The organism is Kitasatospora sp. NPDC059722 (assembly GCF_042733235.1).
GTDB lineage: Bacteria > Actinomycetota > Actinomycetes > Streptomycetales > Streptomycetaceae > Kitasatospora.
On the sequence record NZ_JBHWGD010000063.1, the window covers coordinates 1 to 52,376 of the forward strand.

42 protein-coding genes and 2 pseudogenes are annotated in these 52,376 nt (G+C 73.0%); 30 read left to right on the forward strand and 14 right to left on the reverse strand.

Features of this window, described 5'->3' with window-relative positions; all coding sequences use genetic code 11:
• Positions 1–425: 425 nt before the first annotated feature.
• The 8 genes from ACFV4F_RS31190 to ACFV4F_RS31225 all read left to right on the forward strand — a co-directional run bounded on the left by ACFV4F_RS31190 (position 426) and on the right by ACFV4F_RS31225 (position 12,369).
• On the forward strand, positions 426–1,331 hold the full coding sequence (locus ACFV4F_RS31190; protein ID WP_380507493.1) for an aKG-HExxH-type peptide beta-hydroxylase: 906 nt from the start codon (positions 426–428) through the stop codon (positions 1,329–1,331).
• 239 nt (positions 1,332–1,570) lie between these two features.
• The gene (fxsA, locus tag ACFV4F_RS31195) at positions 1,571–1,756 is read left to right on the forward strand and encodes an FxSxx-COOH cyclophane-containing RiPP peptide (RefSeq protein ID WP_359962476.1); all 186 of its coding nucleotides are present in this window, start codon (positions 1,571–1,573) and stop codon (positions 1,754–1,756) included.
• A gap of 34 nt (positions 1,757–1,790) precedes the next feature.
• Positions 1,791–4,169 (forward strand): FxsB family cyclophane-forming radical SAM/SPASM peptide maturase, encoded by a 2,379-nt coding sequence (locus tag ACFV4F_RS31200; RefSeq protein WP_380507495.1) that lies wholly within the window; start codon positions 1,791–1,793, stop codon positions 4,167–4,169.
• A 152-nt stretch (positions 4,170–4,321) separates the two neighbouring features.
• Entirely contained in the window at positions 4,322–5,044 is a 723-nt protein-coding gene (locus ACFV4F_RS31205) for an aminoglycoside N(3)-acetyltransferase (RefSeq protein ID WP_380507498.1), read from the forward strand.
• Between the two features lie 99 nt (positions 5,045–5,143).
• Positions 5,144–5,854, forward strand: coding sequence for a hypothetical protein (locus tag ACFV4F_RS31210; RefSeq protein ID WP_380507500.1), 711 nt, complete (start codon positions 5,144–5,146; stop codon positions 5,852–5,854).
• A gap of 137 nt (positions 5,855–5,991) precedes the next feature.
• Positions 5,992–7,347, forward strand: a complete 1,356-nt coding sequence (locus ACFV4F_RS31215) for a TIR-like protein FxsC (protein ID WP_380507503.1) — start codon at positions 5,992–5,994, stop codon at positions 7,345–7,347.
• Positions 7,344–11,351, forward strand: coding sequence for an FxSxx-COOH system tetratricopeptide repeat protein (gene fxsT / locus ACFV4F_RS31220; protein ID WP_380498114.1), 4,008 nt, complete (start codon positions 7,344–7,346; stop codon positions 11,349–11,351). The genes ACFV4F_RS31215 and fxsT overlap by 4 nt, the downstream gene beginning before the upstream one ends.
• A gap of 55 nt (positions 11,352–11,406) precedes the next feature.
• Positions 11,407–12,369: a 2-hydroxyacid dehydrogenase gene (locus tag ACFV4F_RS31225; protein ID WP_380507506.1), complete on the forward strand. Its 963-nt coding sequence runs from the start codon at positions 11,407–11,409 to the stop codon at positions 12,367–12,369.
• Positions 12,370–12,390: 21 nt separating this feature from the next.
• On the opposite strand, the gene ACFV4F_RS31230 is transcribed toward ACFV4F_RS31225, so the two are convergent.
• From ACFV4F_RS31230 to ACFV4F_RS31240, 3 genes are all read right to left on the reverse strand, one after another.
• Complete coding sequence (locus tag ACFV4F_RS31230; protein WP_380440056.1) at positions 12,391–13,245, reverse strand: alpha/beta fold hydrolase; 855 nt, start codon at positions 13,243–13,245, stop codon at positions 12,391–12,393.
• Between the two features lie 44 nt (positions 13,246–13,289).
• Positions 13,290–14,258, reverse strand: coding sequence for a DUF4231 domain-containing protein (locus ACFV4F_RS31235; RefSeq protein ID WP_380507509.1), 969 nt, complete (start codon positions 14,256–14,258; stop codon positions 13,290–13,292).
• Between the two features lie 168 nt (positions 14,259–14,426).
• A complete protein-coding gene (locus ACFV4F_RS31240; RefSeq protein ID WP_380439938.1) occupies positions 14,427–15,191 on the reverse strand; it encodes a sugar isomerase domain-containing protein in 765 nt (254 codons plus the stop codon).
• 222 nt (positions 15,192–15,413) lie between these two features.
• Between ACFV4F_RS31240 and ACFV4F_RS31245 the strand changes: the two genes are divergently transcribed.
• Positions 15,414–16,106: a metal-dependent transcriptional regulator gene (locus ACFV4F_RS31245; protein WP_380439941.1), complete on the forward strand. Its 693-nt coding sequence runs from the start codon at positions 15,414–15,416 to the stop codon at positions 16,104–16,106.
• A gap of 540 nt (positions 16,107–16,646) precedes the next feature.
• On the opposite strand, the gene ACFV4F_RS31250 is transcribed toward ACFV4F_RS31245, so the two are convergent.
• A complete protein-coding gene (locus ACFV4F_RS31250) occupies positions 16,647–17,345 on the reverse strand; it encodes a bifunctional DNA primase/polymerase (RefSeq protein WP_380440058.1) in 699 nt (232 codons plus the stop codon).
• Between the two features lie 315 nt (positions 17,346–17,660).
• On the opposite strand from ACFV4F_RS31250, the gene ACFV4F_RS31255 reads away from it, so the two are divergent.
• Complete coding sequence (locus ACFV4F_RS31255) at positions 17,661–19,037, forward strand: transcriptional regulator (protein ID WP_380439943.1); 1,377 nt, start codon at positions 17,661–17,663, stop codon at positions 19,035–19,037.
• 168 nt (positions 19,038–19,205) lie between these two features.
• A complete protein-coding gene (locus ACFV4F_RS31260) occupies positions 19,206–20,393 on the forward strand; it encodes a hypothetical protein (RefSeq protein ID WP_380507511.1) in 1,188 nt (395 codons plus the stop codon).
• A 54-nt stretch (positions 20,394–20,447) separates the two neighbouring features.
• On the opposite strand, the gene ACFV4F_RS31265 is transcribed toward ACFV4F_RS31260, so the two are convergent.
• Positions 20,448–21,743: an ABC transporter substrate-binding protein gene (locus ACFV4F_RS31265; protein WP_380439947.1), complete on the reverse strand. Its 1,296-nt coding sequence runs from the start codon at positions 21,741–21,743 to the stop codon at positions 20,448–20,450.
• 176 nt (positions 21,744–21,919) lie between these two features.
• On the opposite strand from ACFV4F_RS31265, the gene ACFV4F_RS31270 reads away from it, so the two are divergent.
• Entirely contained in the window at positions 21,920–22,435 is a 516-nt protein-coding gene (locus tag ACFV4F_RS31270; RefSeq protein ID WP_380439949.1) for a hypothetical protein, read from the forward strand.
• Positions 22,436–22,568: 133 nt separating this feature from the next.
• A complete protein-coding gene (gene purU, locus ACFV4F_RS31275) occupies positions 22,569–23,435 on the forward strand; it encodes a formyltetrahydrofolate deformylase (protein WP_380439952.1) in 867 nt (288 codons plus the stop codon).
• Between the two features lie 81 nt (positions 23,436–23,516).
• Here purU and ACFV4F_RS31280 read toward each other — a convergent pair whose 3' ends face one another.
• Both ACFV4F_RS31280 and ACFV4F_RS31285 read right to left on the reverse strand, forming a co-directional pair.
• Positions 23,517–24,731, reverse strand: a complete 1,215-nt coding sequence (locus ACFV4F_RS31280; protein WP_380507514.1) for a zf-HC2 domain-containing protein — start codon at positions 24,729–24,731, stop codon at positions 23,517–23,519.
• Positions 24,728–25,378 carry a sigma-70 family RNA polymerase sigma factor gene (locus tag ACFV4F_RS31285; RefSeq protein ID WP_380507516.1) on the reverse strand — a complete coding sequence of 217 codons (651 nt, stop codon included), beginning with the start codon at positions 25,376–25,378 and terminating at the stop codon, positions 24,728–24,730. Before ACFV4F_RS31285 ends, ACFV4F_RS31280 begins: the two co-directional genes overlap by 4 nt.
• Positions 25,379–25,876: 498 nt before the next feature.
• Here ACFV4F_RS31285 and ACFV4F_RS31290 point away from each other — a divergent pair, with 498 nt between their 5' ends.
• Positions 25,877–26,356 carry an ATP-binding protein gene (locus ACFV4F_RS31290; protein ID WP_380498107.1) on the forward strand — a complete coding sequence of 160 codons (480 nt, stop codon included), beginning with the start codon at positions 25,877–25,879 and terminating at the stop codon, positions 26,354–26,356.
• Positions 26,357–26,844: 488 nt separating this feature from the next.
• Here the strand turns inward: ACFV4F_RS31290 and ACFV4F_RS31295 are convergent, their stop codons facing one another.
• On the reverse strand, positions 26,845–27,813 hold the full coding sequence (locus tag ACFV4F_RS31295; RefSeq protein WP_380439961.1) for a GlxA family transcriptional regulator: 969 nt from the start codon (positions 27,811–27,813) through the stop codon (positions 26,845–26,847).
• Between the two features lie 158 nt (positions 27,814–27,971).
• Between ACFV4F_RS31295 and ACFV4F_RS31300 the strand changes: the two genes are divergently transcribed.
• The 4 genes from ACFV4F_RS31300 (at position 27,972) to ACFV4F_RS31315 (ending at position 31,504) form a co-directional block, all read left to right on the forward strand.
• Positions 27,972–29,285, forward strand: a complete 1,314-nt coding sequence (locus ACFV4F_RS31300) for an MFS transporter (RefSeq protein ID WP_380507519.1) — start codon at positions 27,972–27,974, stop codon at positions 29,283–29,285.
• 22 nt (positions 29,286–29,307) lie between these two features.
• Positions 29,308–29,835 carry a GNAT family N-acetyltransferase gene (locus ACFV4F_RS31305; RefSeq protein WP_380507522.1) on the forward strand — a complete coding sequence of 176 codons (528 nt, stop codon included), beginning with the start codon at positions 29,308–29,310 and terminating at the stop codon, positions 29,833–29,835.
• A gap of 188 nt (positions 29,836–30,023) precedes the next feature.
• Complete coding sequence (locus tag ACFV4F_RS31310; RefSeq protein ID WP_380498103.1) at positions 30,024–30,368, forward strand: DUF4229 domain-containing protein; 345 nt, start codon at positions 30,024–30,026, stop codon at positions 30,366–30,368.
• Positions 30,369–30,400: 32 nt separating this feature from the next.
• On the forward strand, positions 30,401–31,504 hold the full coding sequence (locus ACFV4F_RS31315; protein WP_380507525.1) for a LacI family DNA-binding transcriptional regulator: 1,104 nt from the start codon (positions 30,401–30,403) through the stop codon (positions 31,502–31,504).
• A gap of 73 nt (positions 31,505–31,577) precedes the next feature.
• On the opposite strand, the gene ACFV4F_RS31320 is transcribed toward ACFV4F_RS31315, so the two are convergent.
• The gene (locus ACFV4F_RS31320; protein ID WP_380507528.1) at positions 31,578–32,792 is read right to left on the reverse strand and encodes an MFS transporter; all 1,215 of its coding nucleotides are present in this window, start codon (positions 32,790–32,792) and stop codon (positions 31,578–31,580) included.
• Positions 32,793–33,223: 431 nt separating this feature from the next.
• Between ACFV4F_RS31320 and ACFV4F_RS31325 the strand changes: the two genes are divergently transcribed.
• Positions 33,224–34,564 carry a dicarboxylate/amino acid:cation symporter gene (locus tag ACFV4F_RS31325; RefSeq protein WP_380507530.1) on the forward strand — a complete coding sequence of 447 codons (1,341 nt, stop codon included), beginning with the start codon at positions 33,224–33,226 and terminating at the stop codon, positions 34,562–34,564.
• A 518-nt stretch (positions 34,565–35,082) separates the two neighbouring features.
• On the opposite strand, the pseudogene ACFV4F_RS31330 reads toward ACFV4F_RS31325, so the two are convergent.
• Together ACFV4F_RS31330 and ACFV4F_RS31335 are read right to left on the reverse strand one after the other, a co-directional pair.
• Positions 35,083–35,601 (reverse strand): annotated as a pseudogene (locus ACFV4F_RS31330) (transcriptional regulator); the annotation flags it as partial.
• Between the two features lie 239 nt (positions 35,602–35,840).
• Positions 35,841–36,593, reverse strand: a complete 753-nt coding sequence (locus tag ACFV4F_RS31335) for a hypothetical protein (RefSeq protein ID WP_380498099.1) — start codon at positions 36,591–36,593, stop codon at positions 35,841–35,843.
• Between the two features lie 431 nt (positions 36,594–37,024).
• On the opposite strand from ACFV4F_RS31335, the gene ACFV4F_RS31340 reads away from it, so the two are divergent.
• Positions 37,025–38,308, forward strand: coding sequence for a hypothetical protein (locus tag ACFV4F_RS31340; protein WP_380507533.1), 1,284 nt, complete (start codon positions 37,025–37,027; stop codon positions 38,306–38,308).
• Between the two features lie 401 nt (positions 38,309–38,709).
• Here the strand turns inward: ACFV4F_RS31340 and ACFV4F_RS31345 are convergent, their stop codons facing one another.
• Together ACFV4F_RS31345 and ACFV4F_RS31350 are read right to left on the reverse strand one after the other, a co-directional pair.
• Complete coding sequence (locus ACFV4F_RS31345; RefSeq protein WP_380507547.1) at positions 38,710–39,363, reverse strand: recombinase family protein; 654 nt, start codon at positions 39,361–39,363, stop codon at positions 38,710–38,712.
• Positions 39,364–39,467: 104 nt separating this feature from the next.
• On the reverse strand, positions 39,468–41,288 hold the full coding sequence (locus ACFV4F_RS31350; protein ID WP_380507535.1) for a glycoside hydrolase domain-containing protein: 1,821 nt from the start codon (positions 41,286–41,288) through the stop codon (positions 39,468–39,470).
• A 423-nt stretch (positions 41,289–41,711) separates the two neighbouring features.
• Between ACFV4F_RS31350 and ACFV4F_RS31355 the strand changes: the two are divergent.
• A pseudogene (locus ACFV4F_RS31355) lies at positions 41,712–41,870 on the forward strand (dicarboxylate/amino acid:cation symporter); the annotation flags it as partial.
• A 202-nt stretch (positions 41,871–42,072) separates the two neighbouring features.
• Here ACFV4F_RS31355 and ACFV4F_RS31360 read toward each other — a convergent pair.
• On the reverse strand, positions 42,073–42,276 hold the full coding sequence (locus ACFV4F_RS31360; protein ID WP_030060085.1) for a cold-shock protein: 204 nt from the start codon (positions 42,274–42,276) through the stop codon (positions 42,073–42,075).
• Positions 42,277–42,597: 321 nt separating this feature from the next.
• On the opposite strand from ACFV4F_RS31360, the gene ACFV4F_RS31365 reads away from it, so the two are divergent.
• From ACFV4F_RS31365 to ACFV4F_RS31405, 9 genes are all read left to right on the forward strand, one after another.
• Positions 42,598–43,494, forward strand: coding sequence for a menaquinone biosynthetic enzyme MqnA/MqnD family protein (locus ACFV4F_RS31365; RefSeq protein WP_380439979.1), 897 nt, complete (start codon positions 42,598–42,600; stop codon positions 43,492–43,494).
• 125 nt (positions 43,495–43,619) lie between these two features.
• Positions 43,620–45,311 (forward strand): protein kinase, encoded by a 1,692-nt coding sequence (locus tag ACFV4F_RS31370; RefSeq protein WP_380507538.1) that lies wholly within the window; start codon positions 43,620–43,622, stop codon positions 45,309–45,311.
• Between the two features lie 195 nt (positions 45,312–45,506).
• Positions 45,507–46,727 (forward strand): cyclic dehypoxanthinyl futalosine synthase, encoded by a 1,221-nt coding sequence (gene mqnC / locus ACFV4F_RS31375; RefSeq protein WP_380439983.1) that lies wholly within the window; start codon positions 45,507–45,509, stop codon positions 46,725–46,727.
• Between the two features lie 70 nt (positions 46,728–46,797).
• Positions 46,798–47,466 (forward strand): hypothetical protein, encoded by a 669-nt coding sequence (locus ACFV4F_RS31380; RefSeq protein WP_380507541.1) that lies wholly within the window; start codon positions 46,798–46,800, stop codon positions 47,464–47,466.
• 270 nt (positions 47,467–47,736) lie between these two features.
• On the forward strand, positions 47,737–48,324 hold the full coding sequence (locus ACFV4F_RS31385) for a hypothetical protein (RefSeq protein WP_380439988.1): 588 nt from the start codon (positions 47,737–47,739) through the stop codon (positions 48,322–48,324).
• Positions 48,325–48,499: 175 nt separating this feature from the next.
• Complete coding sequence (locus ACFV4F_RS31390; RefSeq protein WP_380439990.1) at positions 48,500–49,201, forward strand: demethylmenaquinone methyltransferase; 702 nt, start codon at positions 48,500–48,502, stop codon at positions 49,199–49,201.
• A gap of 137 nt (positions 49,202–49,338) precedes the next feature.
• Positions 49,339–50,649, forward strand: coding sequence for a geranylgeranyl reductase family protein (locus tag ACFV4F_RS31395; RefSeq protein ID WP_380439992.1), 1,311 nt, complete (start codon positions 49,339–49,341; stop codon positions 50,647–50,649).
• Between the two features lie 112 nt (positions 50,650–50,761).
• Positions 50,762–51,598, forward strand: a complete 837-nt coding sequence (locus ACFV4F_RS31400; RefSeq protein WP_380439995.1) for an LLM class flavin-dependent oxidoreductase — start codon at positions 50,762–50,764, stop codon at positions 51,596–51,598.
• A 27-nt stretch (positions 51,599–51,625) separates the two neighbouring features.
• On the forward strand, positions 51,626–52,171 hold the full coding sequence (locus ACFV4F_RS31405) for a nucleoside deaminase (RefSeq protein WP_380507544.1): 546 nt from the start codon (positions 51,626–51,628) through the stop codon (positions 52,169–52,171).
• The last annotated feature ends 205 nt before the right edge of the window (positions 52,172–52,376 follow it).

Genomic DNA, 52,376 nt, shown 5'->3' on the forward strand with positions numbered 1-52,376 from the left:
GTCTGAAAATCACCCGTCACGCCCCTCTCCGCGGCCACCCCCTCCGCCACCCCCTCCCGCAGCGCTCCCTCTCGCCTGTGGGGGGAGGGGGAAGGTGGGTGGTTGGGGTGGGTGCGTTGGTGCGGCGGGTGGAGGTGGTTGAGGGGGGTGGGTCAGTTGGGGTGGGGGGGGGTGCTTCGGCCGTTTGGGTTATGTGCGGCTGTTGGCGGCGTTTCCCGTCTGCCAGGGGGTGAGACTGCCGCCGGGTGGTATCGGACTGGGAGGACGTTGCGGTGACGGGTACGGGTGAGGCTGTGGCGGTCGGGGTGCCGGGCGCGCGGGGGGCGGACGGGTTGCCCCGGCACGGGGTGGACCGGGCCACGTTTCGGGCGATCGCGGGTGGGCGGGGAGGGGCGGGGGCTGTTCGGCTCCTGCGTGCGGGGCAGTTGAGCAAGCGGGCTCTGCTGCTGGTGGCGCTGCGCCGGGCGGCTCCGGAGGACGACGGGTACCACGCGGCGTACGCCGAGGTGCGCGCGCTGCAGCGGGCGGACCGGGTGCGGTGGGAAGAGGTGCTGCTGCGACCGGAGTTGGACGCCTGGGCGGCCGACTGCCTGCGCGGCCTGGCGGCCGGTGAGGATGTGCAGTTGGGTGGGCTGGGTGAGTTCGTGCGGCTCGGTGCCGGGCGTCCGCTGGCTCTGGAGTGCGACGGGCTGCGCTGGGCTCCGGTGATCGACCACGTCGGGCCGCACCGGGTGGACTACGGGCGGCCGCCGGCCGGGCCCCTGACGCCTTCCGAACTGGCCGTGTGGGAGGTGCGGTTGGCGGATGCGTGGGGGATTCTGGTGCAGCGGCACCGGTGGCACGCGGAGGCTGTTGCCGCTTGTGTCACCACGATCGTCCCGCTCCGGCCGGCTCCCGGCGGGGAGGCGGTGAGCGCGGCCGCCCGGCGCGCGTACGGCGCGGTGGCGGCTTCGCTGCCGGACGATCCGGTGCTGCTGGCGCTGGCCCTGGTGCACGAGTTCCTGCACGTCCAACTCGGCGCGCTGCTCGACCTCGTGCCGCTCCACCGGCCCAACGGCGCCGCCGTCTACCACGCTCCCTGGCGGCCCGACCTGCGCCCGGTCGGCGCGCTGCTGCAGGGGACGTACGCGCACCTGGGGGTGGCCGACTTCTGGCGGACCGAGGCCGCCTCGGGGGCCGGCCGGGAGCGTGCGGAGCGGGAGGGCGAGCGCTGGCGGGCGCACACGCTCTCGGCGGGTGAGACACTTTTGGCGAGCGGCGAACTCACCGACTACGGTCTGGAGTTCACGGCGGAAGTGGTGCGGTCCGTCCGCGAACCGGGTGGGGGATGACCGGTCGATTCGAACGGCGGCTCGAAGAATCCCGCTTCGGCGCGCGCCACGGCGAAGTGCGCGACCGCCGAACGGGTGAATTCTCGGCGTCCCACGCGCCACCGCACGGTGTCGGGCCGTTGCGGACACCAACGCGAAACCGCAAGGTGCCGCGCTGGTGCCTCGCGGGCACTACATTGGTCGCAACCGGGTGGCTTACCCACCCTCGGCAGGTCGTAACCGCGCCTAAGGAAACGAATATGACACCGGTAACCAGCATCAGGCCGGCCGGCAACCTGACTGACCCTCAGGAGACGCCGGAGCGCCCCTCCCTCGCCGATCTGGCCGCGCTGGGCGCGGAAGAGCTCGCCGAGAGCCTGCGGCGCGCACTCCCCGGCGCGGAATCCGGCCTCGTGCCGGTCGCGGCCTTCAACTCCTCGATCTGACCGGCGGGCCGAGACCGACCCTTCGAGTCAGACCATGACGACGCGAATTCCCCTGACGCAATTCGTGGTCAAGATGCACAGCCGGTGCGATCTCGCCTGCGACCACTGCTACGTCTACGAGCACGCCGACAGCAGCTGGCGCACCCGGCCGAAAACCGTCGGTGACGAGATCCTGGCCAAGGCCGCCGAACGCATCGGCGAGCACGCGGCCGCCCACCGGCTGCCCGCCGTCCGGGTCGTCCTGCACGGGGGAGAACCCCTGCTCGCCGGCCCGGACCGGCTGCGCCGCGCCGCCGAGGAGCTCCGGGCGGCGCTCCCGCCCGGCTGCGCCCTCGACCTGCGCATCCACACCAACGGCGTGCTGCTGAGCCGCGCCTTCTGCGAGCTGTTCGCCGAACTGGGCGTCCGCGTCGGCATCTCGCTCGACGGGGACCGCGCGGCCAACGACCGTCACCGGCGCTTCGCCGACGGGCGCAGCAGCCACCCGCAGGTCCTGCGGGCCGTCGCGCTGCTGCGCGAGCCCGCGTACCGGCACCTGTTCGCCGGACTGCTGTGCACGATCGACGTCGAGAACGATCCGGTCGCGGTCTACCGGGCCCTGGTCGAACTCCAGCCACCCGCCGTCGACTTCCTGCTCCCGCACGCCACCTGGGACGACCCGCCGAAACGTCCCTCCACGCTCGGGCCGACCCCGTACGCCGACTGGCTGCTCGCCGTCCACGAGCTGTGGGAGGCGGACCGGCGGCCGTTCGCCGTGCGGACCTTCGAGTCCGTCCACCGGACGCGGCGCGGCTTCTCCAGCCTCACCGAGTCGCTCGGCCTGGAGCCCTCCGACCTCGCGGTGCTGGAGACGGACGGTACCTTCGAGCAGGCCGACAGCCTGAAGACCGCGTACGACGGCGCCCCCGCCACCGGGCTGAACGTCTTCGAGCACACCCTCGACGACCTCGCCGGGCACCCCGGCGTCGCCGCCCGCCAGTCCGGTCTCGCCGGCCTCTGCGGCACCTGCCGCACCTGCCCCGTCGTCCGGAGCTGCGGAGGCGGTCTGTACGCCCACCGCTATCGGAGCGACGATGGGGGAGGCGGCTTCGACAACCCCTCCGTCTACTGCGGGGACCTCATGGCGCTCATCAACGGCGTGGCGGCGTACGGCGGTTCGGTGGCCGTCCCTGCCCAGAACGCCGCCCCGGTCGTGCCGGCCGCGCTCGCCGACCACCAGCTCGACGAACTCGCCCGGGGCTACGGGAGCGCGGACACCGTCCACGCCCTCGGCCGCTCCCAACTCGCCCTCACCCGGGCGATGCTGGCCGCCGCCTGGGACGCCTCCGGACAGGGGCGGGCCGAGGCGTGGTCACTGCTGGCCGCGCTGGACGTCGCCGCCCCCGCCGCCGTCGACGCCGTCCTCGCCCACCCGTACGCGCGCGCCTGGGCCGCCCGGCGGCTCGCCGGGGACCTCGGCACCGGGCTCGGGCCGCTGGCCGCGCTCGCCGCGGCCGCCGCGGTGCGGGCCGCCCGGGGCGACGCGGTGGCCGTGCCGGTGCGCGGCGGGTGGCTGCACCTGCCGACGCTCGGGCGCCTCGCCCTCCCGGACGGGGAGGCCGTCGTGACGGGCACGGCGGACGGCCTCTCCGTCCGCTCCTCCGATGGGACCGTCCGCACCCTGCTGGACGAGCCGCTGCGGCGGGTCCGGCTGGCGGGCGGGTGGACGGTCGCGCTGGAGGACGTCGACCCGCTGCGCGACAGCCACGCCCACGCGGTGTCGGCCCGTCTGTCGGGCGGCGAACTCCTCGACTGGACGGGTGCGTTGCGCGAGTCCTGGGAACTGCTCGGGCGGGACCTGCCCGGGTACGCGGAGGGCATCCGGGCCGGCCTCACGACGGTGACCCCGTTGCGGCCGGGCCCCGCGGGCCGGGATGTCAGCTCGGCGGCCCGGCAGGCCTTCGGCGCGGTGGGCATCGCCCGCCCGGCGACGGCGCCGACGCTCGCCCTCCTGCTGGCCCACGAGTTCCAGCACGTGAAGTTGGGCGCGGTGCTCGACCTCACGGACCTGTACGACCGAGGCGACGACACGCTGTACTTCGCGCCCTGGCGGCCCGACCCCCGGCCGCTGGAGGGCCTGCTCCAGGGAACGTACGCCCACCTGGCGGTCACGGAGTACTGGGGCACCCGCACGCTCGCCTACGACGGGCTGCCGGGCGAGGCCGCGGACCGGGCCCGGCGCGAGTTCGCGCTGTGGCGGCGGTACACCGCGGAAGCCGTCGAGCGGCTGGCCGGTTCGGGCGCGCTGACCGCGCTCGGATTGCGCTTCGCCGACGGCATGCGTGCCACCGTGGCCCCCTGGCTGGCCGTACCGCTGCCCGCGGCGGCCGAACGGGCGGCCGATCGGGCCCGGCGGGAACACGCCGCGGTCTGACCACCATCCACCCGCCCCGGGGCTCCCTCACCCGGGGCCCATGATCCCGGGGTACCGTCATCCTCACCGAATCCCGCGCCGGCAGCGTCGCCGCCGCACCACTCGCCCTGCTCGCCCGTGAATTCACCGAAATCGGAGTCCGCGCGGGTGCGGTGCTCCACGTCCAGGCGTCCCTGCGTGCGCTCGGCCCGGTGCCCGGCGGCGCGACGACGGTGGTCGAGGCCCTGCTCGAAGCCCTGCGGGACGAGGAGGGGGAAGGCACCCTCGTCGCCTACACGGCGACCCCGGAGAACTCGGCCACCTCCCGGATCCACCGGGCCGAGACCGCCGGGCTCTCTCCGGAGCGCCGGGCCGAGCACCTCGACCGGATGCTGCCGTTCGATCCGGCCAGTACGCCGTGCTCGCCGACCATGGGGACGCTCTCGGAGACGATCCGCACGCATCGGCGTGCCCGGCGCAGCGACCACCCCCAGACGTCCTGGGCGGCCGTCGGCAAGCACGCCCGGGCGATCACCGCGCACCACCCGCTCACCTCCCACCTCGGCCCAGAGTCCCCGCTGGGCCGCCTCTACGACCTCGACGCCCAGGTCCTGATGATCGGCGTCCCGATCGCCCGCTTCACCGGCTTCCACCTCGCCGACCTGCGGATGCCCGACGTCCCCCAGCGCGAGTACCGCTGCGTCGGCCCGGACGGCTGGACCACCTTCAAGGCCCCGGACCTCGACGACCTCCACTTCGCCGACCTGGGAGCCCGGGTCCTCGCCGCCTCCACCACCCTCACCACCCGCCGTATCGGCACTGCCCACTGCCGCCTGATCTCCCTCCGGGAGGCCGTCGACCTGGCCGAACACGTCCTGCGCCGATCCCGGTCCTGAGCCGTCCGACTGTCGCCAACGGCACACGGGCTCGCCCGCCGTTCCGGGCGGGCCCGCACGTAGGATCCGCGCAGGTGTTCGTTGTGCGAAGGGTTCGACGTGGGTGTCAAGCAGGCTGCTGTGGTCGGCGGGGTCGTGCTGGCCCTGGCCGGGCTTGCCGGGTGCGGGAGCGGTGACGAACCGGCCATGAGTGCCGGGACGGTGCTGGAGCAGGGGCACAAGCAGTTCGCCCAGGCCGCGTCGGTGAAGATCACCGGGAGCGAGAGCGACTCGGGGCAGAAGATGACCTTCGCCGTGTCGGCCGCGGCCGGCGGGGACTGCACGGGGTCGTTCGACTTCGGGGACCAGGGGAAGGCCGAGCTGCTGCGCAGCGGCGGGCAGACGCTGTTCAAGGAGGACGAGCGGCTGCTGGCCAGGCTCGGCGGGGACAAGGCGGTGGCGGCCGGAAAGGACCACTGGCTGCGGATCAAGGACGGGGACGACCTGCAGACCGTCACCACGTTCTGCGACCTCAAGAGCACGCCCGTCTTCGGGGACGGCGACTGGTACAAGGACGTCGCGTCCGAGGGGACCGCGACCGTGGACGGGCGGAAGGCCGCCGGGATCCTCGCGACCTCGTCCAAGGACGGATCGTTCGAGGGGTACGTCGCCACGGACGGGCCCACGCGGCCCCTCCGGGTCGAGTCGCCGCACGTGGGCGGGAGTTCGGACGGCACCACGATGGACTTCTCGGACTACGACGCCCCCGTCACCGTCAGCCTCCCGCCCGCTGATCGGATCATCGATCTGGACTCCCTCAAGCAGAGCTGACCAGCACGTCGTTTCGGTCATGTCAATTCGTGCGAGTCGTTGTGCTATTCCATTGGGGTGCCAGTCGTTCCTACACTGAAGCCCCGCGCACGGGGGCTGCGGGGAACAGGTTGCCGGCGGGCCCGGGGGAGGCGCGTGTGAACGACCGGGGCTGGGACGAGGACGACGCCAGGCCGTACTTCTTCCTCTCCTACGCCCACACCCCGAGGTCGGGCGCGCGCGGTGCCGGGGATCCGAACCACTGGGTGCGCCAGCTGTACCGGGACCTGTGCGAGGCGGTGCTCCAACTGACCACCGTGCCCGCCGGGGTGCCGGTGGGGTTCATGGACGAGTCCATGCACCAGGGCGAGTTGTGGGCGGAGCGGCTGTCGGAGGAACTGGCCAACTGCCGGGTGTTCGTGCCGCTGTACTCGCCGCGGTACTTCAACAGCGTTCCGTGCGGCCAGGAATGGCACGCCTTCACCCGGCGGCCGGTCTATCCGGCGAACCTCGATTCCGAGCGCACCAGCGGGATCGTGCCGGTCTTATGGGCGCCGATGAGCCGCTACAAACTGCCCAGGGTGGCCGGCGACCTCCAGTTCAACCACACGAGCTTCGGGCCGGACTACGCCACCGAGGGCCTGTACGCGCTGATGAAGCTCACCTACTTCCGCGCCGCCTACGAGCTGGCCGTGCACCGGCTGGCCGCGCGGATCGTGCAGGTCGCCGAGGAGACGGTGATCCCGGTCGGGCGGCGGCTGGACTTCAACGCCCTGCCCAGCGCGTTCAACGTCACCGCGCCCACCAAGCAGCTCCGGATCTCCGTCCTCTCCTACCACCAGGGCGAGTTGCCCGAGGACCGCAGCCCCGACTACTACGGCGCCAAGCGCACCGACTGGCACCCCTACCGCCCCTCCGGCTCCCCGATCGCCCAGCACGCGGTGCGCCTCGCGCGGCAGTTGGGCTTCCAGCCGACCGTGCACGAGTTCGACGACGAGGCCGAGGCGATCATCGGCGGCGAGGCCGCCGCGCCCGGCCTGCTCCTGCTGGACCGCTGGGCGCTGTGCGACGAGCGCCGCCGCGAGCTGGTCCGGCGCTTCGACCGCTCGGACGCCACCTGGGTGGGCGTCCTGGAACCGTGGAACATGGACGACCCGGAGTGCCAGGAACGCGAGGGCGAGCTCGGCGAACTGAGCGACCGCACGCTGCGGATCACCCGCCGGGCCAGCCGCCCGAGCTTCCTCGGCGCGACCGGCACCGCCGGGCTCACCAGCCTCGACGACTTCGACGACGCGCTGCCCCGGGCCGCGATGAAGGCCAAGTACGCCTTCGAGAGCCGCACCCGGGCCGAGCCGGACGACCCCCCGGCGCCGCGGCCCAACCTGCGGGACGCGTTCCGGCGCGAACCCGACCCCTTCGGACCTGGCCCCACCGACCGCGACGACCACCCAGACCGCGACGACACCGACGACGACCCCGGCTACGGGACGGCGCCCGTGGGAGGACCCAGATGAGTGACAACACCACCAGGAACCTCCGCCTCGGGGGGCTCACCGCCGCCGACCTGGCCGCGCAGCGCGAGGCCCGCGGCCGGGCGCAGGAACAGGACCGCGGCGGGCGGATCATCACGTTCTACTCGTACAAGGGCGGCACCGGCCGTACCATGGCGCTCGCCAACACGGCCTGGATCCTGGCGGCCAACGGCTACCGCGTGCTCACCGTCGACTGGGACCTGGAGGCGCCCGGCCTGGCCAAGTTCTTCCACCCCTTCCTCGACCCGGCCTCCCTCGCCGGCACCACCGGCATGATGGACCTGATCGCCGAGTACCGGGAGGAGGCGCTGCGCCCGGTCGAGCACGCCGAGGGCTGGCACCTCGACTTCGCCCGCGTCCACCCGCACGCCCTGTCGCTGTCCTGGCCGCTGTTCCCGCGCGGCGGCAGCCTCGACTTCCTCTCCGCCGGCCAGTTCAACCGGGACTACTCGGAGGCCGTCACCCACCTGGACTGGGACATCTTCTACGACCGGTTCGACGGCGGGCAGTTCTTCGACGCCCTCAAGGCCGACATGGCCAAGCGCTACGACTACGTTCTGATCGACTCCCGCACCGGCCTGTCCGACATCGCCGAGATCTGCACCGTGCAGATGCCCGACGACCTCGTCGTCTGCTTCACCCTCAGCGACCAGTCGATCGACGGCGCCTCCCGGATCGCCCAGCACATCCACGACCGCTACCGCGAGCGCGGCATCCGCATCCTGCCCGTCCCGATGCGCATCGACGAGGGCGAGAAGGAGAAGGCGGACGCCGGCCGCGCCCTCGCCCGGGTGCGCTTCGACGGGCTGCCGGCCGGCCTGGGCGGCGAGGAACTCGCCCAGTACTGGGGCTCGGTGGAGATCCCGTACCGGCCGTTCTACGCCTACGAGGAGATCCTCGCGACCTTCGGCGACCAGCCCGGCACGCCCACCTCGATGCTCGCCGCGTGCGAGCGGCTGACCTCCGTCATCACCGAGGGCCGGGTCACCAACCTGCCGGCGGTGGACGAGGAGGTGCGGCTGCGCTACGTCGACGCGTTCACCCGCCGCCGCCCCTCCGTGCCCGCCGACCTCTACCTGTCGTACGTGCCCGAGGACCGGATGTGGGCGGACTGGATCGAGTCCGTCCTCACCCGGGCCGGCTTCCGGGTGCTGCCGCGGGACCTCAGCGCCGGCACCGACCCGCGCGAGGAGACCGAGCGCGGCATCGACGCCGCCTACCGGACGGTCGCCGTGCTCTCGCCCGCCTACCAGCGCTCCCCGCAGGCCCGGGCCCTGTGGGAGTCCGTGGTCAGCTCCGACCCGTCCGGGACGCGCCGCCAGCTCGTGCCCGTCCGGGTCGGCGACGTGCGGCTCACCGCGCCGTTCAGCAACCGCAACCCGGTCGACCTGGTGGGCCGCGACGAGGCGCAGTCCGTCCAGACGCTGCTGCGCGCGCTCGGCCGCGGCGAGGCCGCCCTGCCGGAGGGCAACGGCGGCGGGCCGCGCTTCCCCGGCAGCAAGCCCGCCGTGTGGGACGTCCCGCCGCGCAACCCGTCCTTCACCGGCCGCGCCGCCGTCCTGGAGCAGCTACGCAACCAGCTGCGCGGCGGCATGGCGGCCGTCCTGCCCACCCCGCAGACGCTGTACGGGCTCGGCGGCGTCGGCAAGACCCAGGTCGCCCTGGAGTACGCGCACCGGTTCATGTCCGACTACGACCTGGTGTGGTGGATCGACGCCGAGCAGACCGAGCTCGTCGCCCCCGCCCTCGCCGAACTGGCCCGGCGCCTGGGCCTGCGCGTCGGCGACTCCGTCACCGAGGCCGCCGAGGCCGCCCGGGAGGCACTGCGCCTGGGCCGGCCCACCGCGCGCTGGCTGCTGATCTTCGACAACGCCGACGAGCCGTCCGAGATCCGCCGCTTCTTCCCCGGCGGCTCCGGCCACATCCTGGTGACCTCCCGCAACCAGGCCTGGACCGGGCACGCCGAGGCCCTGGAGGTCGACGTCTTCACCCGCGGCGAGAGCGTCGAGCACCTGTGCCGGCGCGCCCGCGGCCTGTCCCGGGCGGACGCCGACCGGGTCGCCGAGGCCGTCGGCGACCTGCCGCTCGCCGTCGAGGTCGCCGCCGCGTGGCTGGACACCACCGGCACCCCGGTCGAGACGTACGTCACCCAGCTGCACGCCGAGGCCGCCCGCGCGCTGGCCGTCGCCCGGCCCGCCGACTACCCGACCCCGGTCGGCGCCACCTGGAACGTCTCCATCGGCCGGCTGCGCCAGCAGTCCCCGGCCGCCGTGCGGCTGCTCCAGCTGTGCGCGTTCTTCGCGCCCGAGCCGATCTCGATGAACCTCTTCTACAGCGACCAGATGATCCGGGCGCTGGTGAAGTACGACGCCGACCTCAGCGACAAGTTCATGCTGGGCAAGGTCATCCAGGCCATCGGCCGCTACGCGCTCGCCAAGGTCGACGCCGGCAGCAACAGCTTCCAGGTGCACCGGCTCGTCCAGGCCGTGATCCGGGCCGAGATGACCGAAGAGGAGCAGGAGGTCGCCGTCCACGAGGTGCACCGCATCCTCACCGGCGCCCGGCCCGTCCTCGGCGACACCGACGACCCCGCCAACTGGCCCGCCTTCGACGAGATCTGGCCGCACCTGTCGCCCTCCAAGGCGCACAACTGCGACGAGGCCGACACCCGCCAGCTGCTCATCGACCGCGTCCGCTACCTGTGGAAGCGCGGCGAGCTCGACCGCGCCCGCGACCTCGGCCACGCCCTGGACACCGAGTGGACCCGCAAGCTCGGCGAGGGCGACCGGCAGACCCTCCTCCTGCGCTTCCAGCTCGCCAACGTCCTGCGCTCCCAGGGCAACTACGCCGAGGCCCTGGCCCTGGACGAGGACACCCTGGAGCGCCAGCGCGGCCTGCTCGGCGAGCACCACGCCTACACCCTGATGACGGCCGGCTCGCTCGGCGCCGACCGCCGGGCCCTCGGCCGGTTCCAGGCCGCCCTCGAACTCGACCGCGAGATCCTCTCCCAGTTCCGCGAGCTGTTCGGCGACGACCACCCGCGCACCCTCGCCATGGCCAACAACCTGGCGATCGACTACCGGCTCGTCGGCGAGAGCGAACTCGCCCGCGAACTCGACCAGGAGACCCTCGACCGGCGCACCGCCGTCCTCGGCCCCAAGCACCCCTACACCCTCTCCACCAAGTCCAACCTCGCCCGCGACCTGCGCGAACTCGGCGACTACCAGGGCTCGGTGGAACTCCTCCAGGAGGTCACCGCCGACCTCGGCGACGTCCTCGACCCCGACCTGCCGGAGAACCTGCGCAACGCCAAGTCGCTGGCCGTCTCGCTGCGCCGGATCGGCCAGCTCGCCGAGGCCCGCCGGATCACCAAGGAGACCTACGAGCGCTACCTGGAGCGCTACGGCGCCGACGCCCCCGACGCGCTCGCCTGCGCGCTCAACCTGGCCGCCGACCACAGCGCCTCCGGCGACAAGGAGACCGCGCGGGACCTGTGCGCGACCGTGTTCGAGGGCCACCGGCGGCTGTTCGGCGACGAGCACCCGTTCACCCTGGCCTGCGCCAACAACCTCGGCATCTACCTGCGCGGCAGCGGCGACGTCCCGGGCGCCATCGAGCGCGGCCGGGCCACCGTCGACGGGCTCACCCGCTCCGTCGGGCCGGACCACCCCTACACCCTCAACGCGATGATCAACCTGGCCAACGCGTACGGCGACGACGGGCAGACCCAGCGCGCCGAGGAACTGGGCCGCGCCGCCTACGAGGGCCTGTGCGCCCGCTACACCCCCCGACACCCGGACGCCGTCGCCTGCGAGGCCAACCTGGCGATCACCCTGCGGGCGGCCGCGCGGCACGGCCAGGCGGCGGAACTGCGGGCCCGCTCGATCGCCGAGCTGATCCGGCAGTTCGGCGAGGAGCACCCCAACACGGTGTCGGCACGCGGCTGGAAGCGGATCAACCGGGACCTGGAACCGCAGCCGGTGTGACGCGTCGAGGAACGTTCGCAGGGACGTTCAGGGGGGCGGGGTACGCTCCGGAGCCATGACTACCCCGCCCCCGGTCCTGGTCACCCGCCGCCTCGCGCCCGGGGTGATCGAACGGCTCACCGCGCACCACGCCGCCACCTGCCACGACTCCGACCGCTCGATGCCCCGGCCGGAGCTGCTGGCCGCCCTGCCCGGCCGCCGGGCCGTCCTCACCACCCTGGACGACCGGGTGGACGCCGAGTTCCTCGACGCCGCCGGGCCGCGGCTGCGGATCGTCGCCAACCACGCCGTCGGCTACCACAACGTCGACGTGGCGGCCTGTGCCGAACGGGGGGTGCTCGTCACCAACACCCCCGGCGTGCTCACCACCGCCACCGCCGACATGGCCTGGGCGCTGCTGCTCGCCGCCACCCGCCGGCTCGGCGAGGGCGAACGGCTGCTGCGCTCCGGGCAGCCATGGGTGTGGGCGCCGAACTTCCTGCTCGGCATGGAGCTGTCCGGCACCCCGCTCGGCATCCTCGGCATGGGCCGGATCGGGCAGGCCGTCGCCCGGCGGGCGCGCGGCTTCGACATGCCCGTGAGCTACCACAACCGGAGCGAACTGCCGCCGGAGCGGGCCGAGGGCGCGCAGTGGAAGCCGCTGGACGAGCTGCTCGCGACGTCCACGGTGCTGGTCGTCACCTGCCCGCTCGGTGCGGCCACCCGGCACCTGCTGGACGCCCGGCGGCTGGCGCGACTGCCGCGCGGGGCCGTCGTGGTGAGCATGACGGCGGGCGTGGTCGACGAGGCGGCGCTCGCGGCCGCCCTGGAGTCCGGCGCGCTGTTCGCCGCGGCCGTCGACAACTTCGAGCACGAGCCCGCGGTGCCGTCCGCCCTGCTCGCCCAGGAGCGCGCCGTGCTGGCCCCGCACCTCGGCAGCGCCACCGTGGCCACCCGTCAGGCGATGGGCGGGCTGGCCGTCGACAACGTCCTGGCGGTGCTGGCCGGGGACGAGCCGCTGACGCCCGTGAAGGCCTGACGCCGGTGAAGGCCTGACGCCCTAGCCGGCGGCCCAGGCCAGGGCGGTGGTCAGCACCCGGAAGGCACCGAAGTGCGCGGCGCCGGGCTCCAGGAAGAGCTCGGCGCCCGGGATGTGGTCGGCCAGCCAGCGGGAGTGCTCGACCGGCGAGAACTGGTCGTCCGCGCCGTGCCACAGCCAGGTCGGCACCGCGATGTCCTCGCACTTGAAACCCCAGTCGGCGGTGAACGCCAGCACGTCGTCGATCCAGCCGTCCGCGCCGTGCCGGAACGCCTCCCGGTAGTTGCTCTGCAGCATCCGCCGCAGCCCGCTGTCGGCCACCACCATCCGGTCGGCGGGCGACAGTTCGGGCCGCAGGCCCTTCAGCAGCCGGACCGGGTCGTCCTTGATCTGGCGGGAGCGGAACTCCATCGTGTCCGCGATCCGGTCGTGGCCGCGCTCCGCCTCCCGGTAGGCGCGGACGTTCGACGGGGTCATCCCCGCGTACCAGTCCAGGCCGGTCGCGTTGCGCGGCGCGAGCCCCACCAGCACCGCCACCCGGCTCACCCGCTCCGGCAGCAGCGCCGCGCAGGCCAGCGCGTGCGGGCCGCCGCCGGAGCGGCCCAGCACCGCGAAGGCCTCCAGGCCGAGGTCGTCCGCGATGGTCCGCACGTCGGCCGCCGCCGCGCTCACCCGCCGCCCGACCTGCCGGGTCGAATCGCCGTACCCGGGCCGGTCGTAGGAGATCAGGCGCACCCCCAGCCGGTACAGCACGGTGCTGCGCGGGTGCGGGCCGACCCGGCTGCCCGGCATGCCGTGCAGCAGGAACACCGGACGGCCGCGCGGATCGCCCAGGGACTCCACGGCGAGTGCGCGTCCGCCCGGGGCCTTGACCATTCGTAACGCCACGCGCCTGCCTCCTGAGTGTCACCGGTGGGGGGTCACCGGTCGGTGGTGGTGCGGATCTCCCGGCGGGCCTGCCAGGTGGTGTGCTCCCGGGACACCGCGTCCTCGGCGTCCCGGGCCAGCCGGGCCCAGATCTCCTCGGCGTCCGCTGACTCCAGCTCCAGCGCCGCCAGTTGGCGCCGGATCTGGTCCAGCTCGTCGGCCGCGAGGCCGTACGCCGCGGCCAGCGGACGGTACTGGCGCAGCTGCGCCCACGCGGCGACGGACGCGGCCACCGCCGAGACCGTGCCCAGCGCGTCGTAGGTGAACGCGCCGAGCGCCCGCAGCACCGCGAGCACCAGCCCTAGGGCGGGCAGCACCACGCCGAGCACACCGGTCCAGAAGCCCGCCCGGGCGCAGTACCGGGACTTCGAGCGGTACCACGCGTGCTGCACCTCGATCCGCTCGCGCAGGTACACCTCGCGGCGGACGGCCAGCGGCTGCGCGCGCAGGTCGCGCATCGCGTCGGTGATCCCGGCGGGCCCGGCGAGCGGTTCCCCGCCCGGTTCCGCGCCCTGCTCCCCGCCCGGCGGCGACCCGACCGCCGGGCCGCCGCGGAAGGCGCCCAGCACCCGGCCGAGCTGGAAGCGGTACAGGCCCTCGGCGTCCGGCAGGGCGCGCGGCGGCGGCTGGTAGGCGTCGGCCCGCACGGCGAACTTCCAGGCGAGCGTCTTCACCGACTCCGCGGCGGCCCGGCCCTCGTACCAGAGGCCCTGCGGGTTCTGCCGGCCGATCACCACGGCGAACCCGATTGCGCCGAGGTAGGCGACGGCGGCCGGCCAGGCCCACGCCTCGCCGTCGGCCGAGCCGGTCGCGGCGGCGGCGAGGAGCAGGACCAGCTCCCACGCGGAGAGCACCACCGAGCGGTGCTGCCCGTGCAGCGAGGCGGAGTCGGCGGCCCAGAAGAGGTCGGGCAGGAGGTCCCGCTCCCGCACCCACCCGGTACGCCCCGCACCAGACGCCATGTTCGGCCCCCACCCGTCGCTCCGGTCGCACCCCTTCCCTGCCCCGGCGGGCTCCCCGGTACGCCTGCCGCCCGGCCGTCCGGCCCGCAATGGCCGGGAACCCCCGGGTGGTTGTCCGGCGGGCGGCCCGGGGCCCGGCGGGAGCGGCCCGGGGGCCGTGGGTGCGGCTCAGTAGGTGTAGAAGATCCGTTCCGCGTTGTCGCTCATCTGCCGGACGTTCCACTCCGTCCCGCCCGGCACGTTGCCCGAGCGGAACAGCGGCGGCGCCTCCGCGGTGCCGGCCTGCGCCGCCTCCGCCAGGCGGCCCACGGCGGAGGCGACGACGGCCTGCATCAGGGCGCTGGTGACGATCGTCGAGACCGGGCCGAACGTCGTGCGGGCGCCCGGGTGGGTCAGCTCGCCGTCGCCGACCGCGATCTTGCTGTCCAGCACGACGTCGCAGTTGTCCTTCAGGTACGTCCCCGACGGGTGCGCCGAGGGCACCTCGCCCGGGTACGCGAGCGAGGTGACCCCGATCACCTTCAGCCCGCGGTCGCGCGCGTACCGGGCCAGCTCGACCGGCATGACCTGGCGGCCGGACAGCGAGATCACGAAGAGCACGTCGCCCGCCGTCGCCGGGGTGAGGTCCAGGCTCGTCGTGGCCAGGCCGGACACCCGCTCCAGGGCGCTCGCCAGCGGCGCGGGCATCACCGTCACCCCGGCCATCCCGGGCACGTTCAGCAGGTTGACCGGCACCAGTCCGCCCGCCCGGTAGACCACGTCCTGCGCGGGCAGCGAGGAGTGCCCGGCACCGAAGGTGAAGACCCGGCGGCCCTGCGCGACCGCCTCGGCGAGCAGCGCGGCGGCGGCCTCGATCGGCTCGGCCTCCTCCTCGCGGACCCGCTGGAGATGGGCGATCGCGGCGTCGAAGTACCGGCCGACCAGGTCGTTCATCTGGTGCCTCCGCTCTCTGCCGGTGAGGGAGCCGGCCCGGGTGGGGCGGCCCGGAAGGTCCCGGCCGCCAGTGGAGAAAGCTACGGCGAGCACGGTGGTGCCTCGGCGGTCCCGCTGTCAACAGGAACGAAAACCGGTACCGGAAGCCCCCGGGCGGGCCCGGTTGTCGGGCCGGTACGTCAGAATTGTCGGTGAGGACCCCGAAGAACGGAGCCAGCGGCGATGTCTGGGCTGATCGACACCACTGAGATGTACCTTCGCACCATCCTGGAGCTGGAGGAGGAAGGCATCGTCCCGATGCGCGCCCGGATCGCCGAGCGTCTGGAGCAGAGCGGCCCCACCGTCAGCCAGACGGTCGGCCGGATGGAGCGCGACGGCCTCCTCCAGGTCGCCGGGGACCGCCACCTGGAGCTCACCGAGGAGGGCCGCCGGCTCGCGGTGCGCGTCATGCGCAAGCACCGCATCGCCGAGTGCCTGCTGGTCGACGTGATCGGCCTGGAGTGGGAACAGGTGCACGAGGAGGCGTGCCGCTGGGAGCACGTCATGAGCGAGACGGTCGAGCGCAAGGTGCTCGCCATGCTCGGCCACCCGACCCAGTCCCCGTACGGCAACCCGATCCCCGGCCTCGACGAGCTCGGCGACGCCAAGGCCGAGGGCGAGGGCTTCGACGCCGCGCTGGTCCAGCTCGACTCGGTCAAGCCGGGCGAGGAGGGCGTCAGCGTGGTGGTCCGCCGGATCGGCGAGCCGATCCAGACCGACGAGGGCCTGATGCGCAGGCTGCGCCGGGCGGGCGTCCGCCCGGGCTCGACGGTCATGGTGAGCCCCGGCGTCGGCGGAGTCCTGGTGGGCACCGGCGAGAACGCCGCGGAGCTGGGCAAGGACATCGCCCAGCACGTGTTCGTCGCCCAGGCCTGAGCCGCCGCCGAGCCGTCCGAGCCGCCAGGCCGTCCGCGCCGTCGGCGGCGCACGACGGCGCACGCGAGGGCACATCGGCGGCACGCGGCTGCACACGGGTCGTACGAGGTCGCACACGACGAAGAGGCCCGCTGCTCCCCGTGCAGCGGGCCTCTTCGTCCTCCCCGGTCCCCCTCTTCCCTCCCGTCCCCTCCGGTCCCTCCCGCTTCCCCTCCGCACCGCCCCGCCCGGCTTCCCCGTCCGAGCGTCCCTTCCGGCGTCCCCTCGCACCGGATTCCTCCCCTCGGCCGATCATGGCAATCCTTGAGCGCTGTCACTCGTACGAGGGGCTTCTCCGGTTGACCAGCGGGTAGACCGGGCCTTTATCCGCACATGCGTATGACGGGCCCCGCCTCCGGTGGGAGACAAGGCCCGTCACTCGCGCGCGTTGTGTCGCGCGGCGCACGCCCTCACCCGATAGGCGCAGGGCGGCTGTCCGGGGGAGGGTGAATCCGGCTGGGCCGAACGGCCCGGCCGACGTCCCTCCGGCGCACCACGGCCTCAGTGCACCCCCGCCGGCTGGGCGTTCTGCGGGCGGGCCGAGGGGGCCTCGCGGCCGCACGCGTACGCCAGCGGGCTGATGAGCTCCGCGGCGTCCGGCAGCCAGCGGTTGAGCGCCGAGGGGGAACGGGCCCACTGGGCGTACCCGGTGCTGCCGACCCGGGACGGCGGGGCGACCGTCCAGTCCCCCTCGCCGCGGGCGACCAGGTCGAGCCGGCCGGGCGGCCAGCCGAGCTTGCGGAGCATCTCCGGGAGCTTGGCCGCGACCCCGGGCAGCACCAGGAAGTGCAGCCGGCGCCCGATCCGGCCGGGGGAGGCGGGGACGGCCACGACCGGGCCGAGCTGGAGGTCCTGCCGCTCCATCCGGGCCAGCGCCAGGCAGCCGGCCACCTCCGGGACGTCCAGGACGTCGAAGGAGCGGCCGGTGGGCAGCAGGATGGAGGCCTGCGGCCGTTCGGTCCACCAGCGCCGCACCGCCCCGGGGCCGGCGCTCGCCTTGCGGGCCCAGTCCGCGTCCAGCGGATGGGCGCCGGGCAGCGGGCAGCGCGGGTCGCCGCAGGAGCAGCGGGCGGGCCCGTCGCCGTCGATCAGCCAGGCGCCCGGGGCGACCTCCCAGTGGCGGTTCTCGGCGTAGCTGACGGCTTCGATGAGCAGCGGGGGCAGTCCGGCGTTCTTGCCCTGGTCGGGGGAGTCGGGGATGTCTTCCACGCGCTGCTCAACTACCGTGTGTGAGCCTGGTTACGGCCCCGCGGTGCCCGGATGGGCGCATGATGGCAATGTCACCCGAACCGGTGACTCAACCGAGTTGGGGCGGGCGGGGGCGGGCGCAGAGGGGGCGCACGGGAGCATTTCCCAGGGCGCGTGGGGGGTGCGGTTCGTCACCGTGGGTATCCCGCTGGCGTTGCTGATCGCTAACCTGGTGTCAGATTCCTTGGACGGTCGGACAGTCGGCAACAGATCAGCAGAATCGTCGCCCGCCGGCCGGGACCGGAGGGTGTGGGGAGGCGAAGCCCAATGGCCGCGAGACCACTCGTCGCACGACAGCCCAACGAGCGTCTGCAGCAACTGATCCAGGAGGCCAGCTGCTCCAATGCCGGCCTGGCCCGGAGAGTCAACCTCTGCGGCGCCGAGCACGGACTGGACCTGCGCTACGACAAGACCTCCGTCGCCCGGTGGCTGCGCGGCCAACAGCCGCGCGGGCAGGCGCCGGCGGTGATCGCCGAGGCCCTGGGCCGCAAGCTCGGCCGCAGCGTGTCGGTCGAGGAGATCGGCATGGCGGACGGCAAGAACCTCAGCTCCGGCATCGGGCTGCAGTTCGCGCCGACCCTGGGCGCGGCCCTGGAGCAGGTCTGCGAGCTCTGGCGCAGCGACGTCGGCCGGCGGGACTTCCTGACCGGGGCGACGGTCGCCGCCTCCGCCCTGGTGGAGCCCAGCCGGGACTGGCTGATCACCCCGCCGGACCCGGTGGTGGCGCGCACCGGCGGTCCGCGGGTCGGCCCGACGGACGTCGCGGCGATCAAGGCGACCACGACGATGCTGGTGGACCTGGACCACCGCTTCGGCAGCGGGCACGTGCGCCCGGTCGTCGTCCACTACCTCAACTCGGTGGTCTCCGGCCTGCTCGGCGGGGCCTACCGCGAGGAGACCGGGCGCCAACTCTTCGCCGCGGTGGCGAGGTTGACCGAGCTGGCCGGCTACATGGCGGTGGACACCGGACAGCCCGGACTCGCCCAGCGCTACTACATCCAGGCGCTGCGCCTCGCGCAGGCGGCGGACGACCGCGGCTACGGCGGCTACGTCCTCGCGGCCTCGATGAGCCACCTCGCGGCGACGCTGGGCAACCCGCGCGAGATCGCCCAACTCGCCCGCGCCGCGCAGGAGGGCGCGCGGACGGTGGCCACCCCGACGGCGATGGCGATGTTCTACGCGGCCGAGGCCCGCGGCCACGCGCTGCTCGGAGACGCCCGCTCGTGCGAGGCGGTCGCGGCCAAGGCACTGGAGATGATGGAGAAGCGCCGCCCGGAGGACGACCCGGACTGGATCGTCCACTTCGACGACGCCTACCTCGCCGACGAGCTGGCCCACTGCCACCGGGACCTGGAACAGGCCGGCCAGGCCGAGCACTACGCCCGCCGGGCGCTCGACCTGCATCCGCCGACGCGGGTGCGCCGCCGCGCGGTGGACCTGGTCCTGCTGGCCACGGCGCAGCTGCAGCAGCGGGACCTGGAGCGCGCCTGCGAGACGGGCGCGCAGGCGGTCCGGTTGCTGAGCGGGCTGCGCTCCAACCGGGGCGTGGAGTACCTGGACGAGTTCCGGCGCCGGCTGGAGCCCTACCGGGAGCAGCGGGTGGTCCGCGAGTTCCACGCCAGGGCGGACGCGGAGGCCGCCTGAGCGGATCGGCCCCCGCGGGGGAGCAGGTCGTGATGTCCCGCCCACGTGGTCACCCGGTGAGGCGAACCGGTAGCGTGGGCGCGACGTCCAAGGAACTGTGATGCTCCCAAGAACCGACGAGATGTGGTCCGCCGTCAGCGCGCGGTCGTGCACAGGTGAGGAATCGCGTTGAGCCAGCGCCGCTCGTATCCCAACTCGGGTGACTTCAACCTGGACGACCTGTTCCGCCCGGAGCCCGGCCAGCAGCACGGCCCGCAGGCCGTCGTGCCAGGTCAGGCGGGTCAGCCGGGCCAGCCGCAGGGCGCCCCCGGCCAGCAGATGCCGCCGGTGGGGCAGCCGTCCGGGCAGCCGGAGTACCTGGGCGAGGGCGGGCACGCGCTGCCGACGCAGGCCATGCCGGCCCAGGGCGCGCCGTGGGGCGGCGCCCCGGCCCCCGGGGCCCAGGGCTACCCGCAGGGCGCCCCGGCGCCGGAGACCCAGCACCTCCCGCCGTACCCGACCGGGGACCCGCAGGCCGGCGGCTACCCGGGCGCCCCCGGCTACCCGCAGCAGGCGCCCGGCTACGCACCGCAGCCGGACCAGGCGTACGGCCACCAGGGCTACCCGCCGGCCGCCCACCCGCAGCCGGTCCAGCCCGGCTACTCCGGTGTCGACTACTCCGGCGCCGAGTACCAGACCACCGCCGTGCCGGTCCGCGAGGAGCGCGGCGGCGGACGCCCGTCCTCGAAGCTGATCATCGGCGGCGTGGTGGCCGGCTGCGCCGCGGCCGGGATCCTCGTCGCCGTGCTGATGAGCGGCGGCGACGACAGCACGAGCGGCGACAAGAAGAAGACCCCGCCGGTGGCCTCGGCCGGCAGCGCCTCGACCGGCCCGGCGGGCGCGAGCGGTTCGGCGGCCGCCGTCGACCCGGAGGTCAAGGCGCAGGCGCAGCCGCTGTCGGACCTGCTGGGCACCGCGAGCGACAGCCGCTCGGCGGTCGTGAACGCGGTCGGCGCCGTGCAGAAGTGCAACCAGCTGCCGGAGTCGCAGCAGGCGCTGACCGCCGCGGCCGGCAAGCGGCGCGAGCTGCAGACCAAGCTCGGCCAGCTGAAGACCGACAAGCTGCCCGGTGGTGCGCAGCTGGTCGAGCAGCTCAACGCGGCCTGGACGGCCTCGGCGCAGGCGGACGACGAGTACGCGGCCTGGGCCTCGGACTCGCAGGCCCCGGGTGCGTGCGGCAAGCAGGACAACCAGCACTACAAGAACGCGGTCACGGCCAGCGGCTCGGCGACGAACGCCAAGAAGCAGGCATCCACGCTCTGGAACGCGATCGCGACGCAGACCGGCCTGCCGAGCCGCGGCGACGGCGACCTGTAGGAGGGCGTCGGAGGGGCGGGCCGCCCGCGCCTCACGAGGGCGGCCCGCACACCGTCACGCCGGGGGCTTGCTGCCCGTGAGCACCCAGCGGACGTCGACGAAGCCCGGCTGCTGCAGGGTCATCCGGCCGCCCTTCACCACCTGGTAGGTGACCCAGGTGTTCACCAGCCGCGGCGACTCGGTGCTGGGCAGCATGTTGGTGGTGCCCCAGCTCAGCGGCGGGGTGAGGCCGACGTCGACGCCCTCGCCGCTGTCCAGCAGGGCGGTGATCGTCTTCGAGTCGACCGCCTTGCCGGCCGAGGTCAGCTTGTCGGAGACGACGCGGAACACCTCGTACGCGACCCAGGTGGTCTCCACGCCGGGGTCGGACACGTCGATGGTCCGGCCGTCGGCGCGCACGACGTCACGCAGCCCGTCCCACACCTTGGCCGACTCCGGCGGGTACCAGCTGGTGACGAACGCGCCGCCCAGCGGTCCGCTGTCGCCGCCGGTGGAGTCGACCACCGACTGCTGCACGCTGCCGATCACCGAGGCGATCCTGGTGTTCCTCGGGCCCAGCCGCCGGTAGGCGTCCAGCAGGTTGCCGGTCGGCTCGGCGCCGAGCGCGATGGTCACGCAGTTGCCCGGCTCGTCCTTGCCGATCGCCTTGCGCACCACCGGCGTGTAGTCGTTGGACTTCTCGGGCGCCTTGACGTCGAGCAGCTTGAGCCCGGCGGGCTTGAGCGCGTTGGCCAGGTAGCCGAGCAGGTTGTCGCCGGCCGGGGTGTCCGGGCGCACCAGGGAAACGTATCTGCACCCGGCGTCGACCAGCTGGCGGCCGCTGCCGCCGATGAGCGCGGGCATGCCGCCGTCCACCGGGTAGGACAGCGGGCTGCTGAACTCCGGCTGGGAGAGGCCGTAGCCGCCGATCAGCGGGATCCCGGCACGCTCCAGGACGGGCATGAAGGCGTCGCCCCACTGGCTGTAGGAGCCGATGACGGCGACCGCCTTGTTGTCCACCGCCTGCTGCGCGCACGCCTTGGCACCCTCGGCGTCGTTGTGCTCGTTGCAGGTGAGCACCCGCAGCCGTCGTCCGTTTAAGCCGCCCTTGTTGTTCACGTCGCGTCCGATGGCCTCGGCGAGCGCCGTCATGCCGGGCCGGTCGGCCGAGCCGGTGCCGGCCGGCGCCCAGGTCATGACGGTGAGGTCGGAGCCGGTCGTGGCATCGGCCGGTCCGCCGCACGCGGAGGCCGAGAAGAGGGTGGGGAGCAGGGCCGCGGCGATCGCGGCGGCGGCGATCGGGCGGCGCGCGGTCCGGCGCTGCCGCGCGATCTGGTTCCGGGCCTGGAAGGTGTCCCTTCGGCGGGTCATCGGTCTTCCCTCTCTGGGGCGCCCTCCGGCGCACCGGAGCAAGCCAAGCCCCGGCGGCACAAGCCGAGAGGACCGAAATGTGAACGCTCGGAAAACGGGTGCCGAACTCCCGAGGGGAACGCGTGTAGATCCCGCGAGTGGAGCACGAACAGCACGGGAACGTACGATCGTTCCCCATGTCCGCCAGCACAGATTCTTCGCACCGGTCCGCCCGAAACCCTTCTCGTCCGGGCCACCGCTCCAGCACGATGGGCGGCATGCCGCTCAACGACCTGCCCTGGTGGCGCTGGCGAGCCCGACTGCGCTCGGCCCTGCACATGCTGTCCGACCCCGCCTTCCAGCAGGAGGCCTGGCTGTCCGGCCGGGAGGGGTACGGGGACGTGACCGACGCCGTCTACCGGCTCGTGGAGGACACCTGGCTGGACCGCTGGTCCGCCGAGAAGTACGTCGGCGCGATCTTCCGCGACGCGACCGAGGCCGCCCTGGTGGACGTCGCCGTGCTGCGGGTGGTCAGCCTGCTGCACGAGGTCGGCGCGGACGCCCCGGCCACCGCCTACGTCGGCCACCCCGGCTGGCCCGAGGCCGTCCGGGCCGCGCGCGAGGCGCACGTGCTGCTGGCGGTCAACGACGGGGACGACCCGGACGCGGCGCCCAAGTCGCTGGACGTGCTGCGGATCCTGACCTCGGTCTGAGCGGGGGCCCGGTGCCCGTGCTGCGGAACGGGCGGTGCCGTCCCGCAGTACGGGCACCGGGACGGGTGCTGTCCAGGATGTGACACGCTGGACCATTCACGAACCGCACGACCATAGGACGGGATACCCCCACGTGGAACAGCAGCCGGCCAGTGCCCAGTACGTCCTCACGCTGTCCTGCCCCGACAAGCAGGGCATCGTCCACGCGGTCTCCAGCTACCTCTTCATGACCGGCTGCAACATCATCGACAGCCAGCAGTTCGGGGACGGGGAGAGCGGCCTGTTCTTCATGCGGGTGCACTTCTCGGCCGCCGAGCCGGTCACCGCGGACAAGCTGCGGGCCAGCTTCGCCGCGATCGGCGCCTCGTTCGGCATGGAGTGGCAGATCCACCCGACCGAGGAGCGGATGCGGATCGTCCTCATGGTCAGCAAGTTCGGGCACTGCCTCAACGACCTGCTGTTCCGCAGCCGGATCGGCGCGCTGCCGGTGGAGATCGCCGCGGTGGTCTCCAACCACACCGACTTCCGCGACCTCACCGAGGGCTTCGGCATCCCCTTCCACCACATCCCCGTCACCCGGGACACCAAGGCCGACGCCGAGCGGCAGCTGCTCGACCTGGTGGAGCGCGAGAACGTCGAACTCGTCGTGCTGGCGCGCTACATGCAGGTGCTCTCGGACGACCTGTGCAAGGCGCTGTCCGGCCGGGTGATCAACATCCACCATTCCTTCCTGCCGAGCTTCAAGGGCGCCAAGCCCTACCACCAGGCGCACGCCCGCGGCGTGAAGCTGATCGGCGCCACCGCGCACTACGTCACCGCCGACCTCGACGAGGGCCCGATCATCGAGCAGGAGGTGGCCCGGGTCACCCACGACGTCACCCCGGACCAGCTGGTCGCGCTCGGCCGGGACGTCGAGTGCCAGGCGCTGGCCCGCGCGGTCAAGTGGCACAGTGAGCACCGCGTGCTGCTCAACGGCAGCCGGACGGTCGTCTTCGCCTGACGGGCGGGTCCCTCGGGGTTGCTTCCGGGGGTTGCTCGGCGTCGCTCGGGCCGCTCGGGGTTGCTCAGGGCTCGGGCTTGCTCAGGGCCGCGACAGCAGCGGCACCGCGCGCAGCACCTCGCGGATCGCGGCGCGGTCGCCGTGCTCGCCGACCGGCACCCGCTCGGGATCGCGGTGCGCGGCGGCCAGCTGGCAGAACTCCAGCCCGTCCAGCACCATCGACGCCACCGGCTCGCCGCCCGGCCGGACCTCCGCGCGGCCGTCCCCGCGGCCGTCGTCCGGGCCGTCCAGCGGGATCAGCCACTCGCCGGCCGCCGGGCCGTCGATCACCAGCCGCAGCCGCCGCCCGCCCCGCCCGGTCCCGGGCGGCCCGGCCACTCCGGCCACTCCGGCCGGCTGGGCGGCCCGCAGCCCGGCCAGCGCGTGCGGGACCATCCGGACCGCCAGCTCCACCATCTGCCGCAGGTGCTGCGGCGCCGGCGGGTCGTACGGGTAGGCCACCGCACGGGCCACGTCCTCGCCGTGCACGAAGCACTCGAAGGCGCGGTCCACGAACGCGTCGCGCAGCGGCACGGCGGCGAAGCCGAAGTCCACCGGCGTGCTGCCCTGCGGGGCGAGGGCGGCGGTGCGCACCAGGTCGTGGGTCTGCCGCCGCCAGCGGGCCCGCACCGACTGCGGCGGAGCGCCGGCCGCCCCGGCGAGCAGCCGCGCGGTGCGCTCGGTGATCCCGGCGTACCGGCCGCCCTGCGGCGGCACCCGCGGCGGCCGCGGCCGGGCGTCCGGCTCCTGCGGCGGCACCCGGCGTTCGACCGGCGTGACGGCGGTGCCCGGGACGGCCGGCACCGGGTCCGGCAGGCCGAGGGCGAGCGCCACGTAGCCGTCGACGGCGGTCAGGTGGCACAGCACCTCGGCCGGGCGCAGGTACTCGGTGCCGCCGTGCCACGGGAGTTCGGCGACCTCCTGCCACTCCTCCGGGCCGAGGTCGCGCAGCAGCGCGTCGAGCTTGGCGGTCTCCGCCGCGTACGGAACTCCCCAGGCGGGGACGGGCAGTTCGGCCGGGCGGCGGGCCAGGCACCAGTCGAGCACCTGCTGGCGCAGCGGGCCCGGCTGGTCGAGCGGCTCGTCCACGGCGAGCCAGCCGGCCGCCTCGCGCAGCCGCGCGGCCTCCTCGGCGCACTCCGCGCAGGCACGCAGGTGGAGTTCGAGTTCGGCGGCCTCGGCGGGCGGGCACGCGCCGAGGGCCCAGGCGCCGAGCAGCGAGCGCAGGGCGTCGTGCTGCTCCCCGGTGGTCGTCACGTGCCCCCGTTCCCGTCCTGTGCGGTCCGGCCGCGGGCCCCGTCCCGAGCGGTCCGGCCGCACTGGCGGGCGCGCTCGTCGGCCAGTTCGGTGGCGAGCAGCTCCAGACCGAGCCGCATCCGCTGCTTGGCGGCCTGCTCGCCGATGCCGAGCCGGCGGGCCGTCTCCTGGTAGGTGCGGCCGTCGTAGTACGTCACGGCGATCGTCTCACGCAGGCTGTGGGGGAGGGAGTCGACCACGTATTGCATGCGCGCGGCGGTGGCGACCTCGCGGATCTCGTCCTCGGCGGACCCGGGCCCGGCGCCCGGTTCGGCGGCCCGGCGCAGGCGCAGCCGGTCGACGGCACGGCGGTGGGTGAGCGCGCCGAGCCAGGAGCGCAGCGAGCCCTGGGCGGGGTCGAAGGCCGCGGGGTGCTCCCACACGTGGGCGAAGACCTCGCGGGTGAGCTGGGCGGCGGCGGCCTGGTCGGCCAGTATCCGCCCGGCGAGCCCGTGCACCATCGGCGCGAGCAGGTCGTAGAGTTCGCCGAGCGCGGTCTCCTCGCCGCGGGCGAGGCGCCGCTGGAGCTGCTCGTCCCAGCGGGGGCCGGCGTCCGCGGCCGTCGCGGCACCGCGGTCCGGGGTGGCCATCGGGCCGGGGGCGGCCATCGCACACCACCCTCCTGACCGGGGTCCGCTGGCTTACTCAACGGTATCTTGCGGCCGTCGGGCGGCGGGAGGAATCCCCGAAGAAGGGAACGCCGAGTTTCGGATCGTCACATGGTGGGACGTTCGGCTCGTGGGACCGTCCGCCGATGCCGCTGTTCGAGAACGGTCGGACATATGTCGCACGGGTGGTTCGCGAGTGGCGGGCCGGGTGTCGGGGGTGTGCGGCGGTAGGTTCGCCACTGCCGGTCCGGCGTGGTCGGCCGCGGTCCGGCCGAGCGCCGGTGCGAGGTTCGCCAGAGTGAACGGGACAGTATGCACTGCCCTGTCCCCCGATCGCTGGAATATGCCCGAAGCGCTTGCTGCGGTCCGTCCGCCCGCTCATCCTGAGGCGTATTCGTGTCGCGGCCAGCACCGGGTGGGACGTGCGACGGCCCTGCCGGCCGGCCGAACCGGCCCGATCGGGACGATGGCCGAACTGCGAGTGCGGGTGGTGGAGCGGTGCAGGTTCTTCAGGTACAGCTGGCGGTGCAGGCGGATCCCGCCGAGGTGGGCCGGGCCCGCCGGTGGGTGCGCTCGCGGCTGTTGAACCACGGGGTCGACCCGGACGCGCCGATGGCCGAGACGGTGGTGCTGGTGGTCTCCGAGCTGGTGACCAACGCCGTGGTGCACACCGGCTGTCCGGCCGTGCTGCGGCTGTGCCTGCCGGTGGACTGCGCCGCCCCGGCGGGCGCCCCGGCGCCGGCCGTCCCGCTGCGGGTGGAGGTCGCGGACGCGAGCCAGGTGGCGCCGGCCCCCCGGCACGCGGGCCCGGACGCCGACGCCACCAACGGGCGCGGCCTGGAACTGGTCGAGCTGCTCTGCGAGCGCTGGGGCTGGTACCCGGACGGCTCGGGCAAGCGGGTGTGGTGCGAGATCGGCGCGGACGCCCGGCCGGCGGACCCGCTGGCGGGCGTGGACTGGGCGGCGCTCGCGCAGTAGGCGCCGCGTCGCGATCGGCGGGCCGACCAGGATCAGCGGGCCGACCACGATCACCGGGTCGACCAGGATCAGCGGGCCGACCAGGGGCGCGACCGCCGCAACGATCACCGGCCGAAACCTGACGCAACCATTCCGAATTTCCGACAACCCATTGACGTGACGTATCCGACTGATCACGCTTGGGTGCAGCTCTCCGTCGCGAGGGGACGCCGAGGGGACACCCGTACGGCCGTCGTGGTGCTGCTGTCCAGGGGGATCGTGTCAGCAGGGGGGACCACGGCCTGCCAGGGGTGCGACCTCCTCGGCGAGTGCGGAGCGCCGGTGCGGGTTCAGGGCCCGTGCGTTGCGATCGGATGGCGGCCCGCCGTGCCGCGCTCGGGGTGTGCACGGCCGGCCGCCATCCGACTCGTCATCCGGTCCATCGTCCGGGTCGTCGTCGGGTCGTCGTCGAGTCGTCATCCGATTCGCCGTCCGGTTCGCCGTCGAGTTCAGGACACCGCCCGGAACGTCCTGCGGTAGGCGCTCGGCGCGACGTCGAGGCGTCCGCGCAGCTGGAGCCGCAGTGAGGCCGCGGTGCCGAAGCCGGACTCCCGGGCCACCTGGTCGATCGTCAGGTCGGTGCGCTCCAGCAACTGCCGGGCGCGCTCGGTGCGCTGGACGGTGAGCCACTGGCCCGGACTGCTGCCGGTCTCCTCGCGGAAGCGACGGGTGAACGTCCGCACGCTCATCCCCGCACGGTCGGCGAGCTGACGCAGGGCGAGCGGTTCGTCCAGGTGCTCCAGCGCCCACGCGCGGACCGCCGCCGTCCCGGTGCCGCCGTGCTCCACCGGGCTCGGGGCCTCCACGTACTGCTTCTGGCCGCCCTCGCGCCACGGCGGGACGAGGCAGTTGCGGGCCACCGCGTTGGCGACCGCGCTGCCGTGGTCGCGCCGCACCACGTGCAGGCACAGGTCCACCCCGGCGGCCACCCCGCCGGAGGTGAGGACGTCGCCGTCGTCCGTGTAGAGCACGTCGGGGTCCAGCCGGACCCGCGGGTACAGCTCGGCGAAGCGCTCGGTGTAGCGCCAGTGCGTGGTGGCCGGGCGGCCGTCCAGCAGGCCGGCGGCGGCGAGCAGGAAGGAGCCGGTGCAGATCGACATCAGCCGGGTGCCGGGCCGGATCCGGGCGATCGCGGCGGCGAGTTCGGGGGTGTAGGCGGCGTCGGCGGTGGCCGGGCTGGCGTCGGCCGAGGCCGGGATCACCACCGTGTCGGCCCGCTCCAGGAGTTCGGGCCCGTGGTCGACGGCCACCCGGAAGTCGGCGCTGGTGGCGACCGGCCGGCCGTCCAGCGTACAGGTCGCCACCTCGTACAGCGGCTCGCCGCCGGGCCCCTTCGCGCCGCCGAAGATCCTTGCGGGGATGCCGAGTTCGAAGGCGATGACTCCCTTCAGGGCCAGGACCGCGACCAGGTGCGCCATCTCGTTCCTCCTCGTTCCTTCCGTCATGGCCCGCATGGCCCGCATGGCCCGTACGGCTGCGGGCCGGGCCAGCCTAGGCCAGATCGTGGCCCGATTCTTTCGAAAGCTGGCATTCAGGCCACTCGTCGCCGTCCGGCCGCCCCGGGAGACTCGACCGCGTGACCGAACGCAACGTCCTCGCCCCCACCACCTCCGCCGCCACACCCGCCCGCCCCGCCCGGCGCGTGCACTACGCCTGGGTGGTCGCCGGCGTCTCCCTGCTGGTGCTGCTCGGCTCGGCCGGCTTCCGCTCCACGCCCAGCCTGATGATGGACGCCCTGCACAACGAGTTCGGCTGGTCGCTCGGGACCATCTCCAGCGCCACCTCCGTCAACCTCACCCTCTACGGACTCACCGCCCCCTTCGCCGCCGCCCTGATGGACCGCTTCGGCGTGCGCCTGGTCGTCGTCTGCGCGCTGCTCACCATCTCGGTCGGCTCCGGGCTCACCATGCTGATGCGCGAGCCGTGGCAACTGGTGCTCTGCTGGGGCGTGTTGGTCGGTCTCGGCAGCGGCTCGATGGCCGGCGCGTTCGCCACCACCATCACCGGCCGCTGGTTCCGCGCCCGCCAGGGCCTGGTCACCGGCGTGCTGACGGCCGCCGGCGCCGCGGGCAACCTGATCTTCCTTCCGGTCGGCGCCTGGCTGGTCGAACACCACGGCTGGCGCTCGGCGGTGGTCGTCGTCTCGCTCGCGGCCAGCGCGGTCGCCGTCCCGGTCCTGCTCCTGATGCGCGAGCGCCCCGCCGACATCGGCCTCCTGCCCTACGGCGCGACCGAGGCCCCGCCCGCCCCCGCCGCCGACGGCCGGGCGCTGGCCCGCACCCTGCGCGTGCTGCGCGACGCCGCCCGCACCCGGGCGTTCTGGCTGCTCGCCGGCTCCTTCGCGATCTGCGGCGCCACCACGGCCGGCCTGGTCGGCACCCACTTCATCCCGGCCGCCCACGACCACGGCATGCCCGTCACGACGGCGGCGAGCCTGCTCGCCATGATCGGCCTGTTCGACGTGGTCGGCACCATCGCCAGCGGCTGGTTCACCGACCGCGTCGACTCCCGCCTCCTGCTGGTCGTCTACTACGGGCTGCGCGGGATCTCCCTGCTCCTCCTGCCGCAGCTGCTGGCCGGCTCGCTGCAGCCGCCGATCCTCGCCTTCGTGATCTTCTACGGCCTGGACTGGGTGGCCACCGTGCCGCCGACCGTCGCCCTGTGCCGCCGGCACTTCGGCGAGGACGCGCCGATCGTCTTCGGCTGGGTGCTCGCCAGCCACCAGATCGGCGCGGCCGTGGTGGCCGGGCTGGCCGGCTTCGCCCGGGACGCGCTCGGCAACTACGACGCCACCTGGTACGGCGCCGGCGCCCTCTGCGCGATCGCCGTCGGCCTCTGCCTGGCGCTCCGCGGCACCTGTCCCGCTCGGCCCGTCCCCGCCCTGTCGTAACGACCGATTAGGCTCCGCACCCATGACGCTCACCTTCACCCTCGACCCGAAGCCCGACCCCGACCTGCGGGCCGCGATCGTCGGCCTGTGGACCGACGTCACCAACGCCGGCGGGGCCGTCGGCTTCGTGGCGCCGGTCACGGAGGACGACGTCTGGGACACCGCCGACCACCACTTCGCCGGACTCGTCCCCGAGGGGCCGGACCGCCTGCTCGTCGCCCACGAGACGGAGACCGGCCGGCTGGTCGGGGTGCTCTTCTTCGAGTCGATGCGCTTCAACCTCATGGAGCACTGGCGGATGCTCAAGCGCGTCATGGTGCACCCCGACGCCCAGGGCCGCGGGTACGGCGTCGAGTTGATGGCCGAGGCCGAGCGGGCCGCCCGGGAGTGGGGGCTGGACGGCCTGCGGCTGACGGCGCGCGGCGGCCAGGGCCTGGAGCGGTTCTACGCCCGCTGCGGCTACCGCGAGGTCGGCCGGGTCCCCGGCGCGATCCGGGTCGCCCCGGGGGACGACCGCGACGACATCACCTTCTGGCTCGACCTGCGCTGACGGCCGGGCCCGGCCCGCGCCGGCACCCGCGCCGGCACCCGCGCCGGCACCTGCGTCGGCACCCGCGCCGGCGGCCGTCCCGGACGGCCCGGAGCGGGGGACGGGCGACCCGTCCCCCGCTCCGCCCGTCGGGCATGCTTCACTGGGGGACCGGCCCCGACCCCCAGCGCAGTGAAGGACGTGCCCCAGTGAGCAGCAGCAACGGCCCCGCCAAGTCGCACGCCACGCTCCGCTACACCTCCCTGCGGGTCAGCATCTTCCTCGGCTGCCTGCTGGTGGCCCTCCTGCTCGGCCACTTCGGGGTCATCCCGGTCAGCGGCCAGACCGGCGTGATCTTCCTCTTCCTGCTGGCCGCGATCGCCTCCGCGCCGCTCAGCTACGTGCTGCTGAGCCGCCAGCGCGACGACATGTCCGCCCAGATCACCACCAAGGTCTCCGGGATGCGTAGCCGCACCGCCGATCGGATCGCCGCGCAGAACGCCGAGGAGGACGCGGCCGACGAGGCCGCCCGCGCCGCCGCCGCGCGGAACTGAGGCCGGACCGCCCCGGACCCGCTCCCGCCGCCGTGTCCGCCTCCGCCTCCGCCGATCTCCCACGGACCCCCGAGCCGCAGACCCCCGCGCCGCACACCCCCGCGCCGCCGCCCGACGGCGCCGCCGGCACCTGGCCCGCCCCCGCGCGGCGGCCCACCGGCCGGGACGTCGCCCGGCTCGCCGGGGTCTCCCAGGCCACCGTCTCGCTCGTGTTCTCCGGCTCCGAAGCCGGCTCCCGGGTCTCCGACGCCACCCGCGAACGCGTCCGCGAGGCCGCCCGCAGCCTCGGCTACCGCCCCCAGGCGGCCGGCCGCCAGCTGCGCCTGGGCCGCAGCGGGATGATCCTGCTGGCCGTCCCCAACCTCCTCGGCCCGTTCTTCGGGCGCGTGCTGGAGGGCGTCCACGAGGAGGCCGGGCGGCACGGCCTGGCCGTCGTCGTCAGTTCGGGCTGGGGCAGCGCGACCCTCGCCGAGGCCGCCACCACCAGCCGCTTCGACGGCCTGCTGATCTGCTCCCCGGACGACAGTCAGCTCGGCGAGCTGCCCGCCGACACCCCTGCCGTCTTCCTGGATGCCGACCCGGGCACCGACCGCGCCCGGCCCACCATCGAGCTCGACGTCGCGGGCGGCATGCGGGCCGCGGTCGAGCACCTGGCCGCCCTCGGCCACCGCCGGATCGGCCGGCTGCGCTCGATCCACTCCGCCTACACCTTCCGGGTCCGGCAGGCCGCCTTCGAGCAGGCGGTGGCCGAACTCGGCCTGGACGTCGTCGAGTTGGGCGTCCGGCTGAACGAGGGACACCCGGCCGCCCGGAACGTCGCCCGCGGGATGCTGGAGCGGCCGGACGCACCGCGCGCGGTGATCTGCGACGACGACGTGGTGGCGTCGGGGGTCTACCAGGCCGCCGCCGAGCTGGGCGTGCGGGTGCCCGACGACCTGTCCGTGGTCGGCATGGACAACGTCGCGGTCGCCGCCCTGCTCGCCCCGCCGCTGACCACCGTCGACCTGCCCGGCGAGGAGCTCGGCCGGGCCGGCACCGCCGCCCTGGCCGGCCTGTTGCGCGGCGAGCGGGTGGCCCCGCCGCCGCCGCTCGCGACCTCGCTCGTGCTGCGCTCGTCCACCGCCGCCGCCCGCTGACCGGCCGTGGCCCACGCATGACTGTGCCCGCCGGTCCAGACCTCCGGCGGACACAGTCGTCTCTGGGGGCCGGTCAGCCCACGGGCACCGGCTGCGGCTGCGGCACCGGCGCGAGCGGCACCGCCCGGAACCACCGGCGCGCGCCGAACAGCAGCAGGCCGCCCAGCCCGATCCCGCCCGCCGCGCACAGCGCCACCGGCCGCAGCGAGCCCTCCGCGAGGTTCCCGGACACGGCGTAGCCGAGCGAGTTCCCGGTCGCGAACAGCGTCACCAGCCAGGCGAACGCCTCCGTCACCGTCCCGGTCGGCGCCAGCTCCGCGACCAGCACGAACGCCGCCGCCAGCAGCGGGGCCAGCACGATCCCCGAGACGAACGCCAGCGCGGCCATCGGGTACGGCCCGGGCAGCACCACCAGCGGGAGGTAGGAGGCGGCCATCACCAGCGCCATCACCCACGTCCGGGTGCCCGTGCCGCTGCGCCACTTCACCGCCCCGTACGCGAGCGCGCCCAGCAGCCCGCCGAGCGCCGCCAGCGCCAGCAGCGTGCCGGCACCGCCGGGCAGGGCGCCCGCGTGGTGCTCGGCGTAGGCGATGAACAGCACGTTCTGCGCGCCGACCGCCCAGCCGGCCCCGGCCAGTCCGACCAGCAGCAGCACCAGGCCGGGGGAGCGCAGCGGGCCCAGCAGTCCGGCCGAGTGCTCGCGCGCCGGGGCCCGCCAGGCCCGCGCCGGCGCGGCGGTGGCGACGACCAGCGCGCCCGCGAGGCCCAGTCCGGCCGCCACCCACAGCGCCGCGACGGGGCTGAAGAGGCCGGCGATCCCGGCGACGGCCAGCGGCCCGGCGACGTAGAGGATCTGCTGCGAGGCGGAGTCGAAGGCGTAGGCGGTGTCCAACTGTTCCTCCTCGACCACGGCCGGCCACAGCGAGCGCAGGCAGGGTTCGAGCGGGGGCATCGCGAGCCCGGCGATCGCGGCGCCGGCCGGCGCGGCGAGCACCGAGCCGGGCGCGAGGGCGAGCAGCGCGTACCCGCCGCCCGCGACGACGGCGGAGGCGATCAGGACGCGGGGCTGCCCGGTGAGGTCGACGATCCGGCCGAGCACGGGCCCGCCGACGGCGGCCGCCAGGGCGTATACGGCGGTGGCCAGGCCGATCCGGCCGTAGGGCGCGCCGGCCTCGCGCAGGGCGAGGGCGATGACCAGGGCGGTCATCCCGGCGGGCAGGCGGCCGAGCAGGGTGCCGAAGAGGAGGCGGCTGACGTGGGGGGCGCGGAGCAGGGCGAGATAGCCCATCGGCGGTTCTCCGGTGGGGCGTGCTGGAGCAGGGACGTTGTCAAGGTTATACGTATAACCGTCGGGCGGTCAATCGGACCGGAGTGGCCGCCTGATGGTGCGTCGGGCTCGTTCGTGTCCGGATCTCGCTCTTGCGCCGCCCTGACCTCAAACAACTACTTTGAACATCTCAAACCTTTACTGCTAACGTGTCGCCCATGACCCCCTCGGACGCACCTCGGATGCACGGCCTGGGCACCCCGCCCACCGCCGCCCGCGCGTGCCGTCTGCCGGGAGCCGTGGACAGCCCGCGCCGTTGTCGCGCCGCCTGCTGTATTCCGGCGGCACGCCCCTGACCGGGGGCCGAGCCCTCACCGCCCGGCCCGCGCGCCGTGCCGCCGTCCCCGCCGCACCCCACCGTCAGCACCGCCCTCCCCCGGAGTCGCACCCCCATGTCCACAGCGCCCGAGGCGACCTCGTCGCCGTCCGTGCTCGCCCGCATCCGCAAGACGCCGTTCTGGGTGCAGATCGTCGCCGGCCTCGTGCTCGGCGTCGGCCTCGGCTACGTCGCCCGCGCCGGCGACGTCTCCTGGCTGGCCACCACCCTGGAGACCGTCGGCAAGACCTTCGTCCAGCTGCTCAAGCTGGCCGTCCCGCCGCTGGTCTTCACCGCGATCGTGGTGAGCGTCGCCAACCTGCGCAATGTCACCAACGCGGCCCGCCTCGCCGTCCGCACCCTGCTCTGGTTCCTGATCACCTCGCTGATCGCCGTCGCCATCGGCCTCGGCCTCGGCCTGCTCACCGACCCGGGCAAGGGCACCAACCTCAGCACCGAGGGCCTCAAGGCGCCCAAGGGCGGCGGCACGTGGGTCGACTTCCTGACCGGCATCTTCCCGACCAACATCGTCACCGCGTTCACCGAGGTGAACGTGCTGCAGATCGTCTTCATGGCGGTCGTCGTCGGCGCCGCCGTCATCAAGCTCGGCACCAAGGCCGAGCCCGTCCTCAAGCTCAGCGAGTCGGTCCTGGAGCTGACCCAGACCGCCCTGTGGTGGGTCATCCGGCTCTCCCCGCTCGGCACCCTCGGCCTGATCGGCAAGTCCGTCGCCAAGTACGGCTGGGACCTGCTCAAGCCCTTCGCGACCCTCACGGCCGACATCTACGTCGGCTGCGCGCTGGTGCTGTTCGTCGTCTACTCGCTGCTGCTGAAGTTCGCCGGCGGCCTCAACCCGCTCAACTTCTACCGGGGCGCCTGGCCCGCCATCCAGCTGGCCTTCGTCTCCCGCTCCTCGGTCGGCACCCTGCCGGTCACCCGCCGCGTCACCGAGCGCCTCGGCGTCCCGAGCGAGTACGCGTCCTTCGCCGTCCCATTCGGTGCCACCACCAAGATGGACGGCTGCGCTGCGATCTACCCGTCGATCGCCGCGATCTTCGTCGCGCAGGTCTACAACATCGACCTCGGCATCAAGGACTACATCCTGATCGCCTTCGTCTCGGTCATCGGCTCGGCCGCCACCGCGGGCCTCACCGGCGCGATCGTCATGCTGACCCTGACCCTCTCCACCCTGGGCCTGCCCCTGGAGGGCGTCGGCCTGCTGCTCGCCATCGACCCGATCCTCGACATGATGCGCACCGCGACGAACGTCGCCGGGCAGGCGCTGGTGCCGGTCATCGTGGCGGCGCGGGAGAAGACGCTCGACCTCGTCGCGTACAACAGCCCGGCCGGTGACCTGCTGAACGAGCCGGCCACCATCCCGGCGCAGGCCACAACGAAGGCTGCCGCTGCGGCCTGATTGGTTCAGAGAAGGGTCCTCTCCCGGCGCTGGGAGAGGACCCTTCTTGCATCCTCGGTGCCGTGTCTGCCCTGTGTGACAAGCGGTACCGGGCTTCTCTGTATGTCTGTGTGTGGGTGGACCGACGACCTGCCGTGAGGGTGGTCCCTCGCAAGGAACATTTCGGCACAGACCTACCTCCGTCCCCACCAAGCGGCGAGGGCGGTGCCGCCAGCTGACACCGTCGTGATTAGCCATGCGGGAAACCCGCAGGTTGGAGGGCTGTTCCTGGACGCCTTGGCCGAAGCGGACGGAGGCTCCTCCATTTCGCGGCCTGCCGCAGTCCGAAAGGCAACCTCATCGACGAGTTGGCTGGTATCCCAGCGCAGATCGGCGCCAAGGTTGCCGCGGCGGCTTCAATCTCCTGTGTGTGGCATCTCATCTCCCCCGAGCTGGGTGCCGAAGCGTGGGAGGGCGAGCGCATTGAAACAGGCCCTCTCCTGTGCCAGGGAGAGGGCCCGATGCGTTTCGAGTGCTGGTCAGGCTGCGAGCACTTCACGGGCTCGGTCGTTGAAGTCGGCCACGAGAGTGTGGCGGCCGAACGGCACCATCTGCTGCTTGAGGTTCTGGACAGCCTCGACGGCGCGGGACGACTTCACCTGGCTGGTGAGCGTGAGGGTCCGCAGGCCGGCCGCATGTGCAGCTTCGAGGTCCCGGCGCTGGAGGTGGGAGACGGCGAGAGCTGCTTGCGACCTTGCTCCGCGGCGAGCTCGCTTCTGGGCCCTGGCGTGTTCGATCGACAGGCGGGCGTACCGCTCGGACTCGGCGGCGTCGCCGATGTCCTGGAAGGTGTTGGCGTGCTCGCCGTTGAGGTAGGCCGGGTCGATGAACCGAGCCCACTCGGCCTCGTTGGCGAGCTGCACGTTCTCGTAGGCCTTCTCCGATGCGACGACGGCGTGAGCCGCTGCACGCTTCTCGCCGAGCTTGGCGAGCGCGCGGCCTTCGAGGGCCCAGAGATCGGCGAGACACGCGTCCGATTCGGGCGTTCGGGAGAGCCCGGCGGGTGAGCGGTCATGACTGCCCCGGCGAGTGATCCGGTGGCGGACTGGATCGCAGAGATCCTTTCGAGGTGGGTGCCCCCGGAGGACTACGACGCGCAGCTCTCCGGGGTCGTCGCCGGTTACGTCACTGATCGTCGGCGGACGTCGGCTCCTCCGCCGGGGGCTGATGAGGATCGTTGAAACCGCGTCTGGCCGGAGTTCGGTGAACGGCCCCACCGGACGTCGTTCTCGTAGTGTCAGCTGCCGAGGCTCTCGGCGACGTGGATGAGTTCCGCGTCCGAGAGCCGTGGTGGGGCGCCGGTGGCGACGGTGAAGGTATAGGTCCCGTCCGACCACGTCAGTGAACGGGGACCGCCGTTGGGGTCCGGTTGCGTGATGGTCGCGGGGTGACCCTTGACTGTGGCGGCCTGGCCGTCCGGTGGCGTGCTGTTCCGGAGGCTCTGGCTGATCATCAGGTGCCCGTGTACGTCGGGCTCCGTGCCCAGTGTGTACCCGATGGCCCAGGCGGGGGTGTCGGTCGGCAGTGGGGACACACCGGGCAGGTAGACCATCTTGCCTGTGGGGGAGGGGTAGTAGTTCTCCGGCAGGAACGCGGGCCGGAGGAGGTTGCGCTCGTCGAAGTGTATGGCGGGCTTGCCGGTGGCGTCGTTCAGCGCCCTGGAACCGAGCGGCTTGTTCAGGTGGGCGGTGATCTGTCCGTAGCCGCCGGGGTCGCAGAAGCCCGGACGGGCCGTGTGCCGCAGGGAGACCTTCACTGCGTTGGCGGACTCGCGTACCACGAGTTCGGGCTGCTTTTCGCAGCCCCAGCCGATGCTGAGTGTCAGGGTCTGGCCGTCGGAGCTGGCCAGCAGTGGGTAGCCGGCCACGGGGCCTTCGTAGACCTTGGCTTCCGGGCCCCGGCTGATCCATGTGTTGATGGCGAACCCACCACCGAGAACGGCTATGGCAGCTATGGCGGTCAATCGATACCGTCGTCCGCGCTTCGACATCTGGCGGACGGTACTTTTCGTCACGGGCCCTCCCCGGCAGTCACGGCCATGCTTGCGGCACGGAGTGTGCGAAGTCAAGCAGGCTGAGAACCGGCACCTATTAGGCAGAACATCCATGGTGGCCCTATATCAATTGCGAAGAACTGGTAAAGGCTTTGCGGGCCGCGCCCGAAAAGCGCCATAAGGACGCTTGTGGGGCTTTTATTTGCGACGCGCCGAGCTTCGCCTGGCGATACCGTTCGGAGTGCAGCATCGTTCACGGAGAATAACTGCATCCATTTGGGGGGAACTGAATGGCTCAGAAAAATAATTCCGGTCGAACCTGGATAATTCCAGCCACTGTGCTGCTGGCGTCGGTGTCCGCAATCGCTCCGGCCATCGCCATATCGGGGGGTGATGCACCCACGGCGGCTCCGGCGCAGCCCGGCCAAGTGCCCAAGAAGAGGCCGTCGGCCGGTGGCATCAGCGCAGCCACACTGCGTGGAGCGGCGAAGCCTGAGGTCGTCGAGCTCATGAATAGGCAAGAAGCTCTGGACAGGGTCGTCGACCGCATCACCGTAGGGCAGGATGAACAGAACCGGGAGCGGATCCCGGGATTCTCTGAAGTCGAGGTAGACCCGGGCGCCAGCCGCATCACCTTGCATTGGAAGGGGGAGCTCCCGGAGGCGGTTCGCGGTGTCCTCCAAGACCTTCCGAAAGGTGTGAGCGTGCAGGTTGTGCCTGCTAAGTATTCCAAGGCAGAACTGCACGCAGCTCGTGAGAAGCTGTTGTCGAACGGCAAGCCGATCCCGCTCGCGGCGAAAAGGCCGAGCCACATCAACAGCATCGGGCCGTCGCTCGATGGGAGCGGCCTCGACCTCGGCTACGAGACGGACGACGAGCGAGCGCCACAGATGAGGGCAGTCCTTCCGGCGCTCTCCGCCGAAGAGCTGACGCCGCAGGTGGAAGCGATCGCATCTGCCATCGCCGGCGTGGAAGTCCACGCCCACCCCCAAGCGATGGTCAAGGACCTGACGCGAGGTGCAGACTTCGAGCCGTGGCTCGGCGGCGCCGGCATAAAGACCCCGGGCGGGACGATTTGTTCCACTGGCTTTGGGGTCTATAGTCCCTCGGCTCAGGAAAAGAACTTCGTCACCACCGCTTGGCACTGCGGCGCAGGCTCATACAGGACCTGGTACAGCGATCAGTACATGGGCTACGCCAACGAGGGAGACGGAAACGCTGCCGATGACACGATCGGCATCGTCCCGCGCGACAGTCAGGCATCGGGATCAGGCGTCTATGGTGGCCCGTGGAATGACCCCAACGAGGCTGATTGGATTCCGGTTTCAGGTTACAGTGGTAACAATGTCGGCGACTACGTCTGCCACTCCGCCGCAAACTCGGGGGTGCACTGTGGCCTGAAAATCCTCCAGGTCGATCGGCAGATTCAAGGCCCCAATGGCGTCTGGCGCAAGTTCACTGATCAGGTTGTCCAGACCGACTCGAACGACATCGCTTCTATCGACGGGGACAGTGGCGGACCTGTCATCGCGCCAGACGGAAGCAAGGTCCGAGCCCGCGGAACTATCACGTCGCTTGACAAGCAGACCAACTGCAACGGCCGGGTCGGTTCTGACTCCGGAACTCGACCGCCGACGTGCTTCAACGGAATGTGGTACGTCCCGATTTCCCAAACGCTCGCCGACATGGGATGGATCCTGAAGACAGGGTAACCCGCAGCGGATTAACCCGGCAGTCCAACGGATTCGGTGAAGCTGCTGATAGCCGATTTACAGCCAGTGCGGGGGCAGGTCATGAGCCTGCCCCCGCACCTCGCAGTTCCGGCGGCTGGAGCGCGGACCCCCATGTGGGGCGCTCGGTGTCCGTCAGCCCCGCGAGCATGAGGCCGTGGAAGCTCCACAGAGCCGATCCTGGCACTCACTCCCGACATTCCGCGAGGGCGCAGCCGTGGCCCGGCATCACTGTTCACAGGAGTGCGACCAGCGCGGATCCTCATCAGGGCCGCTGGCCAACCGGAATGACCCTGATCGAGTTTGCTGAGCGGGTGCGGGTAGACGCTGTCACCGAGTACCTGCCCCTTGTAGGTGATGATTCCGCCGACGCGCTCGGACCGTTACACGTGCTTGACCTTGTGGGGCGTCCACATGGTCCCGCTCGCTGACGACCGCGATCCCTTCTCGTTCCATGCGCGGGCCACGTCGCCTGGCGTCTTACGGTCCATGAGCATCTCGTAGCCGAGCCTGATCAGCTTGACCTCCTCCGGCACGACCTGCTGGAACCCGGAGTCGGCCTCGAACCCAAACACCCGGGGTCCGCCGGCGTGGGGCTTCCCCTTCTCCCGGCGCCGGAGAAGAGCGGAGTTGACCCGCTCCGCCATGCGTTCGGTTTCCTGCTGCGCGACCGCGCCCTTGATCGTGAGGATCATGCGGCCGGAGGCGCTGGAGGTGTCCTCGCCCTCGGTGGTGGCGAACGCGAACCCGTACTCCTTCTGCTCCTCCAGGAAGCTGGTCAGCTCGGTGATTCGTCGAGTGAGCCGGTCGATCGAGTAGACGACGATGGCGTCGATCACCCCGGAGCGGGCGTCCTTCATCATCTCGGTGTAGACGGGCCGGGGCTTCCGGCTGGTGGTGGACGCCGAGACGTCGTTCTCCGCGTAGATCCTCAGGACGGTCCACCCGAGGCGGTCACACAGTTCCCGGCAGGCCCTCTCCTGGCGCTGGATGCCGAGTTCCTGTCCCTTGCGATCCTTGCTGATGCGGACGTAGATGCCGACCCGCGAAGCCTTGGGCGAACGGGCCCTCTCCCGCCTCGGGGAGAGGGCCCGTTCGCTGGGCGTGCGCCGCGTGGCTAGCGGCGTGCGCTACTGGGCGATCAGAACCACCGGCCGGTGACCGGGGTGTCGGTGGCAGCCCCGAAGCGGAGGCTGTAGAGCACCGAGCCGGAGTCGTAGAGTGCGCCGTAGAAGCTCGCCGTGCTGGGCCGGAAGACGCCGACCTTGTCGATCCCGCTCCCGTTCCAGTCGCCCTTGATCGGGACGTCGCCCTGAGCGCCGAACAGGACGGTGTGGTTGATGGCGACCGAGGTGTTGGAGTTGCTCAGGTAGAACGCGCAGTCGCCCGGCCGGTAGATCCCGACGGTGTCCTTGCCCGTGCCGCTCCAGTTCCCGACCATCGGAACGTCCCCGGGGTTGCCCAGCTTGATGGCGAAAGCCACCGTCTGGTTGTCGTTGGTCAGGTAGAACGCGGAGTCGCTCGGCCGGTAGACGCCGATGGTGTCCCGGCCCTGGCCGGTCCAGTCCCCGACCAGGGGGATGTCGCCGGGGCTGCCGAACGGGGCCGCGACGGCGACGGTCGCGTTGTCGTTGGTCAGGTAGAACGCGGAGTCGCTCGGCCGGTAGACGCCGATGGTGTCCCGGCCCGGACCGCTCCAGTGGCCGGTGAGCGGAATGTCGTTCGGTGAGCCGAAGGTGACGGCTGCGGTGACGTTGCCGCTGCTGTCGGCCATCGCGAAGGTCTGGGCGCCCGGACGGTAGATACCCGCCAGGGTCGGCTTGCCGTTGGGCGTGGTGTTGACCTGGACGTCGAGGTAGTCGCGGTCGATGTTGATCGTGGCGCCGCCCCAGGTCTCGGTGACGTTGCCGTCGTACTGGTGGACGCGCTGGTGGTTGGCCCAGGCGGTGCTCGGGATCACCGGTTCGTTGACGTCCGCAGCGCCGTTCCACCGTGCGGTGAACAGCACGTCGGGCATGGTGTAACCCTTGCCGCTGCCACTGTTGTTGACCAGATCCGCGATGCCGGTGGAGGCACTGCTGTAGACACCGGAGTTGTAGCCCTGCGCGTGGAGTTCGGCGCTCCAGGCGGACAGGAACGGCTGAACCGTCGAGGAGTACGTCGCGACGTTGTAGGACTCCATGTCGTAGTACAGGACGCTCCCCGGGCCGAGACCGAGAGCCGCGGCGTTGGCCACGGCATCGTCGGCCGCGGCGGCACCCTGACCGGCCGGCGCGGTGATCCTGGAGGCCTGGAGACCGACGTACACCGGCAGGAAGCGCCACCCGGCGGAGTACTGCTGCTGCATCCAGGACGCCGTCAGATTGGGCTGGCTGCAGGCTCGGCCGGCGCCCCCGATGTAGATGCCGAGGGCTTGGTAGGGCGAGTTGGCGCGCCAGGTGTTCATCGTGTTGGCGTCGGGTGCCGAACAGGCGTCGAAGCCCTTGCCCGTGTACTTGGTCGCATCGGCCGGCAGCGCGGGCGGGGTCGACGCAGTGGCGGCAGGAGACGATTGGACGGGTGCCGCCGCCGCGAACGACCGCTTGGTGGGCGGGGCGGCGATCGGCTCCTTCGTTGCGCCGGCGGGGAAGCCGGCCGAGGAGAGGACCGTCCGGACGAGCGCCTGGTCATCGTCGTAGACTCCGGTGGCCGTGATCCCTGGAGCGGTGGCGTGGACCCTCCGCTCGATCTCCGACACGGTCGTGGCCGACGCGGCGTCATCGGCGCCGGGCTCGACGAGCAATGCCTCGGTGGTGCCCACCACGTGTGCGGGGCAGTCCTGGCGGGCCCCGGGGGTGCCGAGATAGACGGCGTGCCGGTCGAAACGCACGCAGGCCGTCGGATTGGCCGCGAGATCGATCACCGGCCAGTCGGCGGGCACGTGAAACGAGTGGCCGAGGTAGGAAACATCCTTGGTGGGCATCGCCGGCGCGCTCGGATCGGCCTGCGCGGATCCCAGGCTGACGACGGACAGCGCCGTCGTCAGCCCGAGTGCGGTGAGTATTCGACGACGGGGACTGGTCAGTGTGGTGATGGGGTTCTCCCGTGGGAAGCGTCCCGGGCGGTGCCCGGTTCGGCGGCCAGGTCCCGCGCCCAGGCCGTGCGGCCGAAAGCGCGTCAGCACAGCATAGAAATCCCGGCTGACACGCCAGTAGCCGCTTACCCCTCGGGCGAACGTGGATCACTGAGTGCCCATCATCCGAATCTCCGGACACTGGGTGACGCCCTGACGGACAGGGCTGTTGCGTGACCCGTCGAACCGGCTCCGGGCCGACGTCCCTCGGGTGCCACGGAGGGAGACGAAGCATGGCCGGCCCAGCGGCGATCCCGGCCCAGGCCCTTCGGGAACGTCGCCGGGCAGGCGCTGGTGCCGGTCATCGTGGCGGCGCGGGAGAAGACGCTCGACCTCGTGGCGTACAACAGCCCGGCCGGCGACCTGCTGGACGCCCGGGACTCCGCCGTGATCCCGGCCCAGGCCGGGGCGAAGGTCGCCGCCGCGGCCTGACGCAGCCGACGGGGCCCGGCCCCCGCGCCCGACCGGCACGGGCGCGGGCCTTCGCGCGTCCGTGGTGCGGGGGTGGGGAAAAGGCAGGGGGCCCGCCGTGTGGCGGGCCCCCTTGGGTGTTGCTCTTGTGCTCATCGTGGCGGCCGTCGGGAGCCGCCTGCGGACCCGTGGGGTCCCGAGCGATCAGATCATCAGAGGATGGTCAGATAGCGGTGACGTTCTCCGCCTGCGGGCCCTTCGGACCCTGGGTGACGTCAAAGCTGACCGCCTGGTTCTCCTCCAGCGAGCGGAAGCCGCTCGCGTTGATGGCGGAGTAGTGGACGAAGACGTCGGGGCCGCCGCCCTCCTGGGCGATGAAGCCGAAGCCCTTCTCAGCGTTGAACCACTTGACGGTTCCCGTGGCCATGCCGTTCTCCTTGCGAGGCGTGTCGGGGGCCACACCGTGTGGCTCCCGGTCCGCTGCGCTGATCGCCCTGCCTCCGGACGAGTCCGAAGTTTTTCGATATTGCTGAAAAACTACAAAAAGCCTGCGGTTACATGCTCCGCAGGCTTCAAGTACTGCAAGGGGAATCAAACTGCAACTGAGGGCAACGCTAGCATGCGGTTGCGGTGACGACCAGGGGTGAACTGCGGTGCGCACGGCGCGTGTCGGGAGGGCGGGTGCGAGCCGTTCACGACACCGGGCATACGCTGCGGGGAGGCGCACGAAGAGCAAGGGAGCGGCGCAGTGGAGCACACCCCGGAGGAACGCACCCCGGTCAGGCCGAGGGTCGGACACATTCAGTTCCTGAACTGCGTACCCCTCTACTGGGGACTCGCCAGGACCGGCAATCTGCTCGACCTCGACCTCACCAAGGACACCCCCGAGAAGCTCAGCGACCAGCTGGTCGACGGCACGCTCGACATCGGCCCGATCACCTGCGTCGAATACCTGCGGCACGCCGACGAACTGCTCGTCCTGCCCGACATCGCGGTCGGCAGCGACGGCCCGGTGATGTCCTGCGTGATCGTCAGCAAGGTGCCGCTCGGCGACCTCGACGGCCGCCGGGTCGCCCTCGGCTCCACCAGCCGCACCTCCGTCCGGCTCGCCCGCCTGCTCCTGGAGGAGCGCGAGGGCGTCCGCCCCGAGTACTTCAGCTGCCCGCCCGACCTCGCCCAGATGCTCGCCGAGGCCGACGCCGCCGTCCTCATCGGCGACCCGGCGCTGCGCGCCCACCTCGGCCAGGCGGCCGACCTCGGGCTCACCGTCCACGACCTCGGCGCGATGTGGAAGGAGTGGACCGGCCTGCCCTTCGTCTTCGCCGTCTGGGCGGTGCGCCGCGACTTCGCCGCGCGCCGGCCCGAACTGACCGCCGCCGTCCACCGGGCCTTCCTGGAGTCCCGCGACCTGTCGCTGGTCGAGGCGGCCAAGGTCGCCGAGCAGGCCGCCCGCTGGGAGGCCTTCGGCGCCGACGTGCTGGAGCGGTACTTCAGCGAGGCGCTCGACTTCTCGCTCGGCGAGCGGCAGCTGGCCGGCGTCGCCGAGTTCGCCCGCCGGGTCGCGCACGACAGCGGCTTCGCGCCGGACGTCGCCGTGCGGCTGCTGGAGCCGGTGGCGGGCCTGGAACCCGCGGTGGTCGGCTGAGATCCTGAGGCACCGACGTCCCGGGAAGCCGGGGCCGGTACGGTCTGCTCCCGGGCGCGCGCGGTGCGGGCGTCCGGGAGCGGCCCGGTGGAGGGCCGTCCGTCGGCGAGGGGAGCGTGCGGGGGATGCAGGCACTGGGGCCGGACGACCCGCGCCAGGTGGGCGCCTACCGGCTGTTGCGCCGGCTCGGCGCCGGCGGCATGGGCCGGGTCTACCTCGGCCGCACGGCCGGCGGGCGCACCGTCGCCGTCAAACTCGTCCGCGGCGAACTCGCCGACGACGCCGAGTTCCGCGCCCGCTTCCGGCAGGAGGTCGCGGCCGCACGCCGGGTCGGCGGCAGCTGGACCGCGCCCGTCCTGGACGCCGACACCGAGGGCGAACAGCCCTGGGTCGCCACCGGCTACGTCGCCGGGCCCGCGCTCGGCACCGCCGTCCGCGACGGCGGGCCGCTGCCCGAGGCCGCCGTGCGCGCCCTCGGCGTCGGGCTCGCCGAGGCGCTCGCCCACGTCCACGGCCTCGGCCTGGTGCACCGCGACGTGAAGCCGTCCAACGTGCTGCTCACCCTGGACGGCCCGCGGCTGATCGACTTCGGCATCGCCCGCGCCCTGGACGCCGCCGGCGGATTCACCCAGTCGGGTTACGTCGTCGGCTCGCCCGGCTTCATGTCGCCCGAACAGGCGAACGGACAGGGTGTCGGGCCGGCCGGTGACGTCTTCTCCCTCGGCGCGGTGCTCGCCTACGCGGCCACCGGCGTCCACCCCTTCGGCGAGGGCGTCAGCGCGGCCGTCCTCCTCTACCGCGTGCTGCACGAGCAGCCGGACGTCCCCGGGCTGAGCGGGCCGCTGCGCTCGATCGTCCTCGACTGCCTCGCCAAGGAGCCGTCCGACCGGCCCACTCCGCAGCAGCTCCGCGCCCGGCTCGACCCGGAGGGCACGGCGGCCCTGCGGCTGCGGCAGGGCGGCTGGCTGCCGCCGGCGCTCGCGGCGGGGGTGGGGCGCAGCGCGGTCGAACTGCTGGACCTGGAGGGGGAGTCGGGGAGCGCTCCGGCCGACGTGCCGCCGGCGGCCTGGGGGCCGGCCTCCGGGGCGGCTTCCGGGACGGGTGCCGGGGCGGGTGCGTGGGTGGAGCGGACGCCGACCTACGTGCCGCCGGCGCCCGGGGGCGGCTCCCGGCCGCGCCGCGCGGTGCTGGTCGCGGCCCTGGCGGCGGCGCTGGTGGTGCTGGCGGGCGGCGGGTACGGGACGTACCGGTGGCTGGACCCGGCGGCTCCCACGGTGACGGCCACGAGCAGCGGTTCGCCCGCCGGCCCGTCCGGGAGCGGCAGCGCTGTGCCGGAGCCCGCGCCGACGCCGGACGGTCCGACCGCGGTAGCGAGCACCCCGAGCACCCCGGGCACTTCGAGCGGGCCGGGCACGCCGACCGGGCCGAACGCGGTGCCGGCCGCGTTCCTCGGCACCTGGACCGGGGACATGGCCACCGAAAAGGGCGTGCCCGCGGGCACCACCCGGCTCACCATCGGGCCGGCCGCGATCGGGCAGGAGAACACCACCAGCCAGAACGGCATGTCCGGCATCATCTCGATCAGCTGCGACGGCGTCTGGAAGCTGCGGGAGGCGGGCCCGAAGAAGCTCGTGTTCCAGTCCCGGCTGGTCCGCTCCAGCCTGCCCGGCGCGTGCTCCGGCGGCGCGTACACCGAGACGCTCACCCTGCAGGACGACGGGACGATCCGCTTCACCTCCGCCGACCCGGTGGCGGGCAACCCGGCCGGGACGATGCACCGCACGGGCGCGGCCCAGCCCGACGGCACCAGCCGGTGAACACGGGTGAACACGGGTGAACACGGGTGAACACCGGGGGACAGGAGGCGGGAAGGGGCCGGGCGGCGGGCTGGCGCAGGGGCCGGAATCGGCTGGCGTAGGCTGGTTCGGCCGTACCCGGAAACACCCGCGACCGGGACCGACGCGCTGAGAACAGCAGTACCCGAGCAGTCCCGAGAGAGAGAAGGCCGCCAGGTGTCCGAGCTCGCAGCGACCACCCTCGATGCGCCCAGCACCGACCTGCAGGCCGTGCTCGACCGCGCCGCCGCCGGTGGCCGGATCACCCCCGAGGAAGCGCTGGAGCTCTACCGCTCCGCGCCCCTGCACGCCCTCGGCTCGGCGGCCGACGCGGTGCGCCGCCGCCGCTACGCCGGCACCGAGCACATCGCGACCTACATCATCGAGCGCAACATCAACTACACGAACGTCTGCGTGACGGCGTGCAAGTTCTGCGCCTTCTACGTGCCGCCGAAGAGCGACAAGGGCTGGTCCCGCGAGCTCGACGAGATCCTGCGCCGCTGCGCCGAGACGGTCGAGCTGGGCGGCACCCAGATCATGTTCCAGGGCGGCCACCACCCGGACTACGGCGTCGAGTACTACGAGCGCGCGTTCTCGGCGATCAAGGCGGACTTCCCGCAGCTGGTGATCCACTCGCTGGGCGCCTCCGAGGTCGAGCACATGTCGCGGATCTCGGGCGTCTCGATCGAGGAGGCCATCACCCGGATCCATCAGGCGGGCCTGGACTCGTTCGCGGGCGCCGGCGCCGAGCTGCTGCCGGAGCGCCCGCGCAAGGCGATCGCGCCGCTGAAGGAGTCCGGCGAGCGCTGGCTGGAGATCATGGAGGCCGCGCACGGCCTCGGCGTGGAGTCCACCTCCACGATGCTGATGGGCACCGGCGAGACCAACGCCGAGCGGATCGAGCACCTGCGGATGATCCGCGACGTGCAGGACCGCACGGGCGGCTTCCGCGCGTTCATCCCCTACACCTACCAGCCGCAGAACAACCACCTGAAGGGCTCGACGCAGGCGACCGTATTCGAGTACCTGCGGATGATCGCGATCGCGCGCCTCTTCCTCGACAACGTCGCCCACATCCAGGGCTCCTGGCTCACCACCGGCAAGGAAGCGGGCCAGCTGTCGCTGCACTACGGCGCGGACGACCTCGGCTCCGTGATGCTGGAGGAGAACGTCGTCTCGGCGGCCGGGGCCAAGCACCGCTCCAACCTGACCGAGCTGATCCACCTCATCCGGGCCGCCGACCGCGTCCCGGCGCAGCGCTCGACCACCTACGAGCACCTGCGGGTGCTGGACGACCCGGCGAACGACCCGGTCGACCCGCGCGTCGCCTCGCACATCGCCTCCACGGCGATCGAGGGCGGCACCGCGCACCCCGAGCTGAAGATCCTGGACAACTGAGCGCCGCCACCGTAGTCGCCACGCTCACGCCCACGCCCGCCGCAGCCGTGCCGGGCGCCGTGGTGGCGCCGTGCTGACCCTGCACCGGGCGGGCTTCGTGCTGCCCGATCCGGCCGGGGCCGGGCCCGCGCCCGCCGGCAGCGCCGTGCTCGTCGACGGCGCGGTGCTCGTCGACGGCGCGGTGCTGGTGCGCGGCGAACTCGTCGAGGCGGTGGGCCCGTTCGGCGAGCTCGCGGCGGCGCACCCGGGCGCCCGGGTGCGGGACTGGTGCGCGGCCGTGCTCACACCCGGGCTGCGCAACCCGTACGGGCACGGGCTGTTGGAGCGCGCCTACCACCCGGACCCGCGCGAGGGAACCGGCGCCGAGCCGGTGCCGGGCGGGCTGGACGCGGAGGGCGACGACGTGCGGTGCGGGGCGAGCGCCCGGCGCGGGCTGCAGCGGATGCTGGGGTTCGGGGTGACGGCGGTGGCCGGGCCCTTCGAGCGGGCGTCGGTGCGGACGGCGGTCGCGCGGTCCGGGCTGGCCGCGCTCGCTCCCGGGGGCGGCGCGGCTGCCGCCGAAGGCCCGTTGGACCCGCTCGCCGTGCTGCCGCTCGCGCAGGCCGCGCACGGGCGGATCGCGGCCGGGGGACGGGCGGACTTCGCGGTGTTCGCGTGCGACGGGGACGTTCCGGCGCCGCTGCCGGGGGGCTGCCTGGCGACCGTGCTCGGCGGCCGGTTGGTGTACCGACGGCGCTGACGGCGCGGCCGGTGCGGGCGCCCGAACCGCCGTTGGCCCGCCGTCGGCCGGCCTTCGGGCCGACTTCCCTGCGGCGCAAGGGACTTCCTTCGTGTGCGGCCGAACTCCGGCCCGCGTGGCGCCGGGTGATTGCCCCTTCGCCGTGACCTGAGGGCCCGCCAGCGGATACGATCCCGGACAGCTCACTCCGTACCCCCACCACACCACCGCCCGTGCCCGCGGGAGGCGGGGCCGCGTCCCCGGCCCCGACGCAAGCCAGGACAAGGAACCATGCGATCCGCGACCGTCCCCCCGCCGCGCACCCCGCGGTTGGGCCGTGGCTGGTACCTCGCCGCCGTGCTCAGCGCCGTGCTCGCCGTGGGCATGTGCCTGCTCGGCTGGCGCCAGGCCGACCAGGCCGACCGGATCGAGGCCCACCCGGTGCGGGTCGAGGGCGTCGTCACCCAGCTCCCGACCGGGGGCGGTTCCTACAGCGCCGTCAGCTACCGGGTCGGCGGCCAGGCGCACACGGCCGCCGCGCTGCCGCTCGCGGACGGCGCCAAGGTCGGTGACCAGGTCTGCCTGGAGCACGCCGCCGACGACGCGGGCGCGGTGCGGATCTGCGGCGACACCTACCCGCAGCCGGTCGGCGTCGGGCTGGCCCGGTACAGCGTGCCGGTGGCGGTCGCGCTCTTCCTGGTCTGCCTGTGGCGCATCCGCCGGCACCGGCGGGCGGTCGCCGTCCGCACCGGGCAGGGCCGGATCGCGACCACCGTCGCCTTCGCGACCGGGGCCCTGGCCGAGGGGATGCCGGCGATAACGGACGGCAAGCGCTCGCGCCGCAAGCGGCGTGCGGGCGGACGGCGCGCACTGCACTGACGGGGTGCGTCGGGAGGTGCGCCGACGGGCTCCCCGCGAGGTGCGCCGCAAGGTGCCCCGCGAGGTGCGTCGGGGGGCGTGCGGAGGGGCGCCTGTGAGCTCCGAGGGGCGCGGGCCGCGGGCGCTGCGCCGCCCCGTTGCTCCGGGCGCGGGCGCCAGGGTGAACAATGGGGGCGTGACCCGAGCCTCTCTGGACAAGCAGCCGCACGAAGTCGCCGCCATGTTCGACGACGTCGCGGCGAAGTACGACCGCACCAACGACGTGCTCTCCCTCGGCCAGGCCCGCGCCTGGCGCCGGGCGGTGGCCGAGGCGGTGGCCGCCGGACCCGGGGACCTCGTGCTCGACCTCGGAGCCGGCACCGGCACCTCCTCGCTGCCCTTCGCGGAGGCCGGCGCCAGGGTCGTTCCGTGCGACTTCTCCGTCGGCATGCTCGCCGAGGGCAAGCAGCGCCACCCCGAGCTGCCGCTCACCGCAGGCGACGCGACCCGGCTGCCGTTCGCGGACGACACCTTCGACTCGGTGACGATCTCCTTCGCGCTGCGCAACGTCCACGACACGGACGCGGCGCTGCGCGAGATGCACCGGGTCACCAAGCCCGGCGGCAAGCTCGTGCTGTGCGAGTTCTCCACGCCGACCTGGACGCCGTTCCGCACGGTCTACACCGAGTACCTGATGCGCGCCCTGCCGCCGGTCGCCACCGCGGTCAGCAGCAACCCCGACGCCTACGTCTACCTCGCCGAGTCGATCCGGGCCTGGCCGGACCAGCCCGCGATGGCGGCCCGGCTGCAGGAGGCCGGCTGGTCGAAGGTGGCCTGGCGGAACCTGACCGGCGGGATCGTCGCGCTGCACCGGGCGTACAAGACCGCCGCCGCGTAGCCGTCGTCCCTCCCCGCCCCCGTGAGCGGACCCGGTAAGCGGACCTAGACTGCCCGAGGCGGCAGCCGTCGTTCCGACCCAGCCGTCGCCGTCGTTCCAGTCGTCGTTCCAGCCGTAGTTCCAGGAGAGTGCCCACCGTGTCCGAGACCGCAGCCGACCCGACGAAGCCGGACAGCACCGTCGAGAGCACGGCGGACGTCATCGTGGTCGGGGCGGGCCCGGCCGGTGCCACCACCGCGTACTACCTCGCGCAGGCCGGCCTGGACGTGCTGCTGCTGGAGAAGACCTCCTTCCCCCGCGAGAAGGTGTGCGGCGACGGCCTCACCCCGCGCGCCACCAAGCAGCTCGTGGACATGGGCATCGACGTCTCCACCGAGAACGGCTGGCTGCACAACAAGGGCCTGCGCATCGTCGGCGGCGGCGTGCGGCTGCAGCTCGACTGGCCCGAGCTGTCCTCCTTCCCCGACTACGGCCTGGTCCGCAAGCGCGCCGACTTCGACGAGCTGCTCGCCCGTCAGGCCGAGAAGGCCGGCGCCCGCCTGTACGAGCGCTGCAACGTCAGCGGCCCCGTGCTGGACGACCGCACCGGACGCATCGTCGGCGTCACCGCCAAGCTCGGCGAGGAGAAGCGGGAGGTGACCTTCCGCGCCCCGCTCGTCGTCGCCGCCGACGGCAACTCCACCCGGCTCTCCCTCGCCATGGGCCTGCACCGGCGCGAGGACCGGCCGATGGGCGTCGCCTACCGGACGTACTTCACCTCGCCGCGCCACGACGACGACTACCTGGAGTCCTGGCTGGAGCTGTGGGACACCCGCGGCGGCCAGCGCCGCCTGCTGCCCGGCTACGGCTGGATCTTCGGCATGGGCGACGGCACCTCCAACGTCGGCCTCGGCATCCTCAACTCCTCGCCCGCGTTCGGCGAGCTGGACTGGCGCGAGGTCCTCAAGGCCTGGTGCGCCGGCATGCCCGAGGAGTGGGGCTACACCCCCGAGAACATGACCGACCCGATCCGCGGCGCCGCACTGCCGATGGCCTTCAACCGGCAGCCGCACTACACCCGCGGGCTGCTGCTCGTCGGCGACGCCGGCGGCATGGTCAACCCGTTCAACGGCGAGGGCATCGCCTACGCGATGGAATCCGGCAAGATCGCCGCCGGCGTCATCGTCCAGGCCAACGCCCGCGTCACCGACGGCGGACGCGAGCGCGCGCTGCAGGCCTACCCGCGCATCCTCAAGGACGTCTACGGCGGCTACTACACGCTCGGCCGCGCCTTCGTGAAGCTCATCGGCAACCCGCAGGTCATGCAGATCGCCACCCAGCGCGGGCTCACCCACCCGATGCTGATGCGCTTCGTCCTCAAGCTCCTCGCCAACCTCACCGACCCCCAGGGCGGCGACGCCATGGACCGCGTCATCAACGGCCTCGCCAGGGTCGCGCCCAACGCCTGACGGACGGCCCCCGCGGGCGGACGGCACACCACCGTCCGCCCGCACCAACAAATTTGATCAAGCATCGCCAAGAACCGCCCGCGAGCGAAGGCCAATTGCTAGCCTGACAGCCATGCGGATAGGCGTGAACGTCCCCAACTTCGGTCCCGGAACGCACCCGGAACACCTCGCCCAATGGGCCAAGACCGTCGAGGGCCTGGGCTTCGACCTCCTGATGGTCTCCGACCACGTCGCGGTCACCCCGGACGTCGCCAAACAGTATCCGGCGCCGTTCTTCGAGCCCTTCACCACGCTCTCCTGGCTCGCCGGCATCACCACCCGGGTCCAGCTGGGCACCACCGTCCTCATCGTGCCCTACCGCCACCCCCTGCTGATGGCCCGGATGGCCGCCAACCTGCAGCAACTCAGCGGCGGACGGCTGATCCTGGGCGTCGGCGTGGGCTGGGCCAAGGAGGAGTTCGCGGCGCTCGGCGTGCCCTTCGAACGCCGCGGCAAGCTGACCGACGAGTACCTGCGCACCATGCGGGCCGCCTGGGACGACGAGGCCGACTACGGCAGCGGGCAGATCCCGGTCTGGGTCGGCGGCAACAGCGACGCCGCGCTGCGCCGGGCCGTGCGCTTCGGCGCGCCCTGGCACCCGCTGCGGTTCACCATGCCGTGGTTCACGGAGGCGGTCGGCCGGCTGAAGACCATCGCCGACGAAGCGGGGCAGCCGGTGCCGGAGCTGGCGCCGCGCATCCTCCTGAAGCTGACCGACCGGCCCGTCGACGGGCCCGACCGCAAGGCCGGCGAGGGCACCATCGAGCAGATCCTCGGCGACATCGAGCAGCTGCGCCTGACCGGCGCCGGCACCGTGCTGCTCGACCCCTACCTCGGCGACCCGGACGAGACGCTGCGGCCCGAGGTGGCGTGGCAGGCCCTGGCCACCGTCGCCGCGCACAGGTCCTGATCACCACCCCCTAGAGACGGAGTACCCGTGGCCAGCAACGCCCACGACCTGCACGAGAGCGACGTCGCCGGCGCCGCCGCCGTCACCGAGTCCGACCTGCCCTACCTGCGCCGCTGCGTGGAGCTGGCGACCGAGGCGGTGGAGGCCGGCGACTACCCGTTCGGCTCCGTGCTCGTCTCGGCGGACGGCAAGATCCTCGCGGAGGACCGCAACCGCGAGTCCAGCACCGGGGACCCGACCCGCCACCCGGAGTTCGAGCTGGCCCGCTGGGGCGCGGTCAACCTGAGCCCCGAGGAGCGGGCGGGGGCGACCGTCTACACCTCCGGCGAGCACTGCCCGATGTGCGCGGCCGCGCACGGCTGGGCGGGCCTCGGCCGGATCGTCTACGTGAGCTCGACGCGGCAGTACCGCGGCTGGCTGGGCGAGTGGGGCGTGAAGATCACCTCGCCGCTGAACCCGCTGTCGGTGCGGGACGTCGTCCCCGGGCTGGAGGTGGCCGGCCCGTCGCTCGAACTGGCCGGTGAGGTCCGCGAGTTGCAGCGCCGCTTCCGCGGCATCGACGCGGCGCTCTGAGCTTTCGCCGTTCTTCTCCGCCGCCACCGGATCCCGGTGGCGGCGGAGGTCTGTTCGGAGCCCGCGGCGGCGGGGCGAAACGGAGCCGGGGGGGCGCCGGGGTTCGGGGGGGGCCCGCCGCCCGGCCACCCCCGGCCGCCGGCGGGGGGAAGCGAGACCGCGGCGATCTGGACCGGGTTGGCGGGCGCGACCTAGCACGGGGGGT

What these genes read in the sequence shown, in the direction of transcription:
- fxsA (WP_359962476.1), top strand. Translation starts at nt 1,571, where the DNA reads ATGACACCGGTAACCAGCATCAGGCCGGCCGGCAACCTGACTGACCCT.
- ACFV4F_RS31200 (WP_380507495.1), top strand. Translation starts at nt 1,791, where the DNA reads ATGACGACGCGAATTCCCCTGACGCAATTCGTGGTCAAGATGCACAGC.
- fxsT (WP_380498114.1), top strand. Translation starts at nt 7,344, where the DNA reads ATGAGTGACAACACCACCAGGAACCTCCGCCTCGGGGGGCTCACCGCC.
- ACFV4F_RS31225 (WP_380507506.1), top strand. Translation starts at nt 11,407, where the DNA reads ATGACTACCCCGCCCCCGGTCCTGGTCACCCGCCGCCTCGCGCCCGGG.
- ACFV4F_RS31230 (WP_380440056.1), bottom strand. Translation starts at nt 13,245, where the DNA reads ATGGTCAAGGCCCCGGGCGGACGCGCACTCGCCGTGGAGTCCCTGGGC.
- ACFV4F_RS31235 (WP_380507509.1), bottom strand. Translation starts at nt 14,258, where the DNA reads ATGGCGTCTGGTGCGGGGCGTACCGGGTGGGTGCGGGAGCGGGACCTC.
- ACFV4F_RS31240 (WP_380439938.1), bottom strand. Translation starts at nt 15,191, where the DNA reads ATGAACGACCTGGTCGGCCGGTACTTCGACGCCGCGATCGCCCATCTC.
- ACFV4F_RS31245 (WP_380439941.1), top strand. Translation starts at nt 15,414, where the DNA reads ATGTCTGGGCTGATCGACACCACTGAGATGTACCTTCGCACCATCCTG.
- ACFV4F_RS31255 (WP_380439943.1), top strand. Translation starts at nt 17,661, where the DNA reads ATGGCCGCGAGACCACTCGTCGCACGACAGCCCAACGAGCGTCTGCAG.
- ACFV4F_RS31265 (WP_380439947.1), bottom strand. Translation starts at nt 21,743, where the DNA reads ATGACCCGCCGAAGGGACACCTTCCAGGCCCGGAACCAGATCGCGCGG.
- ACFV4F_RS31270 (WP_380439949.1), top strand. Translation starts at nt 21,920, where the DNA reads ATGTCCGCCAGCACAGATTCTTCGCACCGGTCCGCCCGAAACCCTTCT.
- ACFV4F_RS31285 (WP_380507516.1), bottom strand. Translation starts at nt 25,378, where the DNA reads ATGGCCGCCCCCGGCCCGATGGCCACCCCGGACCGCGGTGCCGCGACG.
- ACFV4F_RS31295 (WP_380439961.1), bottom strand. Translation starts at nt 27,813, where the DNA reads ATGGCGCACCTGGTCGCGGTCCTGGCCCTGAAGGGAGTCATCGCCTTC.
- ACFV4F_RS31305 (WP_380507522.1), top strand. Translation starts at nt 29,308, where the DNA reads ATGACGCTCACCTTCACCCTCGACCCGAAGCCCGACCCCGACCTGCGG.
- ACFV4F_RS31320 (WP_380507528.1), bottom strand. Translation starts at nt 32,792, where the DNA reads ATGGGCTATCTCGCCCTGCTCCGCGCCCCCCACGTCAGCCGCCTCCTC.
- ACFV4F_RS31325 (WP_380507530.1), top strand. Translation starts at nt 33,224, where the DNA reads ATGTCCACAGCGCCCGAGGCGACCTCGTCGCCGTCCGTGCTCGCCCGC.
- ACFV4F_RS31335 (WP_380498099.1), bottom strand. Translation starts at nt 36,593, where the DNA reads ATGTCGAAGCGCGGACGACGGTATCGATTGACCGCCATAGCTGCCATA.
- ACFV4F_RS31350 (WP_380507535.1), bottom strand. Translation starts at nt 41,288, where the DNA reads ATGCCCACCAAGGATGTTTCCTACCTCGGCCACTCGTTTCACGTGCCC.
- ACFV4F_RS31360 (WP_030060085.1), bottom strand. Translation starts at nt 42,276, where the DNA reads ATGGCCACGGGAACCGTCAAGTGGTTCAACGCTGAGAAGGGCTTCGGC.
- ACFV4F_RS31370 (WP_380507538.1), top strand. Translation starts at nt 43,620, where the DNA reads ATGCAGGCACTGGGGCCGGACGACCCGCGCCAGGTGGGCGCCTACCGG.
- ACFV4F_RS31385 (WP_380439988.1), top strand. Translation starts at nt 47,737, where the DNA reads ATGCGATCCGCGACCGTCCCCCCGCCGCGCACCCCGCGGTTGGGCCGT.
- ACFV4F_RS31400 (WP_380439995.1), top strand. Translation starts at nt 50,762, where the DNA reads ATGCGGATAGGCGTGAACGTCCCCAACTTCGGTCCCGGAACGCACCCG.